Here is a 57,671-nt window from a genome sequence, read left to right as displayed (position 1 = left end):
GAAGCCGTTCTCCGTGAGCTAAACTCTCTTGTTAACTATATCGATAGCAATCAAGAAAAGGCAGAAGAGATATATTCTATTGTAAGAACACAGTATGAAATGAAGATGATAGATAAAGAACTGACACATGAGGTAGTTCGTGCGAGCAAGATAAGATTATAAAGGCACCAGAGAATTATGTATTACAGCTTGAGTAAGCTATGGAAATGAAGACTTTTATTAGTGTTATTTCTTCAATTTTGTATTATTTCCTGCATTCATATAGAACAGAGCAATCGGAAGTAAGCATATTCGCACTCACTACTTTATAATAGCAAGTAATTACTACCAAAATTAATAGGTGGCGATGTTATAAGCCATAATTCATAATTTTCTTTACTATCTGGGAGTAGTAAGGCTATCATAACTTGAAACAGACCACTTCTAAGATTGTGTAATCTAAAATATATAGGATAATGATTGCGTAATGAACATAATAAATAGTAATCTTAAAAAGACTTTGACCATCCTCATTTTTTTGATTTTTGCTATTTTAAGTTCTTTTTCTTTTTATCTAAACTTACCTGCTTCCGGCTACTGCCTTATGTATCTTCCTTTTATTATAGGGTTGATATTCTGCTATTTTCTGTATCCTAAATATAAAAAGGCATTAAAGTCATATGTTGATTCAATATTATATTTTCAAGCTTCGCTGGTTGCAATTATTTTGGTTATAAAAACTGTAATTAAAGTTCCAGAAGATATTTTTACACAGCATTTAAATAGTATTCACGGGTTCTTATATGTTTATGCCATGGCAATTGTTGCTGTAATCAAGTGTTGTGTTTCTTACTGTGATGGGTATTTATCTTATATGGACGAAAGAGAACAACACATAAAAGAAGCAAATGAAATAAACAAAAAAAAGAAGATGCTATAAAAAATAATAAAATATCATTAATTACAGGAGTTTCCATTTTTACCTTGTTATTATTACTTTTTAAATGAATCTTTTTCAGGTTCAACCGTTGCTATCATCACTAAAAGAGGTGAGAATACTAAAGAAAATATAATTATGGTTGATGTGACCCAATACAAGAATGTATTTTGGTGATGGTTAGCTAAATAAATAAATGATATTATATTTGCCAAAATGCAAACTAAAATAAAAATATAGCGTTTTTTCATTGGGTTTTTCTCCTCTGGTTTATTTTTATATTTTCATCTTATATCTAATTTTGTCAAATTTTTTTAAATTTACTTGTGCTACTTTATAATCATGATCAGCCAAATAAAAAAAGCCCCTTGCGTTAGGGGCTTTAACGGTGGATGGTTTTTGATTTTTATTGTTGTATTTCTTTCCAGACACCATCAGCTTTCACAAGCTTAACAGGCTTTGTCTGTTTCATATTGCTAATGGATGCATCGACAATGCAGTTATAAACATTGTTTGCTTCTTCTGTGCAACTAACTTTTCTCACATAATCTATTTTTAAAAGGTCTTTTTCGGGAATACTTGAGTTTAGAGCTTTCATACTTGCATTTGATCTATCTACAACACTTTTGAAAGCATTGTATATGTCTTTTTCAGAAGGTTCGGAATTACAGGCTGTTAATAGAAAAGTCGAAAGGAGAACTGCGAGAATTGAGTATGTTTTCATTTTCTTATCCAGGAAACGATTAATTAAGAATGCCAGATTTTGTATTGTTATTATCAGTAGAGAATGTCCATTTGCTTACGGTTTCTCCATTGAAGTCGATTTCGAGAGTTTTAGACTGAGTCTGGGAACCGCCAGTTAGCAAACCGACAACAGGGATAAAATTCGAGGCATTGAACTGATTGTTATACATTAAGTATCTCCACTGCTCGTTGCCATCGTCAAGAGTCGTTCTGGTGTCAGGCTCACCAAGTTGAACAAGTAGCTCTGCCTTAGTTGTTTTGTTTTTAATTATTTTCGATTGAAGGCTTTGAGCCGTTTCATTTTTGATTTTTTGGTTCCCTGATGTTGAACAGCCAGAAATTAAAAATATTACAATGAAAAAGGAGGTTACAATAAATTTATTCATTTTATCTTCCTTATTATATTTGATTAGGGTTAGCTTTTATGTGTGAAAACGGCTCTGTGTGCAAATTTCTTACGTAAATAGAATCTTAAAGAAATTGCTGATGCAAGATAGATAACGACAGCAAATATAAAACTTTGACTGACAGCGAATATGAAGAAAGCTATCGCCAACAGCACAATTCCTATTAGTAAAGCTAACCAAGATGAAACGGCTCCATATTTGATGGTTGAATGACAGCCAGTGCAGACGCTAACTCCAAACTGGCTCTCTTTGAAGCAGAACGGGCACTTTATTGTTTCGTTTTTCATATCAACCTCAAGGTTGCAGATTAAATGGTGCGTTTACAGAGATTCTCGATGACCGACTCTCTTTAGTAAAATTGCTTGTACCGATCGATGATCAGTACTTGATAGGCGATGACTATCATAACTAGATTATCGATCTGTAATAACGATCAATATTTTCTTGACTAAACGCAAATTTGTTACTAAAGATAGAGTGCGGTTACGAAAAGTATTTGTAATTGACTGTCTATAAACGAATTTTTCTTGCAGGTTTTAGATGATGTGTTGAATAGACTTCTGAGAAGTTTGTAGGGGTCTTATGAAGAATGCTCTTACCATAGCTTCGCAGAAGCTCTATGAACCTTCTGATAAATGGAATCCAGCCGATGAGCCTGAGATGCTTTTGCTTTTTGACGGAATTTTTTTGAAGAATCTTTTCTACGATTTCATTCCGTTTGTCTTCTCTGAGCCGTAGTTCCAGTTCGACAATTTTTCCACTTATGCTTTCCCTTGGAATATCCGTTGTTGCAACATCTTTTGCAGGAGCAGGAGCAGGAGCAGGAGCAGGAGCAGGAGCAGGGGGTTCTTTTGGTGGTATGCCGGTTCGCAGAGCTTCTAGATGATTGGGGTTGTAGTTGAGCCTGTCACTAAGATTTGCCCAACTGTAGCTTTTACCCAATTGCGAAGCTTTGAAAGCTATATCGCGGTAGGAGAATGAGAACCCGTTCATTTTCCCGGTAGAAGCGACATTGGCCTTCCAAGATACTTCTGCTTCTTCCAGCCTCTTGATAAAAGTTAAAAGGTCAGGCTTATCAGCCAAACTTTTATCAATGATCTGTTGAAGGGATTTCTTGGGACAGGGAACACCAGTCCGTTCTGATAGCTTCTGTTCGTTTCGAGAGATTCTCTTCCGCTTCGGTTGTGTATTTGAGAGGGATGGTGCTGTCTTGGTCACTGTCAGACCATGAGCGATTTCGAGTTCACTAATGATCCGTGTGCTTATAAGGTTTTCGTTCCTACCCAAGTAGAGCTTCCTACCAGCTATGTCGATTCTGCTGGCGATAATGTGTATGTGCTGGCCTTCGTCGTCATGTAAGACATAGCAACGGAGGTGAGTATCACTGAACCCCATCCTCTTCATGTAGTCATCTGCTATGTTTACCCATTGGTCATTTGATAATGTTTCTCCGTCAGGCAATCGTAGCGAGTTGTGCCAAACTGGTTTCTGAGCATCGGGCCGAAGTGGTTTAGTGCCATCAAATTCAGTGATCAGTTTAGAGGCTGAATCACCTAACATGTTCCCGCCAATGACGACTGGATCGCTTTTATGATGTGCTCCCGGCTTCAATGCATATTGAACAACACCTGCGAAGCTTTTACCCCTCTTGATCTTCTGCATTCCTTTCATGCGAAAAACTACCTTACGGACGGATCAGAACCTGTAAGACATGAGCGAAGCTCTTTAATCTGCTTTTTAACAGCGAAGATCTCTGTTTTCGTCAGTTCACTATTACTGCTTTTAGTATCAAGGTGGATTATTAGACGATTTAGCTTTTGAGATATATCAGACAATGATTGCCAAACTTCTAAATTGATTGCAGGAATGGTCGGAGGAAGCTTTTGAAGTGATGCCATGCGAAGCCATTCACCTTTGCGTTTATCACCACGGCTTGCATTGAGAAGCTCTAACTCTTCTTTATTTAATCGTACACTTACACAGTGTATTCGCAATGATTGAGATTTATTATCGCTAATAGGTTTGAAATTATTTGTATACGACAATGTTATTATTTTACCCATATAAACTCCTTTTTATATGTTTATTCGCTTTAAAGTGAGCAATTCCTTTGCAGCACATTATATATTTATAGTGGAAATACAATTCATGTCAATGAGTTAGGTTAGACTTTGACTTTCTTTTTCAACCGAAGGGCGAAAAACAAGGGAACTCAAAGAAGCGGAGCTTCGATGAGTTAGCCCTTGCTGTTTATATTGTTTAACCTTTATTTTGCTGAGTTAATATCATGTTTAGTACAAACTCTTTTTTTTCATAATCACTAAAATCTTCAAAATCCCACCCGTCCAATCTTTTGAATTGTGGAAAAAAGTTAATATAACCATCAAAATTGGTTTGTTGACTAAATGCAATTTCATTACTCTTAAATAAAGGTATTATGAATATATAAGTTAGGAACGTATAATGAAATTCCCCTACGGCATAAGGAAGGTTCTGTTTTTTATTTTTAGAAAGATAAACAATTAAGGATGGTTCTTTGTGATAAAGTTGGTAGTTTTTTAATATGGCTATTTTAGGAAGTTTTTCATAGAATTTAGTAGGTGACCTTATCCATTCTATAGTTTCATTAAATTCATACAAGTCTTTCCTGTCATTAATGACACTCAAAGCAAACTTCACAAGTGATTTATAAATATTTTGTTTGCGAATTTTTTGATGGAAATGTAAATCTACATTTTTTGGTGGTTCTAAATCAGAATTACAAGGTTCAGGATCTGTTGGTGTATGTGCTAAAACGAAATCCACATGTCGGTCATGCCCATCAATAGTTTTATTAATATATTCGAAAGAAAAGTTTTTTCCTTTGATTTTAGAAACTTTGTTGTCTTTGTTTTTAATTCTAAAAAATGATGAATATAATTTCAAGTATGTATCAATATCTCTTTCAATATTCTGATCGAAATATTCATTGCAAAAATCACACTCTTCATTGAGAATTATTTTTTTATTGCCAAGAGACTCTGAAATGGCATGAGCTTCTTTTGAAAATGTTGGGGGGGAGTCGTTTTTATTATTACAAAATCTACACACTCTGTTAGCTTTAAACCCTTCTCCAATCTTTATTTTTCCTTTTACTCCCTTAGGATCAATCCCATGCATAGAATATTGATCTATAAAGTCGCTGAAGTTAGAATTAAAAAATTCAATATGGACATCTTTACTTACTTTATCAAGATGGGCTAATGAAAGAGAAGTATGTAATTTAATTAATTGTGTCTGACTAACATTTTCTATCGCTGGTAACAGATAAAAATGTTCATTTTCCTCAAGGTTGTTAATGAAAGTGTTTAATCGGTTCAAGCTTGGGGATTTGTTTTTATATTTATTAATGTATTGGTTAATTCTAAATCTAAGCTCTTTGGTGTTTTTTATTAGCGATAACACACATCCTATATCTTTATCAAATTCATATTTTGGGTCTAAAGCAAAAGTTATTTCACTCATTGAAAGAAAAAAATCATATGAATTAGACATTGTCCCTAACATATGATGCTTATCCTTGGATATGAAATTGAACCAAATTCTAATTTGTGTTTGATACATTGTAGAGATCCTTTTCTTAATAAATATAGTGTCATGTATCTTAGTTCATGATAAGCCAAATTGATTGAAGTCAACAGTCTTTTTTAAGTATGCTAGATGTATATTTAACTGTGTATCCTTAATTAATGTTATTAATTATCAATTGATTGCTGTGTAATGATTATACTGCTGCATCATCGGCGTGTGGTCGGTGAGATCCATGTCGATAGACTCTTTCATAATGAATTTACTCGATTTTCAATCATTCTGTTTGTTCCACTGAAGCCAGTCGCGCGCCGAAAAACGGCCGAATCTGAAACATTACCGATCGGCGACAGATTGGATATGGGCGATGCTTGCCATCGCCTTAGTCCCCTGTGCCGGCGGCGGCGATGAGTGCGGGGATGTGCCGCCGATCGGCTGCTCATTACACGACATCCCCTCGTCGTCAGAGATCCTGCCCGTCAGGCGTTCCTACACTGACGGAAGTCCTGCATTATCACTGAAAAGCATCGTGTTTTTCCAATTGGCGTCAGCCCGGACATTCCCGCATCGTCATCATCGGGGCGGAGACGGCGTTTGGCAGACGTTACCAGAGCCATGACCGGAAATGTATCCGTTTGGGCGGCTCTTTCGTCGGCGTGCGAAGTGATTCGCAACGCCGTGCAATGTGTCGTGTAGGATGCGGCAGAAGCGCTAACCCTGTGGTGAAAGCGCGACATTCGACGGGGCGGTCGCCCAGATTGTCGATAAATCCCCTGAGCGACATAAACGGTTCCTCGCTCTGTTCGCCCGCCGACGGGCAAGTATCGGCCGCTCAGGCTCCGGAGGCCGGTGACTGATGCTCGGGCGCTGTCTGTCGGGCGGTTTCCCCGGCCTCCAATGTTTGTCGATGGGTGAGCATCGGAAAGCATTTCATCCATAACCCCACCACGAACAGCGTACCGATGCCGCCGATAACGATGGCGGGTACAACGCCGAGCCAGGCCGCGGTAACGCCGGATTCAAACTCTCCCAACTGGTTGGAGGTGCCGATGAAGATCGAGTTGGCGGCGCTGACGCGCCCGCGCATTTCATCCGGCGTTTCCAGCTGTACCAACGTGGAGCGGATAACTACGCTGATCATATCGGATCCCCCCAGAATCAAGAGCGCAAACAGCGACAAGAACAAGTTGGTGGAAAGCCCGAAGGCGATGGTCGCGATACCGAATAGCGCTACCGCCATAAACATGATTTTACCGACGTTGCGCTGAAGCGGCCGGCGGCTGAGGTAGACCGACATCAGTACCGCGCCCAGCGCAGGTGCGCAACGCAGCAGCCCTAACCCCCACGGGCCGGTGTGCAGAATGTCTCTGGCGACGATGGGCAACAGGGCCGTGGCGCCGCCCAGCAGCACCGCAAACATATCCAGCGAAATCGACCCAAAGATCACCGGGTTGCGGCGGATGAAGTTCATGCCGCCGAACAGCGTTTCCTGGCTGACGGGGGTGCGTGCCGGCGCTTTGTAGTTGTAGCGCAGGTTCAGCAGGATCAGTGAAGAGATTAAGAAGCAGACCACGCTGGATGCGTAAAGCGTGGTTGCGCCTATCAGGTAGATCAACCCGCCGAGCGCCGGGCCGGCAATGACGGTCGCTTCGCGGGCGGAAGCCATTAGCGCCACCGCGCGGGATAGTAACGCCGGTTCAATCAGGTTAGGCAGTAGCGCCTGCGTGGCCGGCATTTCGAATGCGCGAGTTGCGCCCAATAGCGCCGAACAGCCGTAAATCATGGCGGCGCTGATGGTATGAGTGACGCACCCTACGACCAGGATAAACACCGTCGCCGCCATGATGATGCGGCAACACAGGATGATACGCTGGCGATTGTACTGATCCACAACGTGGCCCGCCGCCAGTGTGAGCGCCAACTGCGGCAGAAACTGCGACAGACCGACCAGCCCCAGATTGAGAGCGCTATTGGTGAGGTCGTACATTTGCCAGCCGATCCCCACTACCAGCATCTGAAAGGCGAAGGAAGAGGCAATCTGACCTATCCAAAAACACATGAAGGTGGGGTGTTTTAACGGGGATGTATCCACAGTTTCCATCCGGTTCGGGAAATAAGAACAAGCCGACAGTGTACCTGAGTTAAGGCTTGATAAAACAGCGTATTGGCTGTGCCTGGCAAAGATTGGAAAACCATGATGAAACATGCCGTGACGGATAAGGTAAAAGAACAGAAGGTGTTAATAATCGTCATGTTTTTTATTTTGATGACGGGTAATCTAAATTTATTGCAGGTATCCGGCTGTCGAAATGCGTTTCAATAAGATAAAATAGTGGCGATTTTATTTTTTATGTATTGATATTTATCGTTTTTATTTTGTTTAATCCATTTTATCGAGGGTTTTTATGGAACAGTTACCTGCATGTCCAAAATGTCAGTCAGCGTATACATGGCAGGACGGCGAGATGCTGAATTGCCCCGAATGCGGGCATGTATGGGCGCAGGCCGGCGAGGCAGATGCCCAGGAAGAGGGGCTGATCGTCCGTGACGCCAATGGCAATCTACTGGCGGACGGCGATACAGTGACTGTTATCAAGGATCTGAAAGTGAAGGGCAGTTCGTCCACATTGAAGATTGGCACCCGGGTGAAGGGGATCCGCCTGGTGGAAGGCGACCATAACATCGACTGTAAGATCGACGGGTTCGGCGCCATGAAGCTGAAGTCCGAGTTTGTGAAAAAGAACTGAGTGCGCGCTCCCTGCTTAACCGGCAGCCGCCGTCGGCATATATTCCACCCGATTGCGGCCGGCGTTTTTCGCCTGGTACAAGGCAATATCCGCCGCACTGTATAGTTCGTCGAAATGCGCCTGCGGCGGTGCCCAACTGATACCGAAGCTGGCAGTGACCAGGTATTCAGGCAGCGCGTCCAGCGGCGTGTGGTTCAGGCTGGCGTGAATGTGTTCCGCCAGTTCCACCGCCTGCATCAGCGAGTAGCCGTCCAGCAAAATGGTGAACTCTTCCCCCCCGACGCGGCCGATGCTGCCCTTCCCTTGTAAAACATCTCTGATACGTCCGATGAGCGCGCAGATCACCGCATCGCCGGTGGGGTGGCCGTAAGTGTCGTTGATCTTTTTAAAGTGATCGATATCCAGCACGATCAGGGCGGCCTGCTCGTGTTCCAGCGCGAGATCGATCAGGTCGATAATGGCGCTGCGGTTAAAAACATCAGTCAGCGGGTCATGAGTCGCTTTGTATTCGAGCTCTACCGCCAATTTATGCAACTGTGCGTTGAGGCGGGTCAGCTCACGTTCCGCCCGATCGCTGCGCGTAATCAGCCGGTGGGTTTCCCGCACCAGACGCTGGTAATGCTCCGTCAATATCAGCAGATTTTCCCGATAGATATCCGCCGGCATATTCGGTTGCACAGCCACATTGCGCGCAGAAAGCAGGATGTCATATTCCGGGGTAAAAAGTTCATAGCCGCTCATTGCTGTTACTCCAGTATGTGGCTGTAAAACGCAAGGGCAGGGAAATCGATGCGTAATTCCTGACCGAATTCTTCGGCAATATCGTCGTCCCGGTCGTAGTGCCAGTGTAGCGCCACGGGTTGTCCGTTCTCGGCCGCCTGATTGAGCACGTTGAACAAGCCGAACAGCATTTTGGTGCTGGAGCTGTTGAAATAAGCCAGCGCTACATGGCATTCCGTACAGGCATTCTGCCAATCCGTGTCGTTGATTTTGGCCGCCAGATACGCCTGCACTCTGGCGATCAGCGGGCCATAAAACGCGGCGGCATTTTCAGGGTAGGACTCGCCTGCCAGGGAAAGATGATGTGTGTCGAAGTGAAAATCCACGGTCGGCGTACTGGGTGTACCGGCGATATGGAGATTTTCCGTTGTTATAGTTTCCGTCATGGTTAGATCACCGCCTTCAGATAAAACGTGGCGAGCCCGGTGGCGTCGTCGTCACGAAAGGTGAACTGCAAGGGTTCGCTGGCATCGCGGGCGATAGTCAGCAGTCCGATATCCGCGCCTTTGCTGGATGCCGGCGTCTCTTCCCGTAGCGAGGCTTTATACGCAAGCCGGATTTCATCGCTGCTCATGGCGCTCAGCGGTTCAAGCCGGCCCTTGAGTTTCTCAATATCGCAGGGATGAACCCGGTTGGCGCATAGCAGAAAGTATTTCCCGGCTTCATGGCCGACGCACACAGAGCCGTGGCGCACTTCGTCGTTGATTTGTTCTTCCCCGGTCAGCGCCGTCGCCGAGTAATGGATAATGTTCTGCATCGACTCCACCAAGCTGGAAAACAGCCGACGGCGGGTTGCCGGCGGAACCCGGCTTTTCTCAAGCTGGAGTCGTACTGTTTCCGCCAGCGAGCAGATGATGTTCTGTGAGAAATACCCCACGTAATACAGCGCGATTTCCTGCTGCTGTATCAGATCGAAAATATCGGCATAGCCTTCGTGGGACGTGGTTCTCTGCGGAATCTGATGGTGTGTATTCACGGGTATCTGAATCCCCATAAGGTGAGATCGTCGCGTCGTTCCTGCGTGCCTTGCCAGTCGAGATGGTGTTGCAACACCTGGTGTGCAAGCACGTCCATCGGCAGTTCCCGCAAACGCAGTAGCAAGCTTTGTAAGCGACGTTTGCCAAACTTGATCTGTTTTTCACCGCCGATCTGATCCGTAAGCCCATCGGTGGCAGCGAGCAGCAAATCTTGTGGTTGCAACCGCCGCTGGCAGGTCGGCCATTGATAGTCATACGGCGTATCCGTGTAGCCAATGCCCATTCGGTCGCTATCGAGGGTGAGTAATTCGTTGTTTGTGGTATCGATAAAAAAAGCGTGCAGACGTGCGCCGGACCAATGAAGTGTATGCGTTTCGGTATTCACGTAGATGATTAGCGCGTCGCACCCATCGTTGGATGCGGTGAACTGGCCCTGGAAATCATTCTGGCCCAGCGTGTCTTTGATATAGCGGTTGATATACCCCAGTAGCTGGCCGGTCTGAGCGGGGGAATGGCTGGAGAGCGCCTGTTCCAGCGCGGAATTGAAGATGAGCGTCATAAACGCGCCGGGCACGCCGTGCCCCGTACAATCGGCAATGACGGCCAGCCAGCCGTGCTCACAGACCTGAAAGGCATAGCAGTCGCCGCCCACGCAGTCCCGGGGTTCCCAGGTCAGGCACCAATCTTGCAGCGAGGCCGCCATGGCCTGCCTAAATGGGCTTAGCATCGCCCCCTGTATGACGCTGGCATATTCTATACTTTGTATGATCTGCTGATGCTGGCGGGTGTGTATATCCGAGACGGTTCGAAATAAGTCCAGACCAAGCCCAATGCCCAGATAGCGGCCGTTTTCGGTAATGATAAAACCGTCCGCCAGAAATTTGTCTCCGCTGATCACGGCTTTATCGGCCACATCGCTCAGTAGTGAAGAGGCTTCTACCATCAATGGGTTTTTATCCATGAACGCGATACAACTTTTACGGTCGTAGATTTCACGGTAGTAGGGGCGCGTCATCTGGGATAGAAAACTGTGGCGATTGATGAGCCCGAGAGGATACCCCTCCTCGACGATCGGCAGGCTGGTCAATTCTTTGTGACGGCTGAAAAGCTGCATCACGGTTGCATTATCGGTGGCGGGGGAGACATTGGGTGTGGCGATACACAAGTCACGCGCGCTAGGAAAATTGACACAACGTAGCCGGTTAATCGGGGCGGATAAAGTGCTCATGTGCTTGTCTTAAGGCAAATGCGACTGTGTTGAAAATAGCAATGCCGGATGACAGAAACATGACAGTGACAAAACCCGGTGGAGGGTGCGAGGGCTGTTTCGTGTTCCTTGTAGTGACGTGACGCCAGCGATGGTTAACGAAAAAGCGAGATCTCAGGGCGGGGAGCTGGCACATACGATGTTAGGTTTTGTGTTGCAGTTCGTGAGATAACCTTTACATATATGAACAAATATTTCCATGTGGGTTATTAAATGAACATTTTTATGCATTTTCAATCTTAATGAAAAAATGAAACAGCCGATATAGTTTACAAGAGAGTCTTTTTTGTCTGTTAGTCCCCTATTAAGCCAATAGTGCCGGGGATGATTTGAGGTGGTAAGCCGAAGTGATGGTGCTCTTTCGTTCATTGGCAGATGCCGCTGGTAAGAATAATTATTTTTCATTTCAATAAATTGGTGTGAATTAATTACGGTAACTCACTGGCATGAGAAAAGTGCCGGCGTTTTATGAATATAAAAAGGAGTTACATTGTGGCTATTCCAGACATTCAGACACAAAACGCGAACGTTGCGAATTTTCAGCCTAATCTCTCCACGGTGAGTGTGGTAAAGAATCCCAATGCCGTGGCGGCGGTCAGTGCGGGAAATAAAACTGATTCGTCGACGACGGGGGATAGTTCATCGGATTCTTTGCTGTCAAATAGCAGCACTAAAGTGACGTTATCCAGCGATGGTAAAAATCGTTCCGACTCAACCCAATATTCTGGCAGCAGTCAGGTATCCGACGAAAAAGCGGCAGAGAAAAAAGCGCAGGAAAATAAGGAAAAACAACAGCAACAACAGCAGCAACAGAAGGAATACGCGGTGGAGCGCTCTTTACGCATGAGCGGTATCCCGTTGTATGGCGGTTCCCTGGTCTCTGTTATTAATTATCCGGATGGCGAATCAGAAGTGTTTGATGCCTTTACCGGGAAACGTATGAGCGCTGAAGACATGATTTGGGTGGGTACGGAAAACTTCACCGATGCGGAAGAAGCATTTAGTTATTACAGCCAGGGGTTATATAACGGCATGTCAGCGGCGGAGGTTTATCAGCAAATTCAGCAAATGCTGGGTAAGGGCTCGGCGGAGATATCCTGGAATGTAATAGGTACCGCTGACTCATTAAATGAATTCTAATAATATGATGTAGTAAGCATTATTTTTTGACCTCTTACCTTAATCCCTGATGTTATGTCAGGCGCGTTTTCTTTATCTGAAAATCTTGTACTCCCTCCTGTTATTATCTGTTTTTAATTATAAAGAAACTATCTTGATATAAATAAACCATATTGATAGCGCCTTTATGTCTATACACGTCGTACTTTATGTTTCAGGTAGGCGATAGCCAGATTAATCTCCGGTCGCTTTTATTAAGCCAGCGGGTGGAGTAAGCGATGAAGGCGGCCAATGCCCCGGCAACTTGTGGTATGAAGTATATAAATCATTATGAGGGGATTAATCGTTTTTTATTCATTACGACGGATCCGTTTTGGAATAATTATGCAGTTTTTTAATAATGACGCAGCTAATGTAGCTGCATCTGGAATATGGTGAATATATACCCCAAATAATTCGAGTTGCAGGACAACACGCTCGCGTGTTGAACAACGCTACGCGTTGGCCCTTTAGGGCAAGGCTCGTAAGAGCCTTGTAACGCGGCAAGAGAGCGGATCCCGATGCGCTTACTCAGGTAAGTGATTCGGGTGAGCAAACGCCGCCAACACACCTGCAATGTGAAGTATGACGGGTATATCAATAAATGGCCGGCGTAAATGAAGCGCGTCGATGCATCTGCATTGCTGTTGTCAATGTGTGTATTGCGGATATGGATAAGTAACTCATATGACTCTCATTAAACCGGTGATTTAGGCTATTGGTCTGATACTTGTCCGGACGTTGTCGTGCGATGGCGTAACATGGACTGACACAAGGGAACGATTATGTCGTCGATTGTTATTGAAGAGGCGGGCGCTGAGCATATTGCGGCCATCCGTCAGATTTACCGTCACCATGTGCTGCATGGGATTGCGACTTTCGAAACCGAACCGCCAGATGAACAGGAAATGGCCCATCGAGTGGATAAGGTGCAGCAGGCGGGCTTACCGTGGCTGGTGGCTACAGAACATGGTCATGTGCTGGGATATTGCTATCTCTCCCCTTATCGTCCCCGCCACGCCTATCGTTTTACGCTGGAAGATTCTATCTATATCGCGCCGGAGCGCGCCGGGCGCGGTCTGGGCAAACGCTTGTTACAGGCGGCGTTCGAACGTGTCGGGCAGTTGGGGTATCGACAAGTGGTGGCGGTGATCGGTAATAGCGACAACCAGGCCTCGCTGGGGGTTCACCGGTCGCTGGGGATTGACATGGTGGGGACTCTGCGTTCCGTTGGTATGAAGCATGGCCGCTGGGTCGATACGGTTATCATGCAGCGAGCATTGGGCGAAGGGGATAACACGCTGCCGCCGGAAGGTCGATGAGTTTGACGGCGTCCGGGTGTGTTCGGACGCCGTCAAGCCGTCGTGACCTGGGGTCGGTTACGGCCTCGCGGTATCAGCGGTGTTGTTGCTGAGCCTTCCACAGGGCGAGTACGCTCAGGATCGAAACGATCATCAGGTAGTAGCTCGGCGCCAGGTTGCTGCCGGTGGAAGAAATCAACAAGGTGCAAATGAACGGCGCAAAGCCGCCGAAAACAGTGACCGCGACGTTATAGCTGATCGCCATACCGCTGGCGCGAGTCGATACCGGGAACAGATCCGCCATCATCGACGGCACCGTCGAGAAATAGACCGACTTGAGCAACGCCATCCAGCCCACCACCAGAATCAGCGAAAGTGCGGAAAGGTGCTGCGTCATCAACCAGAATGCCGGATAGATGGTGACGGCCAATAACAGCAGCGAGCTCCACATCAGCGGCAGACGCCCGATCTTCTCCGCCCACAGACCCATCAGCGGCGTGACTACCGTCAGGATGATGCCGGCAATCAGCGTGGCGCTGAACGCTGCGCTGGAAGGCAAGTGCAGTGTTTTGGTGGCGTAGGTGGGAACGTAGTTCAGCATGTAGTTGACGGCGGTCGAGATCACCATCAGACCGATCGCGGTAAAAAACAGTCCTTTCTGTTGCGTAAATAACGTTTTTACCGGCGCATGGTTTTTTTCCGCCTGTTCGAAGTTCGCCGGCTCATGGACATGGCGCCGAATGTATAACCCGACAGGGCCAATCAACAGGCCGAAGGCGAAAGGAATACGCCAACCCCATTCCTGAATCTGCGCTTCGCTCAACCATTGCGACAGACCGAGACCGAAGGCGGAGGCCATCAGGGTGCTGGCGCCCTGGGTGGCGAATTGCCAACTGGCGATAAAAGCGCGCCGCTCTGGAAAATGCTCCACCAGAAAGGCGGTTGAGCTGCCGAATTCGCCGCCGGCGGAAAAGCCCTGAATCAGACGCGCCAGCATCACCAGTATCGGCGCTGCTACGCCGATCGAAGCGTAAGACGGAATGAAGGTGATGATGGCGCCGCCCAGCAGCATCAGGCTGATGGACAACAGCAGAGATGCCTTGCGCCCGGCCCGGTCGGCGTAGGCGCCCAGCACGATGGCGCCCAACGGACGGATCAGGAACGACAGGCCAAAGCTGCCGAACGCCAGCAACAGAGACACCACCGGATCCTGCGTGGGAAAGAACGCCTTGGCGATATAACTGGCGAAAAAGCCGTATACGGCGATATCGAACCATTCCAGCGCGTTACCGATACAGGTAGCGAACAGCGTTTTGTACAAGCTCGGCCGTGCCGAAGTACGCGACTCCAGCGCAGTGGTCAGTGTATTCATGGGCGACCTCCCGCCGTGCGATGCGCATGGTGACGCGCCAGAATCTCGCAACCCTGTTCGCCAAATTCCCAAAACCATCGGGTCATGATCAACAGCCCTTCACGAGCGATATCCGCCAACATGTGTTCATCCACGGCGTGCTGGCCGCAGGCCGGGTAGGAGTGGGGAACCCAGAGCGTCGGCAGGCCCAGAATATCGGCGAACACTTCATTGGGCAGCGAACCGCCGAGATTGGGCAACAGCGCCGGTTTTTTCGCGCAACTTTGTTGCATCAAATCCAGCGTCCAGTCGACCAGCGGGTCGGTTGGGTCAAGCCGGGTGGCCGGCGTGCCGCGGACTTCGCTGATCACGACCTGACGGAAGCCGTGGGCGTCCAGGTGTTCGCGCAGGTGACGCTCCAGTTGCCGCCAGTCGGTACCGACCACAAAGCGTAACTGGCAAACAGCCGTGGCATGGCCGGGGATGGCGTTCATCGGGCGTTGTGGATTACCGGTCAGGAACGACAACACTTCCAGCGTATTCCAGCCAAACAGCCGTTCCGACGGCGACAGCCCGCTTTCGCCCCATTGCGGGTCGATGTCCGGGTCGCCGGCGTTGCCGCCGGGAGTGACGTCGCTCAGGATATCGCGCAGCGCCGGCGTCAGACACGGCGGTTTAAGTGCGGAGACTTGTAACTGACCATGTTGATTGACCAGGCTGGCAATGGCGTTAGCCAACTGAGTGCCGGGATTACTGAGCAATCCTCCCCAGTTGCCGGAGTGGTAGTCGCGGTCGCGGGCATGGAGGGTCAAGCGAAAATTGACGCAGCCGCGCGAGCCGAGAAACAGGGTCGGCCGCTCCGCGTTGAGCCGCGGGCCATCGGAAGCGAGGAACACGTCGGCTTTCAGCAGGTCGGCATATTCGCGACAGACGTCAGCCAGACCGGGGGAGCTGATCTCTTCCCCCATTTCAAAAATCCACTTGAAGTTAAAGCCCAGTTTGCCCTGCCGCGCCTGAAAGACTTGCTCCAGCGCCGCCAGATTGATGGTGTGCTGGCCTTTGTTGTCGGCGCTGCCGCGGCCGTACCAGCGGCCATCCTTTTCCACTAATTGCCAGGGCGAGAGCCCGTCGCTCCAGTTGTCGTCGTCGCCGAAAACGACGTCGCCGTGGCCGTAGCACAGCAACGTGGGCAACTGCGGATCCTCAATACGTGAAGCCAGCAGAAACGGGCGGTTGGCCGCTTGCGGGTTGTCGATTTTACGAAGGTCGAACCCCAACGCTTGCAACGCCGGTACGATTTCGTCGTCGAGATACTGCCGCAGGGCGTCATCGCGATCGTCGCGTTGACTTTCACTGGCGATGGCTACCCGGCGTGCCAGAACCTCTTTGAGTTTTCCACTGTTGAAATAGTCCAGCGCCTGCTGGACAACCTGTGTTGCGGTCATGTTGTGCCTGTATTGCTGTTGTTATGGTGCTTACAGGTCTAAACCATGCGTAGCGTTGCCACAATAATAATAATTGCAATCGATCTTTGCTTTTAATATAAGGCTTGAGTGCACAGAAACGAGGTAACGGCAGGGGCGTCATGCATAACAGTGAAATCAAATACTTTTTGGCGGTCGCCAATACCGGTTCGTTGAGCGCGGCGAGTCAGCAGTTGTTTGTGGCGGTATCGGCCATCAGCCGGCAGATTCAAAAGCTGGAGGAACGGATTGGCGCGCCGTTGTTTGAGCGCCATGCCCGCGGCATGGTCTTGACCGACGCCGGTCAGATTCTGGAAAACCATGTACGTAAAAGCATGATGGACATGGAATACGCCATCGCCGAAATCCAGGGGCTGAAAGCGGTTCGGCGCGCATTTCTGCGGATTGCCTGTACCGATGGCATGGCTTTCGATCTGCTGCCTAGCCTGTTGACCCGGTTTCGTCAGACCAATCCATCGGTGACATTCTTTTTGCAGGTGGGAACGGCAATGCAGGTGTCTGAAATGGTACGTAACGGCGAATGCGACGTGGCGTTCCAGTTCAGTCTGTCGCCGGAACGGAGCGTGGAGGTGCTGGCGTCCTATCCCGCTTCGGTCATGTTGCTGATGCGCCCGGAACATCCGCTGGCGCAGGAACAGGATATCCAGATGGCGGATTTGCAGGCTTTCCCTCTATTGCTGCCGCAGCAAGGCACCACGACCCGTCAACTGTTCGATCTCACCTGCCGGATGAGTGGGACGTTTCTGGAGCCGGTGCTGAGCTGCAACAACCTTTCTACCCTCTATTATTTCCTGTTGCAGACGCCGGATGCGGTGACGGCCTGTAGCCATTTCTCCGTGCTTTACCGGGCGAAGGCGGACGGGTTGATGTTGAAGCCGGTGCTGCGCAATCCGCTGACGCAACGTACATTGCAGATCCAGACCATGGCGGGCAAGCATCGTTCTGCGGCGCTCAACCATTTTATTGACTTCGTGACGGATGAACTTGGCCGGGAAAATGAACGGGTAATGGCGGATCTGTCGTTGTCGTAACCGCGTTAGTCTGGGTGGCGCGACGGCTGCCAGCGGCAGATGCGCCAGCCATGCTCTTGCGCCAGCGCGGCGAGTGTTTCATCCGGGTTGATAACGCTGGCGTGATCGACGAATTCCAGCAGCGCCCGATCATTAATCGAATCGCTGTAGCCGTGCGTGCGTTGGAACGGTGCGCCGGGTCGGCTTTCCAGCCATTCCTGAACGCGGGTGACTTTGCCTTGTCGGTAGGTCGGCGTGCCGTGAATAGCGCCGGTAAAACGTTGTGCGTCCAGGGTGACGCCGATCGCCAGCGCCAGATCCGCGTCAAGATGGCGCGCAATGGGAGCAACCAGATGCTCGCCGGAGGCGGAAATCACCACGATGACATCCCCCCGCTGCCGGTGCCAGGCCATGGCTTCTCTGGCTTGCGGGTAGACCCGCGGCAGAATTTCCTGACGAATAAAACGTTCGGCCCAGCCTGCCACTGTATCCGCCGCCACGCCTACCAGGGGGGACAGCGTCAGTTGCATGTACGCATCCATCGACATGGTGCCCTGATAATAGGCCTTCATCAGTTCGCGTTCCTGTTGCAGCAATGCAGGCGATGCGACGTCCTGCGCCACCAGCCAGCGTAACCATAGGCCGGTGCTGTCGGCGCAAATCAGGGTTTCATCCAAATCGAACAGGGCTAAATCCATCGGGCTCTCCGGGGCGATGTGTAGGGTTGAATCGTCATCTTGACGGGGCGTCAGCATAGTCGTCAATCATGACCGGCGTGTGATAAACCGGCCGGCCACCACTGCGGGTTTGCGAAAAGCCGGTGCCCGATGCGGCTCGTCATCATGTTGCGCATGCCGGCATGGCACGGAAAACAACAATGAATCGTCATTTACGGGTTGACGGGCATAACGAGTTAGATCATAACGATATCCGCAGACGAAAACGATTACCTTTCTCTGTTGGCCGGTGATTGTGTATTTCTGGTCAGAGGAGTCCGACATTTGCGGGAAGGTGTTGCCAGTCAGGTCTTTTAGGAAGTAAAAGATGGTCTGGGATACATAGCTGGCAAATAGTTTATGTGGATAATTTGTTGAGTGGCATTTGCATCATTATCAGTGTGTTGATGTTGTATGTATCTGAAAGCGACGAGCGCTCGCCTGGCGGGATGCGGCGCCGGTTTGAACCTGCGTCGTAGCAAAATAATAAATGCGCATGAGGCGCAGACAGTGGTTTGTTAACTAAAAGGACGCGTTGATGCAACGTACCATCAAAAAACCTTATCCTCCTTTTCATGCCGAGCATGTAGGCAGCTTTTTGCGGCCTAAGCGGCTGGTACAAGCCCGGCACGACTGGCGTAAGGGGTTGATTTCTCGCGACCGGTTAACCGAGATTGAAAATGAAGAAGTGCTGAACGTCGTGGCGCGTCAGAAAGCTTGTGGTCTGACGGTAATGACGGACGGCGAGTTGCGACGGAATGATTGGCACGTCGATTTTTTTGAGCACCTGCAAGGTATCGGTAAAAGCGCCGCCGAACCCGATGAGGAAGGCGCGCCGTATAGGGTTCGCATCAATGGTCGGTTGGATTTCGACGATGCTCACCCGTTTCTTGCCCACTATCGGTTTTTGCATCAGGCCGTCGGTGATGATCCCCGTATGCTGGCCAAGCAGACGCTGCCGAGCCCCAATATGCTGATGTACCCTTTTATCCGACGGAATATGTTCTATTCATCGTTGGACATGTTCAGTGATGATTTAGCCGAGGTTTATCGCAAAGCCATCCGGGCGTTTTACCAACAAGGGTGCCGTTATCTGCAACTGGATGATCTGTTCTGGCATTGCCTGTGCGACGAGAACATGATGGCGCGGGAAAGCGAGCCCGGGATGACGTCGGAAAAATTACTGGCGTTGTGCACCAGCATCTTGAATCGGGCGCTGGAACAGCGTCCGGATGATATGTATATCAGCCTGCATCTGTGCCGCAGCCGTTGTTCCGTGCGGCATGCTGGCGATGCCCGGCTGGACGCGGTGGGCCATGCCATGGCGAACGTCAACGTGGATAGTTTGTTTCTTGATTACGATGACAGCCGCCCCGCTGGGTTGGAGCCACTGCGCCAGGTGCACCGGCAAAAGGTGGTGCTTGGCCTGGTGGATCCTCATGACAGCATGCTGGAGGAGCCGTGCACCATCAAACGGGCGATTAATACCGCTTCGTTATATGTCCCGCTGCAACAACTGGCCATCAGCCCCAAATGCGGATTCGGCCACGTCAACGGTCAGCATATGACGGAGGAACAGCAGTGGGACAAATTGCGCCATATCGTGAGTATTGCCCGTCAGGTCTGGACCATCCCCGATTAAACGACGCCATTCGGGGGTAGATAGCCTGGCTTTCTGCGCCCGTTTCGCGTATTTCCTCCGCCTCTCGAGGTGAGAATAATTCTTGATATCGCTTTCCCGCTTATTAAACTGGCTGCGCCTTTTATCGCGGAGAGTCATCAGTTATGGAATTACTTCACCTGGTCTACCGGCAGTATCGCTGGCCGTTTATGGCGGTTATCGCGCTCAGTCTTGCCAGTGCGGCGCTGGGGATCGGTTTAATCGCCTTTATCAACCGGCAACTGATCGAGACGGTGAACCCCTCGCTGCAGGTTCTGCCTGGTTTTATCGGTCTATTGCTCCTGCTGATGGCGGTAACGCTGGCTTCGCAACTGGCGCTGACCACGCTCGGCCACCATTTTATCTACCGCCTGCGCGGCGAGCTGATCAAACGTATTTTGGATACCGGGCTGGAGCGTTTGCAGCAAATCGGCCCGGCGCAGTTGCAGGCCAGTTTAGCCAATGATATCCACACCATTACGTTTGCTTTCGTGCGTTTGCCGGAGCTGCTGCAAGGGGTGATTCTGACGCTGGGGTCGGCGTTGTACCTGGCCTGGCTGTCGCCCCGGATGATGTTGGCGACGTCGGTCTGGATCATCGTCACTATCTGGGGCGGCTATCTGCTGGTGGCGAGGGTCTATCGCCATATCAGTCGGGTACGCGAAGAGGAAAATCGGTTGCATGAAGATTACCGGCGGGTGATTGAAGGGGGAAAAGAGCTGACGCTCAATCGCGACCGGGCAAAGCGCCTGTATGAACGAGACTATCAGCGTCATGCCCTCGATTACCGCCACCATATTATCCGTGCCGATACCTATCACCTCAGTGCCATCAATTGGGCCAATATCATGATGCTGGGGGCGATTGGCGCCGTGTTTTTCATGGCGAATCGCCTTTCCTGGGCGGATAACGCAGTCGCCGCCACCTACTCTCTGGTGTTGCTGTTTTTACGCACGCCGTTGTTGCAAGCGGTCGGTGCGTTTCCCACGCTGGCTAGCGCACAGGTCGCGTTCGCAACGTTGCGGCGGCTCAAATTGGTGGATTTCAGCGCCGGTTTTGCCGAGACCGCTGCGCCGCAGGGGTGGCAGACGCTTGAGTTGCGAAATGTCCGCTTTCGTTATGGCGAGCGCGGGTTTGACGTCGGCCCGGTCAATCTGACGATACGGCGTGGTGAGCTGATCTTTCTTATCGGCGGCAATGGCAGCGGAAAATCTACGCTGGCGATGTTGCTGACCGGGCTTTATATCCCGGTCTCCGGCGACATTCTGGTGGATAGCCAGCCTGTGGCGCCGGCGCATTATCAGGCGCTGTTCTCTGCGGTATTCACCGATTTTCATCTGTTTGATTACCTGATGGGCCCGCAAGGCGGCGAGCCGGATAACCAACTGCTGGCCGACTGGCTGGAGCGCCTGGATATGCGCCGTAAACTGGATATTGCCGATTTTCAGGTTCGCAATTTGTCGTTGTCCCAGGGGCAACGCAAGCGTGTGGCTTTGTTGCTGGCGGTGGCAGAGCAGCGGGACATTCTGCTGTTGGATGAATGGGCCGCCGATCAGGATCCCCAATTCCGGCGTGTGTTCTATCAGATGTTATTGCCACAGTTACGGGCGGAGGGAAAAACCATTATTGCCATCAGCCATGACGATCACTATTTCGAGCAGGCCGACCGGTTGCTGGAGATGCGCGCCGGTACGCTCACGGAGCTGACCGGTGATGCGCGGTTGGACGCCAGCCGTGATGCTATTGCGCGTGTAAACCAGAGTCGGATGATTTCATCCATTCAGTGACGGGATTCGCTAGATTGCCATCCTCGGATATACAGCCATCCACACTTACTGCAAGATAGGTGCCGATGTCGGCTCTGTGTCGGTATCAAGGATTATTTTCCAATAAAAGCGGGCAGACAGGTGTAAATATCTTGTTTGCCGTCCTAAACCCGAATAATAAGAAGGGAGTCTGTTATGGAAAGATGGCTCAAACCTTTCCTGTTTTTCATTTTTTGTGTGGTATTCACGGCCAATGCAGCGGAGAGGCTGCCGAACATCGTCATTCTGGCGACCGGCGGCACCATCGCCGGGTCTGCCGCCGCCAACACGCAAACGACCGGTTACAAGGCAGGTGCGCTGGGGGTGGATACTCTGATTAAAGCGGTGCCGGAATTGACGGCGATTGCCAACGTCAAAGGCGAGCAGTTTGCCAATATCGCCAGCGAGAATATGACCGGCGATCTGGTGCTCCGACTGAGCCAGCGTGTTAACGCGCTGCTGGCGCAGAATGATGTGGATGGCGTGGTCATTACGCATGGAACGGATACAGTGGAGGAGTCGGCTTATTTTCTTCATTTAACGGTAAAGAGCGATAAGCCGGTGGTGTTTGCCGCCGCCATGCGTCCGGCGACAGCCATCAGTGCCGATGGGCCGATGAATCTGCTGACTGCGGTGCGGGCGGCCGGCGATAGTCAGTCTCGCGGACGCGGTGTGATGGTGGTGCTGAACGATCGTATCGGTTCTGCGCGCTATATCACCAAGACCAACGCTTCTACGCTGGACACGTTTCGCGCCACCGAAGAAGGCTATCTGGGTGTTGCGATCGGCAATCGCATTTACTACCAGAACCGTATCGACAAGCTGCATACCACGCATTCGGTGTTTGACGTGAGCGGCCTGAAAACCCTGCCGAAAGTCGACATCATCTATGGGTATCAGGATGACCCTGAATACCTGTATGACGCGGCGATCAGTCATGGCGTCAAGGGCATCGTGTATGCCGGTATGGGCGCTGGGTCTGTATCGGTACGGGGGGAAGCCGGTATGCGCAACGCTGAAAAACAGGGCGTGATTGTGGTTCGCTCAAGCCGCACGGGCAATGGCATTGTGCCGCCGGACGACGCATTACCTGGGCTGACGGCCGATTCGCTTAATCCGGCTCATGCCCGCATCCTGTTGATGCTGGCCCTGACTCGCACGACGGCGCCTGCGGAGATTCAGCAGTATTTTCATCGCTACTGATTTCGTCTCGTTGTATTTCTGACCCTGCCGGGAAGCTGCCGACGACGGCGGTTTCCCGGCTGTAGCGAAGAGTCAGGTGTCTGGCCTCTGTCCGCATCGCGGGTTGTTGTTTCCCTACAATGTTGCTTCCCCACGATGTCGTTCCCCTCGATGTGCCCTGTCGTGTCGGGGTATCTCGCTCCATACTGTTTCCCTTGCCGTTTGCGGCTAGATTGGCCGAGCTTACGCCGAACAACGGAAAATTGTGCTGCATATTGCTGGAATCATGGCGCGAAGTGGCTTTCCTCGGCCAGCCGGAGCCAGAAGCTTCCTTAATGGCAATTTTTGCCTGTATGATTCTGCTCTTGGTGCGTCAGGTTGTGCCTGCTGCGTGGGTCGTGGCGGTACGCCTGGGAAATAAAGAAGGATACGTCGTTACATGACACAACCCATTTTCATGGTTGGTGCCAGAGGGTGCGGAAAAACCACTGTCGGCGGCAAGCTGGCGCAAGCGCTGGGTTATGAGTTTGTCGACACCGATATTTTTATGCAGGAAACCAGCGGCATGACGGTGGCGGATGTCGTGACTTCGGAAGGATGGCCCGGGTTTCGCCGTCGTGAAAGCGAAGCGTTGCAACGGGTGAGCCGGCCGAATCGGGTTATTGCGACCGGCGGCGGTATGGTGTTGCTGGAGCAGAACCGCCGTTTCATGCATGACGAGGGGACAGTGATTTATCTGCTAGCGCCCGTTGCGGAGTTGGCCCATCGCCTGGAGGCTAGTCCCGAGGCACATCAGCGTCCGACGCTGACCGGGCGTCCGATCTCGGAAGAGGTCGCCGCCGTGCTGGCTGAGCGCGAGGCGCTGTATCAGGCCGTGGCGCATCATGTGGTCGACGCGACTCGTTCCCCGCAAATGATCGTGACCGAACTGCTGCAATGGCTGCGTCAGCCTGCCGCATGATGTGGCGATGTGGCGATGTGGCGATGTGGCGATGTGGCGATGTGTCGATGTGTCGGTGTTTTGGCGTGTGCTCGACGATAATTGACGGATTTTTTAGACAGAAAGGGTTGTACGTTATGCTGAATGTAAATGAATATTTTTCAGGTAAAGTAAAGTCTATCGGTTTTGACGGCAGCAGTATCGGCCGCGCCAGCGTAGGGGTAATGGAAGCCGGCGAGTATACGTTTGGCACGGCTCAGGCCGAAGAGATGACGGTCGTCAGCGGCTCGCTGACAGTCCTGCTGCCGGGCGCCAGCGAGTGGCAGGTATTTGGGCCGGGCGCGGTTTTCAATGTGCCTGAAAACAGTAAGTTCGATCTGAAAGTCGCGGAACCCACCTCTTACCTCTGCCGTTATCTGTAATACCGTCTGACGGCGTCCCTAGGTTGCCCGCCGGGGGACGCCGCCGGATCCTTTCCTGACTCGTGTTTCACCATGCCTTGTTTGGGCTTAACGTCATTAACCTGGTCGTGCCTCTATTATTTAAGACCGGCAGCGATGTAAATAATGGTGGAATATCGTTGAGTGAGTCATTTTGTTTATTTCATCCCGTAATTATTTTTACACGATAATCATTCAGTCGAAACAGGGTAACGTTTTCTCTTCGAGCAATCCTGCAGACGACTGATCTTAATTATTTTCAGTCTGAAATAATCGCTTGTTATTCTGTATCAATAATTTTTTCTTATTTCTTTATTTTAAAGATAACGCTGTAAATCTGAGGAAAGTCGTTGTATTTTCTGTCTGCTTATTTGCATTTTTACGATGGTTTAGGGCTATCTCCTCGTTACAGGTAGTGGATATAACTGTATGTCGCTCCCTGGACAATGGGATACACCTCAAGGATAGAACAACCGTCAATATATCTTGTTTCAACATAGTACAAATAATAAGTGGTTATTATGCTTAAGACGACTCGCGCACGAATACTGGCGGTATGCACCAGTATCATTATTTTCTCTTTGATAATTAATACCTTCTTCAACTATCGAGTAACAGATAAATATAACGATGAATCCATTGATAATCTGTTGGCTGCAGTCACTTCCAGCCACAGTCTAGCCATCAGTGATTGGGTGGCGGCGAAGAAACAGATGATCTCCTCTCTGAATCAGGCGGTATTGACCAACGATGATCCTATCCCCGTGTTTAAACAGATGGCTGCCGCCGGCAATTTCATCAATGTTTACATGGGTTACGCCAATCATACGGCCAAATTTTCCGACCCCGGCGGCATTCCCGCCAATTATGACCCCACTGTCCGTCCGTGGTACCAGCAGGCGGTGCGTGAAGGTAAACCTATCGCGACCGCGCCGTATCTGGATATGGCTACCAATACCATTGTGGTGTCGTTTGTCGCTCCCGTGCTGGACGGCGGCCAGACGAAAGGGGTACTGGGCAGCGATGTGACCATGGAAAGCGTGATCGCCAACGTGAAGGCGATTCATCCAACGCCTGCAAGTTACGGGTTGTTGGTGCAGGCCGACGGCACCATTATCGCGCACCCGGATGCCTCTCTGACGCTGAAAAAATTTTCCGGCATCGCTCCGGATATCGATCTGCCGGCGGTGCTGAAATCCGAACACCCGCGCAGCCAGGTCATCAGCGGGCGCGATATGCTGGTTCGGGCGCAACAGGTAAAAGGTACGGACTGGTATGTGCTGGTGGCGCTGGACAAGTCCGACGCGACGGCGGGTATGCGTTCTTTGCTGTGGACCTCCGTGGTGACGCTGATCATTATCGCATTGCTGGGGTCGGCGATTGTCGGGACGTTGATCAACGCATCGCTCAAGCGACTGATGCAGATTCGTGATGCGATGGACGATATCAGCCATGGTACTAACGATCTAACCCATCGTCTGCCGGATGAAGGGCATGACGAAGTGGCGCAGATCGCTCGCTCCTTCAATACCTTCATCGACAAGCTCAGCATGATCATGCTGCAGATCCGCGACATCAGCACCTCGCTGCAGTCGGCGACCGGTGAAATCGCTTCCGGTAATAACGACTTGTCGTCCCGAACCGAAGCAGCGGCTGCCAGTCTGCAACAGACGGCCGCCGCGCTGGAGGAAATTTCCGCGACGGTAACGCAATCGGCCGGCGCGGCGCGCCAGGTGAATGATCGGGCGTTGGCGCTGGCGGATGATGCCGGCGCGGGCGGCAAAGTGGTTGCCGAAGTGGTGGTGACGATGGAGGAGATCGAGGTCGCCTCCGGCAAGATCGGCGATATCATCGGCGTTATTGATGGCATTGCGTTCCAGACCAATATTCTGGCGTTGAATGCTGCGGTGGAAGCCGCGCGTGCCGGCGAACAAGGGCGTGGGTTCGCTGTGGTGGCGGGCGAAGTACGCGCGCTGGCGCAGCGTAGCGCTCAGGCGGCGCGAGAAATCAAGGAACTGATCGAATCTACGGTTGAGAGCGTGAGCGCGGGTTCCCAGCAGGTGCGTCAGGCCGGCAACACCATGCATGAAATCGTGACCGGGGTATCAACGGTGACGTCGGTGATGTCGGAGATTACCCATGCTTCGGAAGAGCAGATGCGCGGTATTCAGGAGATCAACAAGGCGGTGGCGCAGTTGGATTCCATGGTGCAGCAGAACGCGGCGTTGGTGCAGGAATCCGCTTCTGCCTTCGCTTCGCTGCAAGAACAAACGGAAGAGCTGCACTCGTCAATCGGCCACTTCAAGCTGTAATCCGCGAGCGTGTCGCCATCAGGCGGCACGCTCTAGGTTTTGGCAGGTCAGCGTTGTGCTTCTCCGCCCAACGCCTCAGTCAGGTTGGCGATCAACGCCGCCAGTTCACCGGTCATCAGTGAAAAATCGGCATCAAATCGCTGGGCGACGTCTTCGCGATCGATATCGTCGTTTTGTTCTTTCAGTACCTCGGCGAATTTTAGCCGCTTAAGCGAACCATCGTCCGCCAGAACCAGTTGCACCCGTTCCTGCCAGTCCAGCGCCAGTTTCGTCACCATTTTGCCGGCTTCAATGTGGGTGGCGATTTCGTCGCTAACCAGCGCCTGCTTTTTGCAACGGATGACGCCGCCGTCTTCCAGCAGCGCTTTCAGTTCGGCTTCATCCTGCAAGGCAAAGCCGGCGGGTGTGTCGCCGGAGCGAACCCACTCGGTCAGCGTCAGTTCGATCGGGTTTTCCATGGTGAGCGGAACGACCGGCAGCGATCCTAACGTCTTACGCAGCAACGCCAGCGTATCTTCGGCTTTTTTAGCACTGGCGGAATCCACCATAATCAGGCCGCTCTGGGTATCGATCCACAACCAGACCTGGCTGAAACGGCTGAAAGCGCGCGGCAGCAAACTGTGAACGATTTCGTCTTTCAGCGCGTCCTTCTCGGTTTTTTTCAGTTTGCGATGCTGTTCGCCTTCCAGTTTTTCTATCTTCGCCTGCAGCGCCTGCTTGATGACCGGCGAGGGCAGCATCTTTTCTTCCTTGCGTGCGCAGATCAGGATCTGCCCGTTGACGACATTGGTTAATGCGTTGCCATGTGCTCCCATGGGGGAGACCCAACCGGTTTTGGCCATGTCCTGACTGCCGCATGGGGTGAAGGCGAAGGTGGCCAGTTGGGATTCCATGGCGTCCGCCGAGAGGCTGATATCGCGGCTCAGGCGATAAATCATCAAATTTTTAAACCACAGCATTGTGTTGTTCCTGACTGGCGCACGGCGCTGTGCGCGCTATTATCGGCCGGGCCGGGATACGGGCGCGTCGCCATGCGCGATATTGTTGGCAGCGGGCATCATAACGAATTGTCGCAGGTGAAGTTAAGATAAAATCAGGAATGCGGCCAAAGCGAATAACAGGAGAGCGTGTGCGGATAGGTATTGATTTGGGCGGCACCAAAACGGAAGTGGTGGCGTTGGCGGATGATGGGAGTGTGGCGTTTCGGCACCGGGTAGCGACGCCGCGCGACGATTACCGGCGGACGTTGACCACCATTGCGGATCTGGTCGTCGCCGCGGAACGCGCTGTCGGCGCGTCATGCAGCGTGGGCGTTGGTATTCCAGGCACCTTGTCGCCGGTGACTGGGCGGGTCAAAAATGCCAACTCCGTTTGGCTGAATGGGCAGCCATTGGATCAGGATTTATCGGCCTTGCTGGCGCGCCCGGTGCGGGTGGCCAACGACGCCAACTGCCTGGCGGTATCCGAAGCGGTGGATGGCGCTGCGGCGGGTGCCGCGGTGGTATTTGCCGTGATTATCGGCACCGGGTGCGGGGCAGGGGTTGCGATTGACGGTCAGGTTCATGCCGGTATGAATGGCATCGCCGGTGAATGGGGGCATAATCCGCTGCCCTGGATGGATGACGAGGAGTGGCGTTATCAACAGGACGTTCCCTGTTATTGCGGCCGACGCGGGTGTATTGAGACCTTTATTTCCGGCACCGGGTTCGGCATTGACTATGCGCGTCTTAGCGGCAGGACGCGGCGGGGCGAAGAGATCGTGCAACTGGCTGCCCAGGGCGACGCCCCGGCGGAGCTGGCGTTGCAGCATTATGAGCGTCGTCTGGCGCGCGCATTGGCGCATGTCGTTAACATTCTGGATCCGGATGTGATCGTGCTGGGCGGCGGGATGAGCAATATCGCCCGCTGGTACGAGACGGTGCCCGCGTTGCTGGCCGGATGGGCGTTCGGCGGGGAATGCAGTACGCCGATCCGTCGGGCGCTGCATGGCGATTCCAGCGGCGTGCGCGGCGCTGCCTGGCTGTGGCCGCAAAATGAGTCGAATACCTGATGGAGGAACGGGCCGTGAGCGTAGCGCCTCGGCCCGTCGCCTTTATTTCACTGCGTACTCGCTATCCAACTGGCTGATGCCGAGCCCGTTGCGTTTCCTCACCCGAATTTGCACCTGAATCCGTTCCTTCATGGCTTCCACATGGCTGATAACGCCAATGGTTTTACCGGAGGCGTTGAGGTTGTCGAGCACGTCCAGCGCGGTATCCAGCGTCTCTTCGTCCAGCGTGCCGAATCCTTCGTCCAGGAATAGCGAGTCGATACGGGTTTTATTGCTAACCAGATCGGACAATGCCAGCGCCAGCGCCAGACTGACCAGAAAGCTTTCGCCACCGGAGAGCGTGCGGGTGTCGCGCACTGCATCCGCCTGCCAGGTATCCGCCACTTGCAATTCCAGCGTATCGGCGGCTTTGCGTTGCAGCAGATACCGGCCGTGCAGTCTGGATAACTGACGGTTGGCCAGATACACCAGATGATCCAGCGTGAGCCCTTGAGCGAACCGGCGAAACTTGTCGCCACGCTGTGAACCGATCAATTGGTTGAGGCAACCCCAGTCTTCGCTGCGCTGGCGGCTGCGTTCTACCTCGTTCAGCAGGGCTTGCTGTTTATCACGCAGTTGCTGATCGCCGGCGAGCTGTTGGCGTAGCTCGCCCTGATGCCGCACCTCGTTTTTCAGCATATCCCCCAATCCTGCCAGCAACTGGTGGATATCGTGGTGACTGATGCCCTCCGGCATGGACGCCGGCTTGTTCTGCAGGTGATGATCCAGCGTGTTTTCCGCCTGTTGATGCACGCTTTCCACTTGCTGCTGGCGTTGATTGAGGCGTTCTTTCAACATCATTAATTGGTGGCGTGTAGACTCATCCAGTAATGCCTGGCGGAAATCCGCCTCGTCCTGAAATTCGGTTTCCCGCAGTGCGGCGCCGAATTGTTCCGTCGCGGCGTTGAGTGCATCGTCGGCGCGTTGGTGCTGCTGTTCCAGACTGCCCAACTCCCCGTTCAGGTGGCTGATATGCGATTGGCTGTTTTGCCACTGGATTTGTGCCTGTTGATTTTCCCGCTCCAGCAGTTGGCTGCGTTGACGCAGTTCAGTCAGCGTTTCATTGACCACCTTGTTACCGAACCATTGCCAGCGTTGCTGCTGAGCCTGTTCCAGCGAGCGCTGGAGTTCGGCCAGTTGCTGATGCTGACTTTTGATAGCCAGGTTGGTTTCCTCTCGTTGACGCTGACTGCTTTCAATGTCAGCGCTGACGGCGGAAAGATAGGGCTGTTTCTGGTGATGTTCGTGCTCATTTTCCTGCCAGCGTAGCCACTCCAACTGACGTTGACGCAGCCAGTCGTCCTGTTGTGTCAATTCGGGCGCGGACAGGCCGAAACCCTCCAACGTCTGGCTGATGGCCTGATGCAGGCGCTGCAATTCCTGTGTGATCTTCTCCAGTGTTTGCTGCAGTTCCGACTGGGCCAGCGTCAGTGCATCCCGTTGCTGCTGGTTGAGCGCCAGCTGCTGCTCGGTCTGTTGCAGTAACTGGCTGGCTGAGGTCAGTAAATCCTTACTTTCCTGAATTTGCCGTGATTGACGTTCCCGGTCGGCGATGTGCGCTTGTAAGGATTGTTCCTGTTCCTCGCAGGACGTCAGCCATTGCGTCAATCGCTCCAGTTGCTGCGGATCGAAATCGATAAGTAAGTGTTTACTCAGCGCGACACACTGCTGTTCCAGCGCGGATAAATCCTGCTGCACGCTATCCAGCGCGTTTTGCTGCTGTTGGCGCTGATGCTGCAACAGGTTGATCTGGGTATCGGTCTGTACCACCGTAGCGCGCAGGGTTTCCACCTCCTGACGCAGCGTCTGCAACCGGATTTGGGTTTCGGAAGGGCGCAGCGCCTGATAGCGCTCCACGGCGGGGTGGTGAGTCGAGCCGCACAGCGGGCACTCTTTACCGAGCTGCAGTTGTTGGCGCTCACTCTCCAGGCTGACGATGTGTTGTTCCAGTTCGTAACGTTTTTCCAGATCGCGCAGATGTTCGGCCTGACGCTGGTAATCCAGCCGTTGGCGTACCTGCGCGTCTTCCAATTGCTCCAACTGTTGGCGGGAACCCAACCGCTGCGTTTCCAGCAGTGTGCGTTGACTGAGCAGGCGTTGCAGCACCGCCGCACTGGTGGCCAGTTGCTGCCGATCATGGCGTTGGGCGACGTTGCGGGCCAATTGCTGCTGTAGATCCGATATCGGCAGCGCGGCTTCCTGTTGTTCATAATGCTGCTGTTGTTCGGCGAGACGCTGCCGGGCGCGCTCCTGGGCGTCGGACTGGGCCTGTTGCTGTTCCGACAGCGTCTGTCGCTGTTGTTCCAGATATTCGGCCTGCACCTGTTGCTGGTTCGCTTTTTCCTGCTGGATTTGCCGATCCTGCTGCCATTTTTGCTGCTGGGGGAATTGGGCCTGCCAGAGCGGAATATGGCTGCCCCAGTGTTGGTGGATGGCGTTTTGCTGCCGGTAGGCGTCGATATCCTCCAGCCGGAGACGGGTTGCCTGCTGTTGTCGCTGCAGGTTATCCAATGACGCGATCAGGTTTTTTTGTCGCTCGTTTAACTGATCCAGCGTTTGTTGTCGTTGAGCGCGCAGCGCCTGCTGGGTAGCAATATGTTGATCCAGCGGCAGAATGCGTTCGTTGACCAGATCTTCCTGCTGTTGCCGGTGTTCGGCATGTGCTTTCTGGTCGGACAGCGTTTTTTCCGCCTGCGTTTTGAGCAGTTTCAGCGCGGTTTGATACTGGCCGATTTGCTGTTTGACGCTGGTGATTTGCCGGGTCAACAGGCTTTTCTCGCGGGCGCAGCGTTCCCGTTCGTTGTACAACGGGCGCAGTTTTTCAGCCGGTTCGCTACGCGCCAGACGATCCATCTGCGGTTGGGATTGGATCAGCGCGATATCCAGCGCGGAACGCTGTTGTACGCTAGTCGCCAGCGCCTCCTGATAGTGCTGGAGCTGCTCGTACCACCGCTGATGCGCCAGAATTTCATCGCGCTGCAGCGCCAGATCGTTTTCCTGTTGCTGTAAGACGGCCAACTGTTGTTCCAGCGATGTGCGCTGTTCGTCGCTCATCAATTCAATGGTTGCGACCTGCGCCTGTAGTGTTTCCAGCCTGGCCTGCGACTGTTTGTGCTTTTCAAACACCTGTTCGGATATTTGACCGTAGATATCGGTACCGGTCAGTTCCTCCAATAACTCGGCACGTTCGTTGGCGTCTGCATTCAGGAAGGCCGCGAACTGGCCTTGCGACAGCATCATGGATTTGGTGAAACGGCCAAAATCAAGCCCGGTGATATCGGCGATCAGCGCCAATTTGTCGTTGACGCGATCGGTGAGGATTTTGCCGTCGGCGCAGCGTGCCAGCTCGACTCTGGGCGGTTGCAGATTGCCTTCCGGGTTGTCGTGCGCCCGGCGCTGGCTCCAGAAGGCGCGGTAGGCGGTTCCCTGCACCTCGAATTCTACCTCGGCCAGACATTCCGCCGTGTGGCGGGTCATCACCTCGTTCTGGCTGGGGCTGACCTTCAGCCGGGGTGTCTGGTGATACAGCGCCAGACAGATAGCATCAAGCAACGTGGTTTTTCCGGCGCCGGTCGGGCCGGTGATGGCAAACAAGCTGTTATTGACGAAAGGCGCGCGGGCGAAATCGATTTTCCATTCGCCCTGTAGCGAATTCAGGTTTTTCAGGCGCAGACTGAGTATTTTCATGCCGATGTCTCCTGACGCTGTTCTTCCACTTCCTGTAGTACCTGACTGAACAGGCCCCGTAGCCGTTGCCGACGTTCCTCCTCCAGTTCCGGCTCCAGCGCCAGGCGCCGCTCGAACACCTCGACCGGTTGCAGTTCTTCCAGCGTTTCCTTTTCCTGCTGCATCAACATCTGTAAATGCTGTTCCCGGGCGCGGCGCAGCAACAGGATTTCCACATGCAGGTTTTCCGTCATGTGCTGTATCTGCTGTTGGATGTCGTTGAGGTAATCCTGCGTGGCGATTTCGATATCCAGCCACACCGGTTTCTCGCCCTGATAGTCGCGAAACCCATTCAGCCGACGTTCGATTTCCGCCAGGTTGCCTTTGACCAACTGCATCGGTTGGGTGACGGGCGTTTCCAGCGCGACGATGTCGTGTAGCCCGTCGTTATCGAGCTCCACCAGAAAGACGGATTTTTCGTGATTCAGCTCGTCAAAACTGAGGGGGATCGGTGAGCCGCTGTAACGGATATGCTCACTTTGCGCCACCCGCTGCGGGCGGTGAATGTGCCCGAGGGCGATGTAATCCGCCGGAGGAAACGCCTGGGCGGGAAACGCATCCAGCGTACCGATATAGATGTCGCGCACGGACTCGGTGGTGGTCACGCCGACGGTGGTGAGGTGGCCGGTCAATACAATCGGCAATGCGCAGGCCAGTTCGTCCCGCCGCTGACAGGCCAAGTCGTAACACTGCTGATAATGACGGGCGATGGCGTCCTGCAACGCCTGCTGTTTTTCTCCGGCCGATTGCCCGGCCTGGCTGAATAGTACATCGCGTGGGCGTAGATAGGGTACTGCGCACAGCAGCGCACCGGGCTCGCCCTGACGGTTTTTAAGCAACAGCACCTGTTGGTGATAGTCGCCTTCGAAACCGGCGACGACCTGCGTGTTGAGGCAAGCCAGTAACGAGCGGGATTCGTTGAGCGTCGCCACCGAATCGTGGTTGCCCGCCATCACCACCAGTTGACAGCCGGTGCGTTGCAAGTCAACCACAAAGCGGTTGTACATTTCCCGGGCGTAGCTGGGCGGCGTGCCGTTATCAAACACGTCGCCTGCGACTATTACTGCATCAACATGGTGTTCTTCGGTTTGTTGCACCAGCCAGTTCAGGAATGCCTGATGTTCGGGGGCCCGGCTTCGGGTATAAAAGTACTGGCCGAGGTGCCAGTCTGACGTATGAATAATTCGCATGGAATTCCCTGCAGGTGCGTGCAACCGATATCGTCTGTTTGTTTCTGCCCCGTTCGCGGCACGGCCCCAGGCTGGGGCAATCGCCAGCACATCCTGCGAAGAAGAGGGCTCTGCACTGTTATCATCGGCGATTATAAGCATGCGGTTTAGGCTGTGTCCGAAATTAATCTTGTACGGTGGGGCGGGGGCGGAGTAGGTTGAGGGAGCCATTTAGGGGAAAACGCTGTGCGGGCGGCTTTTCATAAATCTGTCATAAAACTGACGCATAATGCACACCGCATGCTAACCGTGATGATTAACGGCAGGATTGACAATGGCAAGACGTATTTTGGTGGTAGAGGATGAAGCGCCCATTCGTGAGATGGTGTGCTTTGTGCTGGAGCAAAACGGTTATCAGCCGGTGGAAGCCGAGGATTACGACGTCGCTGTTTCCCGGCTGGCGGAACCGTATCCCGAGCTGGTGCTGCTGGATTGGATGCTGCCGGGCGGTTCCGGTTTGCAGTTCATCAAGCATATGAAACGCGAAGCGTTGACCCGCGATATTCCCGTCATGATGTTGACCGCTCGCGGCGAGGAAGAGGATCGGGTACGCGGCCTGGAAGTGGGGGCCGACGATTATATTACCAAGCCGTTTTCGCCCAAAGAGCTGGTGGCGCGCATTAAGGCGGTCATGCGCCGGATTTCGCCGATGGCGGTGGAAGAGGTGATCGAGATGCGCGGCCTGAGCCTGGATCCGTCTTCGCATCGCGTGACTACCGAAGAGTACGCGCTGGATATGGGGCCGACCGAATTTAAGCTGTTGCACTTTTTTATGACTCATCCTGAACGGGTGTACAGCCGTGAGCAGTTGCTGAATCATGTCTGGGGCACTAACGTTTATGTTGAGGATCGCACTGTGGACGTTCATATCCGCCGCCTGCGCAAAGCGCTGGAAACTACCGGGCATGACAAGATGGTGCAGACGGTTCGTGGAACCGGATACCGTTTTTCAACGCGCTACTGACGGCGTGAGCCCGGAGACGATTTTAGGTGCTGGAACGTTTATCCTGGAAAAAGCTGGCGCTGGAGCTGGCTTTTTTTTGTTTGCCCGGTGTGCTGCTGGGGCTATTGTTCGACGCGCTGCCGTGGTGTCTGCTGGCATCGGCGCTCGGCGCTCTGTGCTGGAATTTTTATAATCAGCTACGCCTTTCCCATTGGTTGTGGGTCGACCGCAGCATGACGCCACCTCCCGGCCGCTGGAGCTGGGAGCCGCTGTTTTATGGTTTGTATCAGATGCAATTGCGCAATCGCCGTCGCCGTCGCGAACTGGCGTTGTTGATCAAACGTTTTCGCAGCGGTGCGGAATCGTTGCCGGACGCCGTGATAATCACGACTGAAGACGGCGTGATTATCTGGTGCAACCAGCTGGCTCAGCATCTGCTGGGTTTCCGCTGGCCGGAAGACAACGGCCAGAATGTGCTTAACCTGTTGCGTTTCCCTGAATTTGCCCAGTATATGCAATCGCAGGACTTCAGCCGTCCCTTGATGTTGCAGATCAAGCAGACTCGCCATGTGGAGTTCCGTGTCATGCCATATTCCGCAGGGCAACTGTTGATGGTGGTGCGTGATGTGACGCAGATGCGTCAGTTAGAGGGCGCGCGTCGCAATTTCTTCGCCAATGTTAGCCATGAACTGCGCACACCGTTGACGGTGTTGCAGGGCTATCTGGAAATGATGAATGACGATTCGCTGGACGGCGCGCTGCAGGCCAAGGCGTTGCAGACCATGCAGGAGCAAACGCGCCGCATGGACGGGCTGGTCAAGCAGTTGCTGACGTTGTCACGCATCGAAGCGGCGACCGATATCGACCTGAATGAAAAAGTCGACGTGCCCATGATGTTGCGGGTGTTGCAGCGTGAGGCGCAGACGCTCAGTCAGGATCGGCATGAAATCATCTTTCGCGTTAACGAGCAGCTTCAGGTGTTCGGCAATGAAGAGCAATTACGCAGCGCGGTGTCCAATCTGGTGTATAACGCTGTTAACCATACGCCGAAGGGCACCCGTATCGAAGTGTGCTGGCAGCAGACTCCACAAGGCGCGCAGTTTCAGGTCAGCGATAACGGGCCGGGGATTGCCGCGGAGCACCTTCCCCGTTTGACCGAACGTTTTTATCGAGTCGATAAGGCGCGTTCGCGCCAGACCGGCGGCAGCGGGTTGGGGCTGGCGATTGTGAAGCATGCACTCAGCCATCATGATTCGCGGCTGGAAATCATCAGTGAAGAGGGCGTCGGCTCTCGTTTCATGTTTACCTTGCCCAATCCGTTGATCGTTCGTTCAGCACTGAATCAGAATGCGGCTAAACCGCTGGTTTGAGGGTGAGTTTCTGCGCTTGATCGCCGCCTGTTCGTGGCTGAAAATACGCCGGCCGCGCTCTGCTTGGGCGCGGCTTATCTTTTTCCGATGGAATACCGATATGACACCCGCTTCGCGCCTGTACATCTTGATTGGCCTGCTGTTCAGCCTGGTTTGCCATGCAGAGCCGCGCCAGATGCTGGCGGGCAATTTGTCCAGCGCCGGTTCGGATACGCTGGCCAATTTGATGACGTTTTGGGCGGCGGATTTTGGCCAGCATTACCCCGGCGTCAATCTGCAGATCCAGGCGGCAGGGTCATCCTCCGCACCGACAGCGTTGGCGGCGGGTGCCGCGCAGCTGGGGCCGATGAGCAGGCCAATGAAAAGCAGCGAGATTGAGGCTTTCGTTCAACATTACGGTTACGCGCCGTTGGCGGTGCCGGTGGCGATGGATGCATTGGTAGTGTTGGTCAATCAGGACAATCCGGTTGCCGGCCTTAATCTGCAGCAATTGGACGCGATCTTTTCCGTCACCCGCCGTTGTGGCGCGGGGAAATCGGTGCGGTGGTGGCAGGACGTCGGCCTGGGCGGCGTCTGGCGGCAACGTTCGCTGCTACGCTATGGCCGGAACTCCGCGTCCGGTACCTATGGTTTCTTTAAGCAACAGGCACTATGCGGCGGTGATTTTCTTCCGCAAGTCAATGAATTGCCGGGATCGGCATCCGTCGTACAGGCGGTGGCCACATCGGTAAACGCCATCGGCTATGCCAGCATCGGTTTTCGCGCCAGCGGCGTGCGGGTGGTACCGCTGGCTGCCAGCGACAAGGACGATTACGTGCTGCCGACTGCGGAAACGATCCGCAGCGGACGTTATCCCTATACCCGCTATCTGTACATTTACGTCAATAAGGCACCGGATCGTGAGCTGGAAGCGCTGACGGCAGCGTTTCTGGATCGGGTGTTGTCGGAAGAAGGGCAGGCGTTGGTCAGTCAGGACGGTTATCTGCCGCTGCCTGATGCTGTGCGGCGCCAGGCGCGTCAGCAATTGGGGTTGTAGTCTTGTCTATAACGGCATCAGCCTCGGTCGTGAACGAGACGGTTTTATCCTTATCTAACAATACATTGATGTATATCTGCCTCCCTGATGGCTGTCATCACAGCCTTATTGAATGAATTTCTTTCATGTGAGGTGAAAATTATTCTGTTGTCGGTGAGAAATGCTCATGACAGGATGCATTCACTTCTAGCCGTCCAGATGGCTGATTTTGTCATCGACGTAATCGTTTCTCAAAGAAATCACTCGGTCAGTCGGCAAGGCTGACAGTCAGGAGCACAACATGACCCAAGCAAGCACCCCGTTTCGCGCCGATGTCGTCGGCAGTTTTTTACGTCCGGCCGCTATCCGGCAGGCTCGCCAGCAGTTCCAGTCCGGCGAAATTGATGCCGACACGCTGCGTCAGGTTGAGGATCGGGAAATCCGTCGCGTGGTAGAACAACAGCAAGCCAACGGGTTGCAGGTGGTGACGGATGGTGAGTTCCGTCGTGCCTGGTGGCATTTTGATTTCTTCGATAACCTCAACGGCGTTGAACGTTATGAAGCCAGTCAGGGGATTCAATTTAACGGCGTGCAAACCAAAGCACGCGGCATCAAAGTCACCGGTAAGATCAGTTTTAATCCACAGCATCCGATGCTGGCGGATTTCCGTTTTCTAAACAGCATTGCGGGCGATGCCGTCGCCAAAATGACCATTCCCAGCCCCAGCGTGTTGCATTTTCGCGGCGGCCGTGACGTTATCGATAGCCGGGTTTATCCCGATCTGGCCGAGTATTTTGACGACCTGGCGCAAACCTGGCGCGACGCCATTCAGGCGTTTTATGAGGCGGGGTGCCGCTATCTGCAGTTGGACGATACCGTGTGGGCCTATTTGTGCTCGGAGGATCAGAAACGTCAGATCCGTGAACGCGGCGATGATCCTGAGGTATTAAGCCGCACCTATGCTTATGTGCTCAACAAAGCGCTGGAAGGTAAGCCCGCAGATCTGACCGTCGGGCTGCATGTGTGTCGCGGTAATTTCCGTTCAACCTGGATTTCTGAAGGCGGGTATGAGCCGGTCGCCGAGACACTGTTTGGTGAAGTGAATGTTGATGCGTTTTTCCTTGAATACGATACGGCGCGGGCCGGTGGTTTCGAACCATTACGCTTTATTCGTCCGGGGCACCAGAAGGTGGTGTTGGGTCTGATTACCACCAAGACCGGCGCACTGGAGAGTGCGGCAGAGGTGGAGGCGCGCATCGCTGAAGCGGCGTCGTATGTGGATATCGGGCAGTTGTGTCTCAGCCCGCAGTGCGGTTTTGCTTCCACGGAAGAGGGCAATTCCCTGAGCGAAGAGGAACAATGGGCGAAGGTGCGTCTGGTGGTGGATATCGCCGCGCGCGTCTGGTAATTCCGTTTTATACGCTCCCGTTATAACGCCAGCACAAGATGCTGGCGTTTTTTATTGTAATAAGTTTTTATTATGGTCAATAATTGCACTTTATTGGGCTATTTGTGCAATTTAATTGCGCTGTTTATTTAATAAATGCACAAATCATGTATAGCGATGATTGCATTGTTTTAAATCTAAATTCTGTATTTTTGTTAAAAACAAGATTTATCTTCTGGTTTATGGATCTCGTCTTGTCTTTTTTTACTATAAACGTTTTACTTATCGCCCATTAACGCTGGATAATAAATCATCTTATTTACGGCGACGGTTCTTGATTATGCACCGCGTTCAGACATTGAAGGATGCTTCGTCGCTACACACCAGCACATCACCCGAAAGGGGCCCGGCGACGTCGCTATCGCGCGGCGGCCAACATTGTTAATTGTTCGAGTTTTCACAGGCCACAACTTTTATGAGTCATCGTTTAACGTCTAAAGATATCGTCGCGCTGGGCTTCATGACATTTGCCTTGTTCGTCGGCGCCGGCAATATCATTTTTCCTCCCATGGTTGGGTTGCAGGCCGGGGAGCATGTTTGGGCCGCTGCATGCGGATTCTTGATTACCGCAGTCGGTCTACCGGTTCTGACCGTCATCGCGTTGGCGAGAGTCGGGGGCGGTATCGACGCACTCAGCAGCCCGATTGGCAAAAAAGCCGGCGTTTTGCTGGCGACGGTTTGCTATCTGGCGGTTGGGCCGCTATTTGCCACGCCGCGTACCGCGACGGTCTCTTTTGAAGTGGGGATTGCACCGTTGGTGGGAACGGGCGCCGCGCCGTTGCTGATATACAGCCTGATCTATTTCGCCATCGTCATTCTTATTTCACTCTATCCCGGCCGTCTGCTGGATACGGTGGGGCATATCCTGGCGCCGGTGAAAATCATTGCGCTGACGGTACTGGGCATCGCGGCATTATTATGGCCTGCCGGCCCGCAGATTCCGGCAACGGACGCTTACCTGCATGTCCCTTTTTCCAGCGGTTTTGTTAACGGCTATCTGACCATGGATACGTTGGGCGCGCTGGTCTTCGGCATTGTGATCGTTAATGCGGCGCGTTCCCGTGGCATCAGCGACGCCGGTTTGCTGACCCGTTATACCATCCTGGCCGGGTTGATCGCCGGGATTGGGCTGACGCTGGTATACCTGAGCCTGTTCCGTCTGGGGACATTCAGCGGTTCACTGGCGCCGGAAGCGCAAAACGGCGCCGAGATTCTGCATGCTTATGTTCAATATACGTTCGGCAATATGGGCAGCAGTTTTTTGGCGTTGCTGATTTTCATCGCTTGCATGGTGACTGCTGTCGGCCTGACCTGCGCTTGTGCCGAGTTCTTCTCGGCATATCTGCCGTTATCCTACCGTTCACTGGTCTTTGTGCTGGGGCTGTTCTCGATGGTGGTTTCCAATCTGGGATTGAGCCATCTGATCCAGTTGTCGATCCCGGTGCTGACCGCGATTTACCCACCTTGCATCGTCCTGGTGTTGCTGAGTTTTACCCGGCGCTGGTGGCATAACAGCGCGTTGGTGGTATCGCCGGTGATGTTGGTCAGCCTGGTGTTTGGCGCTATCGACGGTGTGAAGTCATCCGCTTTGGCCGCGTTGCTGCCCGAATGGACCCAGCGTTTGCCGCTGAGCGAGCAGGGCCTGGCCTGGTTGCCGCCGTCGTTGGTGGTATTGCTGGCCGTCGCCATTTACGATCGGCTCTCCGGCCGTCAGGAAGTGACGGCGCATTCCTGAACCGTGCAGATGGCGCGTTTTTTCACCACAGGCCGCTGCCTGTGGTTTTTTCGTCTTTAAAAACAGGGTTGCTCTTTTATGGAACAAGAATCCAGACTCAAGCCTGGCCTTAGCACGCGACACATCCGTTTTATCGCATTGGGCTCCGCCATCGGTACCGGTTTGTTCTATGGCTCCGCCAGTGCGATTCAAATGGCCGGGCCCAGTGTGCTACTGGCTTATCTGATTGGTGGGGTGTTCGCTTACATCATCATGCGTGCGCTGGGAGAGATGTCCGTCAATAATCCGCAGGCCAGCGCCTTTTCGCGCTATGCGCGGGATTATCTCGGGCCGCTGGCGGGCTATATCACCGGCTGGACTTACTGTTTCGAGATGCTGATCGTGGCCATCGCCGATGTGACCGCATTCGGGATTTACATGGGGGTGTGGTTTCCCGCCGTGCCGCATTGGGTGTGGGTGCTGAGCGTGGTGTTGATTATCGGCGGCATCAACCTGATGCACGTCAAGGTGTTCGGCGAACTGGAGTTCTGGTTCTCTTTCTTTAAGGTCGCCACCATTATCGTGATGATCGTTGCCGGGATTGGCATCATTTTCTGGGGGATCGGTAACGGCGGCGAGGCCACCGGCATCCATAATCTGTGGAGCAACGGCGGTTTCTTCAGCCATGGTGTGATGGGGATGATTCTGTCGCTGCAGATGGTGATGTTCGCCTATGGCGGCGTGGAAATAATCGGTATCACGGCAGGCGAGGCCAAAGAGCCGCACAAATCCATCCCGCGCGCCATCAACTCGGTACCCTGGCGGATTCTGGTGTTTTACGTGGGCACGCTGTTTGTCATCATGTCGATTTATCCGTGGGATCAGGTCGGCACGAGCGGTAGCCCGTTTGTACTGACTTTCCAGCATATGGGGATCACTGCGGCGGCGGGCATCCTTAACTTCGTGGTGATTACCGCCTCGCTGTCCGCCATCAACAGCGACGTGTTCGGTGTTGGCCGCATGTTGCACGGCATGGCGGAGCAAGGCCATGCACCCAAAATCTTTGCCCGGCTGTCGCGCGGCGGTATCCCCTGGGTGACGGTCTTGGTCATGATGGCCGCGCTGCTGATTGCGGTGTACCTCAATTACATTATGCCGGAAAAGGTGTTTCTGGTGATTGCGTCGCTGGCAACGTTCGCTACTGTTTGGGTTTGGATCATGATCCTGTGTTCGCAGATTGCTTTCCGTCGTCAGTTGTCGGCTGAGCAGGCGGGAACACTGGCGTTTCCATTGCCGGGTGGTGTAGCGACATCCGCAGTCGGTGTGGTTTTTCTGCTGTTTATCATCGGCTTGATTGGTTATTTCCCTGACACGCGCATCTCCCTGTTCGCCGGGCTGGCGTGGATGGTTATGCTGTTGGTGAGCTATGCACTGTGGCAGCGCCGTAAAACGGCCGGGAACCCTGTTACGGAGAGTTGAAGCGGAGGCATCGATAACCTCTTTTTCATTTTTTCTGTAGTGCGCATGGAACCGACCACGCTCGGTGTCGGCAATAAAAAAAGCCAGCAGTGGCGCTGCTGGCTTGATACGGAACAAACCGGGCGATTACAGAGAACTGGCGTTCTCTTTCAGGTATTTCGCCACGCCGTCCGGAGAGGCGCCCATGCCGGATTTCCCTTTTTCCCACTGCGCCGGGCAAACTTCGCCATGCTCTTCGTGGAATTGCAGCGCGTCGACCATACGCAGCATTTCGTCGATGTTGCGGCCCAGCGGCAGATCATTCACCACCTGATGACGCACGATGCCGTTTTTATCAATCAGGAAAGATCCGCGCAGCGCGACACCCGCATCAGGGTGCTCAATGCCGTAGGCTTGCTGGATATCACGCTTGATGTCCGCCACCATGGCATATTTCACCGGGCCGATACCGCCTTTTTCGATCGGGGTGCTGCGCCAGGCGTTGTGCACGAATTCGGAATCGAAAGAAACACCAACAACTTCAACGCCACGTTTCTGGAATTCTTCATAACGGTGATCGAAGGCGATCAGCTCTGAAGGGCATACAAACGTGAAATCCATCGGCCAGAAGAAGATCACGGCCGGTTTACCGTTGATGTGCTTTTTCAGGTTGAAATTTTCAACGATTTCCCCGCTTCCCAATACGGCAGCTGCAGTGAAGTCGGGGGCAGGACGAGTTACCAGGACCATAATTACTCCTGTAAATAGTGGGTTAAAGGAGGATGGATACCGGCATAAACCCGATGATTTGTGCAGGTTTATGCCTGATAAACGCCGTAAGTATAGGTACTCCCCTCGTACCAATAAAGCGAAACAGGCCAATCAATGAGATAGGTTTTGACTATCGGAGCAATCGATAATTCTTCTCGTAAATGACGCCCGCGGGGAAAAGCGCGTCAACTGCCCTGAGATGGGTGAAGCTGGCCGCTGCTGGCCTGTTGCATCATACGAGGATAGAACTGCCAGAAGAGTGTTTCAAACTGATGATAGTGTCGCTCGATGTCGGTGATAGCGCCGGAAAGCGCCGATAACCTGGGACGACGCATCGCCATGCGGTGCAATACCTCAGCGATGAACGGCAACTCGGCGTAACGTTCGAGCCAACGTTCTTGCCAGAGATAGCGGTTCAGGTTCTGGAAACGTTCCGGCGTGTGGGCCAGATGCGGCGTGATTTGTTGTCTGGCATGGTCGATAAAGCCGGATAATGCGACGGACGGTTCCACCCGTGGCCAGTTTTGCGCCAGAAAATGATCCCACAGTACATCCAGCGCGATGGGCGCCACGCGGCGATAGTCGGCGCTGAAACAGCGGCAGGCTTCGCGCACCTCCGGCAGGCTGTCGGTCAGCGTATCAATCCGCCGGTGCAGGCGAATACCCGCCGCGATATCGTCCGGATACAATTCTTGGGGATTGCCGCGCACAAAATCCGCCATCAGATTTCCCATCAAAGAGCTTTGGGCCAGCGTAGCAAGGTGAAGGTGAGCAAGAAAATTCATGGTATCCGGGATGTCCTTCGATGAGGGTGGTGAGGCGGTCAGCGCCGACGTCCGTTGTCGGCGCTTGCCTACTATAGCCGAATTGCGCACCGCGTCCCGGCTTATTTCCTGCCGTGGCACTTCTTTCTTGCAGCGGCTCTTTTCGGGCTCTAGACTAGGCCGCCTGTTTCTAGTACCGAAAATTAAGTGAATGGTCATGCGTGTTGCCGATTTTTCGTTTGAACTTCCCGAATCCCTGATCGCCCGTTATCCGCAAGCGCAGCGTAGCGCTTGTCGACTGCTTTCTCTGGAGGGGACAACCGGCGCGCTGACTCACGGCGTATTCACCGACCTGCTTGATACGCTGAATCCCGGCGATCTGCTGGTGTTCAATAATACCCGGGTGATCCCCGCCCGGCTGTTCGGCCGTAAAGCCAGCGGCGGCAAGCTGGAAGTGTTGGTGGAACGTATGCTGGACGACAAGCGGGTGTTGGCGCACGTTCGCGCTTCCAAAGCGCCGAAGCCGGGGATGGAACTGCTGTTGGGGGAAGATGAAAGCGTCCATGCCACCATGCTGGAGCGCCATGACGCGCTGTTCGAGATCCGCTTCGACGACGAGCGCGATATCCTGACGATCCTCAATGAACATCGGGCACATGCCGCTGCCGCCTTACATCGACCGCCCCGATGAAGCCGCCGATCGCGAGTTATACCAAACTGTTTACAGTCAGCGCCCTGGCGCGGTCGCGGCGCCGACCGCCGGTCTGCATTTCGATGAACCCCTGTTGGCGGCATTGAAGGAAAAAGGCGTGCAGATGGCATTCGTCACGCTGCATGTGGGCGCAGGTACGTTCCAGCCAGTGCGGGTGGAATCCATCGAAGAGCATGTCATGCATGCCGAATATGCCGAAGTGCCACAAGAGGTGTTGGACGCCGTGCTGGCCTGCAAAGCCAGAGGGAACCGGGTCGTCGCCGTCGGTACAACCTCGGTGCGTTCGCTGGAAAGCGCGGCACAAGCCAGCCCTGCCGGGCAGTTGGCGCCCTTTTTCGGCGATACCAGCATTTTTATTTATCCCGGCTATCACTACCGCGTAGTGGATGCGTTAGTCACCAACTTTCACCTGCCGGAGTCAACCTTGATCATGTTGGTTTCCGCTTTCGCCGGTTATCGCCATACCATGGAAGCCTATCGTCAGGCAGTTGTCAGCGAATATCGTTTTTTCAGCTATGGGGATGCCATGTTTATTACTCCCAACCCTGCCGCTGAACAGGAAATCGTCGGTCAGGATCCGCGTCGCTGAGGCGGCAAGCCAACCAGGCCGAATCCCGTACATACCGCAGACCAGGTTCTGTGGGTATATCTCTTTTATATGATGACATCAGACTGTCTCTCTGGTGCTGGAGGTTATGTTGAAGTACGAGTTGTTGAAAACCGACGGGCGCGCGCGCCGCGGCCGACTGGTGTTCGAGCGTGGCGTGGTGGAAACCCCGGCGTTTATGCCGGTGGGCACTTACGGTACCGTCAAGGGGATGACGCCGGAAGAAGTCAAAGATACCGGCGCGCAGATCATTCTGGGCAACACGTTCCACCTGTGGCTGCGTCCCGGTCAGGAAATCATGAAGCTGCACGGCGACCTGCACGACTTCATGCAGTGGAAAGGCCCGATTCTGACCGACTCCGGCGGTTTTCAGGTTTTCAGCCTCGGTGATATCCGCAAGATTACTGAAGAGGGGGTGCACTTTCGTAACCCCATCAACGGCGACGCCATTTTTCTCAGTCCCGAGAAATCGATGGAGATTCAGTACGATCTCGGTTCCGATATCGTGATGATTTTCGACGAATGTACGCCGTACCCGGCAGATTGGGATTACGCTAAACGCTCGATGGAAATGTCGCTGCGCTGGGCGCAACGTAGCCGTCGGCGTTTTGACGAACTGGGCAACCGGAACGCGCTGTTCGGCATCATTCAGGGCAGTGTTTACGAAGATTTACGCGATATCTCGGTAAAAGGTCTGGTAGACATTGGTTTTGATGGTTACGCTGTGGGCGGCCTGGCGGTCGGTGAGCCTAAGGCGGATATGCACCGTATTCTGGAGCATGTTTGCCCGCAGATCCCGGCGGATAAACCCCGTTATCTGATGGGCGTCGGCAAGCCGGAAGATCTGGTGGAAGGCGTGCGTCGCGGTATTGATATGTTCGACTGCGTGATGCCGACTCGCAATGCCCGTAATGGCCATCTGTTTGTCACTGACGGCGTTGTAAAAATCCGCAATGCCAAGCACAAGGATGACACTGGCCCTCTGGATGAACACTGTGATTGCTACACATGTCGCAATTACAGCCGTGCCTACTTGCATCATCTCGATCGTTGCAACGAAATACTGGGCGCACGCCTCAATACCATCCACAACCTGCGTTACTATCAGCGGCTGATGGCGGGTTTACGGCAGGCTATTGAGGAAGGTAAATTAGAGGACTTTGCGGCGGCATTTTATCAACGTATTGGTAAGCCGGCTCCGCCGTTGGCGGACAATTCGGCGGGCGATGACCATGAAGGTCATGTGTCGCAATAAGCACGTTTGCATGGCATGAATGTTTTGCAATTGAATGTTTATATTCATGATTTTTCGTATTGATAACTGTTGTTTTGATAACTAAAGAGGACATTTAAATGAGTTTTTTCATTTCTGACGCTGTGGCAGCAACCGCAGGTGCTCCGGCTCAGGGAAGCCCGTACTCTCTGGTGATTATGCTGGCCGTGTTCGGTCTGATTTTTTACTTCATGATCCTGCGCCCTCAGCAAAAACGTGCCAAGGAACACAAAAAGTTGATGGATTCGATCGGTAAAGGCGACGAAGTGCTGACTAACGGCGGCCTGGTGGGACGTGTGACCAAAGTAGCGGACAACGGTTTCATCACTATCGCGCTGAACGACACCAACGAAGTGGTCATCAAACGTGACTACGTGACCTCAGTGCTGCCGAAAGGTACCATGAAGGCTCTGTAATCCATCGATCTTTCCCAAAGGGAATTACCGTGTTAAACCGCTATCCTTTGTGGAAGTACCTGATGCTGATCGTGACGATTGTCGTTGGTCTGCTCTACGCACTTCCTAACCTTTATGGTGAGGATCCGGCTGTTCAGGTCACTGGCGCGCGGGGAACCGCCGCCAGTGAGAGTACGCTGGTCCAGATCCAGAGCGTTTTAAAAGAACAAAATATTTCCAGCAAATCCATTGTGCTGGAAAATGGCGCCATTTTGGCGCGTTTTTCTACTCCTGATATCCAATTGCGGGCACGCGAAGCGCTGCTCAATGCATTGGGCGAGAAATACGTTGTGGCGCTTAACCTTGCGCCGTCAACCCCCCACTGGCTGAGAATGCTCGGTGCGGAACCGATGAAGCTGGGCCTCGACCTGCGCGGCGGCGTACATTTCCTGATGGAAGTGGATATGGAAACCGCGTTGAGCAAATTGCAGGAACAGACCATGGATTCTCTGCGCAGCGATCTGCGTGAGAAAAATGTTCAATACGCCTCTATCCGTAAGTCCGATAACTATGGCGTAGAAATCGTTTTCCGTGATGGCCAACAGCGTGATCAGTCGGTTGATTATCTGACATCCCGTCATCGTGATCTGGTCATTACTTCCAGCGGCAGCGACACGTTGCGTGCGGTGATGAGCGATGCCCGGTTGCGCGAAGCCCGCGAATATGCCGTTCAGCAGAACATCAATATCCTGCGTAACCGTGTGAACCAACTGGGCGTGGCCGAACCGCTGGTGCAACGTCAGGGTGCTGACCGCATCGTGGTTGAACTGCCGGGGATTCAGGATACCGCGCGCGCCAAGGAAATTCTGGGTGCCACCGCGACGCTGGAATTCCGTCTGGTGAACAGCAACGTCGATCCTGCTGCGTTAGCCAGCGGCCGCGTACCCGGCGATACCGAAGTGAAGAACATGCGTGACGGCGGGCCGATAGCGCTGTACAAACGTGTCATTCTGACCGGCGATCATATCACCGACTCCACCTCCGGCAACGATGAGTACAATCGCCCGCAGGTGAATATCTCGCTGGATAGCGCCGGCGGCAATATGATGCTCAACTTCACTAAGGTCAACATCGGCAAGCCGATGGCAACCCTGTTTGTGGAGTATAAGGACAGCGGTAAGAAAGGCGCCAACGGCCGTGCCATTCTGGAGAAACAGGAAGAGGTGATTAACGTCGCCACAATCCAGTCTCCCTTGGGCAACAGTTTCCGGATTACCGGCATCGACAACCCGAACGAAGCTCGCCAATTGGCGCTGTTGCTGCGTGCCGGTGCATTGATCGCGCCGATTCAGATCGTGGAAGAGCGTACCATCGGCCCAACGCTGGGGATGCAGAATATCACCCAAGGGTTGGAGGCCTGTCTGGCCGGCCTTGCCGTGTCTATCCTGTTCATGATCTTCTTCTACAAGAAGTTCGGCATGATCGCGACCTCTGCCCTGCTGTCGAACCTGGTGTTGGTGGTCGGCATTATGTCGCTGTTGCCGGGCGCTACGCTGACCATGCCGGGGATTGCGGGGATTGTGTTAACCCTTGCGGTAGCGGTGGATGCCAACGTACTGATTAACGAGCGTATTAAAGAAGAACTGAGTAACGGGCGTACTGTTCAGCAGGCAATTGACGAAGGCTACAAAGGCGCCTTCAGCTCCATCTTCGATGCGAACGTCACGACGCTGATCAAGGTCATTATCCTGTACGCGATCGGTACTGGTTCGATTAAAGGATTTGCGATTACGACCGGTATCGGCGTGGCGACATCCATGTTCACTGCGATCGTGGGTACCCGTGCCATCGTAAACCTGCTGTACGGCGGCAAACGCATCAAAAAGCTGTCTATCTGAGGAGTGCGTTGTGGCACAGGAATATACTGTTGAACAATTGAACTACGGCCGTAAAGTTTATGACTTTATGCGCTGGGATTACTGGGCATTTGGCTTGTCCGGCCTGTTGCTGTTGCTGTCTATCCTCGTGATGGGCGTGCGCGGCTTCAACTGGGGGTTGGATTTCACCGGTGGTACGGTCATCGAGATTTCGCTGGAAAAATCCGTGGATCTGGAGCAAATGCGCGAGGCGCTTGAGAAAGCCGGCTTTGCGGATCCGCTGGTACAGAACTTCGGCAGCAGCCGCGACATTATGGTGCGCACGCCGCCTGCTAAAGGCGAAACCGGCGGCCAGGTGTTGGGCAGCAAAGTCGTTAATGTGATCAACGAGACGACCAGTCAGAATGCCGTGGTTAAACGTATTGAGTTCGTTGGGCCGAGCGTGGGCGCCGATCTGGCGCAGACTGGCGCCATGGCGTTGATGGCGGCGTTAATCTGTATTTTGATTTACGTCGGTTTCCGTTTCGAATGGCGTCTGGCTGCGGGGGTGGTTATTGCGTTGGCACATGACGTGATTATCACCATGGGCGTACTGTCGCTGTTCAATATTGAAATCGATTTGACCATTGTGGCGTCGTTGATGTCGGTCATCGGCTACTCGCTGAACGACAGCATCGTGGTTTCTGACCGTATTCGTGAGAACTTCCGTAAGATTCGTCGTGGCACGCCTTATGAGATTTTCAACGTATCGTTAACTCAAACGTTGCATCGAACCTTGATCACCTCGGGGACGACGTTAGTCGTGATCCTGATGCTGTATCTGTTCGGCGGCGCGATGCTGAGAGGGTTCTCATTGACGATGCTGATAGGTGTGACTATCGGTACGGCATCTTCTATCTATGTCGCATCCGCGCTGGCACTCAAACTGGGTATGAAACGCGAGCACATGCTGGTGCAGAAAGTGGAAAAAGAAGGTGCGGATCAGCCGTCGCTGCTGCCCTGATTGCCCGTATTCCCATGATAAAAACTCCGCTTCGGCGGAGTTTTTTTTAGGGTGGATATCTCCATTGTTCATCCAGTTGCCGACACGAATATACCGTTGAAGACGCTTCCGGCGTTTTTCCCCGCATACTCAACTCACTCTGTAATCCCATGTAAACGCTGTTAAAAACACCACGCTAGCTTTTCCCATGAGCGATGCCGCCTCATCCCTCTTGGCGTTTATCGCGGCGACCATTCTCTGTTGGTCGTGATGGAGTTCTTTTCCCTTCATCTTCGCGTCGGGTGTTTAGTTCAGCCTGCCGGTTGTCGTAGCGGTTATCTGATAAATACGCACAAAACCCAGTTGTTCGGGCGTGATCCCGGAAAGTCGGATTTCTATCGTGATGTCTGACTTGGGCATCTGAGCCTGTTCGACATTCAGTGTTTGCGTTTGAATATCGCGAGCCAGAGGTTTGCCGCTGACCGGATCCAGCATGCCCCAGTCAAGCTGAGCCTGGAATGACGAAGGCAGCGAGACGGTATTCATCGTGCGGATTCGCAGTAAGGCGCGAGTCCCGTTAGCTTCGGGTTCAACCTGGCTGAGCATAAGACTAAGTCGACCAATGGTGCTGTCGACAGGGACGTTGTTTTTTGCTGCTGGCAGCAGATAAACGCCGGTCGTCGAGTTGGCGTTCAGGGTGTTCTGCTGTTCCAGCGCGGCGGCCCGGTCGGTCAAATCCCGCAGCTGTTGGTTTATCTGGCTCAGCTCATTCTGGACTTGCGGTGCCTGCGGTTGTTGGGCGCAACCAGCCAGTAATAGCGCTGTAGACAAAATGGAGAGCAGTCGGTAGCGGAGGGTCATATCGTGTCTCCCTGCGTAAGGTGGCGTCATTATACTGCGGATAGTTAACGATGATTTGCCATACAGAGCCAGAGCGGGACTCCGAATTTGCGATGAGAACCCCCGAACCTTGTCGGTTCGGGGAAAAGGAGGGTTACTGCCAGCCGTAGCGGCGGGTGAAGAAACCTTTCATGGCCTGGGTCAGCATCATGTAACTGCCTAAAATCACAACCAGCCAGGGGAAATACGCCAGCGGCAGCGCCTGCAATTGCAGGAATCCCGCCAGCGGCGACAGGGTAATACCGATGCCGACCGTCATAATCAGCAGCGTCATGACCGCCAGTAACCAGGCGGGTCTGCTTTGCAGGAAAGGGATCTTGCGGGTGCGGATCATGTGTACGATCAGCGTCTGCGACAACAGCCCTTCGATAAACCAGCCGGACTGGAACAGCGTTTGCGTTTCCGGCGTATTGGCTTTGAATATCCACCACATTAATCCAAAGGTCAGGATGTCAAAGATGGAGCTGATCGGACCGAAAAACACCATAAAGCGCCCAAGGTCGCCAGCGTTCCAGCGTTGTGGCTGCCGGATTTGTTCGTCATCCACATTGTCGAACGGGATGGCTATTTGTGAAATATCGTACATCAGGTTCTGAATCAGCAGGTGCAGCGGCAGCATCGGCAAAAACGGTAGGAACGCGCTGGCGACCAGTACGCTGAACACGTTGCCGAAGTTGGAGCTGGCGGTCATCTTGATGTACTTGAGCATATTGGCGAAAGTTCGCCGGCCCTCAATCACGCCCTGTTCCAATACCATCAGGCTTTTTTCCAGCAGAATGATGTCTGCCGCTTCCCGGGCGATGTCGACGGCGGAATCGACGGAGATACCGATATCCGCAGCCCGCAGCGCCGGAGCGTCATTGATGCCGTCGCCCATAAATCCAACTACATGTCCTTCGGCCCGCAGCAAACGCACGATACGCTCTTTGTGCAGCGGCGTCAGGCGTGCAAATAGAGTGGTTTGACGCGCCTGTGCGGCCAGCTGTTCGTCGCTGAGCGCATCAATGTCGTTGCCGATCAACGCTCTGGTATTATCAATGCCGACCTCGCGACAGACCTTCGCTGCGACCAATTCGCTGTCGCCGGTCAAAATCTTGACGGTGACACCATGTTCTTTCAGCGCTTTCAGCGCCGGCGCCGTGCTTTCTTTCGGCGGATCCAGAAACGCGATATAGCCTTCCAGAATCAGATCGGATTCATCGACCCGACTGTAATCCTGGCGGTCGGCCGCCAGATTGCGGGTCGCTACCGCCACAACGCGCAGCCCCTGACGATTGAGGTCGTCGGTCAACTGACGGATCTGAACCAACAGCGCGTCGTTCAGCGCCAGCAGCCGATCGCCCTGGCGGACCTGCGTAGAGACGCTGAGTACCTCTTCCAGCGCGCCTTTACAGATCAACAGGTGTCCATCGCCCTGCTCTTCGACGACAACCGACATCCGGCGGCGCTCGAAATCGAACGGAATTTCGTCCACTTTTTTCCAGCGGGACAGCGCCGTATGCTGTTCCTCTGCCGGCATGACATCCAGCACCGCCTGATCGAGCAGGTTGCGCAGGCCGGTCTGGTAGGCGCTATTCAGCCAGGCATTGTGCAGTACCCGCTGGCTGCTGGCGCCGAACGCATCGGTATGGCACTCCAGTACGATTTTGTCCTGCGTCAGCGTCCCCGTTTTGTCGGTACACAGAATGTCCATGGCGCCGAAGTTCTGAATGGCGTCGAGGCGTTTAACGATCACTTTCTGGCGGGAGAGTTTCACTGCGCCTTTGGCCAGGGTCGAGGTCACGATCATCGGCAGCATTTCCGGGGTTAACCCGACGGCCACCGACAGAGCGAACAGCGCGGCTTCCCACCAGTCGCCTTTGGTATAACCATTGATGATCAGTACCACCGGCGTCATGACCAACATAAAGCGGATCAGCAGCCAGCTGACGCGGCTGATACCTTTCTGAAAGGCATTCTCTTCGCCGTCTTGTTGCACCACCCGTCCAGCCAACTGCCCGAACCAGGTGTTGACGCCGATATTGATGACCATGGCCAATGCGGTGCCGCTAACCACGTTAGTGCCCATAAAACACAGCGTATCGCATTCCAGCGCCGACCCCGGATTATGTTGACGGCTTTGCGCAACCTTCTCTACCGGCAGCGATTCGCCGGTCAGAGAAGCCTGGCTGATGAACAAATCGCGCGCCTGCAGTACGCGCAGATCGGCCGGAATCATGTCGCCAGCCGCCAGTTTGACGATGTCGCCGGGAACCAACTGATCCATCGGGATATCCTGATAGTCGCTGTAACCGGTTTGGTCATCGCTGCGCAGAACAGTAACCCGGTTGCTGACCATCGCTTTCAGCGCATCGGCCGCTTTGCCTGAGCGGGATTCCTGGACAAAGTGCAACAGTGTGGAGATGGCTACCATCAGGGCGATCACCAGTGCTGCGGTCATGTCTTCGGTGGCGTAGGAGATCATGCCCAGTATGGTCAACAGCAGATTGAACGGATTACGGTAGCAGCGCCAGAGATGCAGCCACCAAGGGGTAGCCTGTTCTCCAGGCAGGCGGTTGGCGCCGTGCACCTGCTTCGCCTGGGCGATTTCAGATGCCAGCAGCCCTTCCGGATGGCTGGCGAATTCCTGATATAACGCTGCTTCGTCCAGTTGCGCCAGCCGCAGGCTACGCTTGGACAGATCGTCCGGAATGATCTGTGTCACCAGCGTGTGTCCATCCGGCATCGGATTACGCTGGAACAGGCGACGTGGTAAATGCAGGCCAAGCTGTGCAAACAGTTGCCGGGTAATACGGATAAAAAACATGATAAGTCCCCCGGCCGTAACCTCGACGGAGTTTACGGCGCTGGCGCGCGCGGGAATCAACCGCGCGCGGCGTAATATTTGTTCAGCAGGGACGCATGAAGACGTCGCTGCCTTGCTTGGGCCGGCAAGGCAGCGTGAAGACTGACTTACCGGTGGATAATAACGTTCTCTGGGTGAGGATTAGGATCGGATTCCATCAAGATTCCCCCGGTAGTGGCTGACTGGCGGAGCACGCAGGTCTGGCGTCCGCCCCTTGGCGCTATGCCCGTATTTTCGACACATTACGGCACAGTGCGACGCCACTTTACCGCATGTTGCTTAAACGAAGCTTAAACCTGGCGACGACCTGAAAAAATTGTACGGCGGCACCCAATATGGCCTTCGTGGAACGCTTTTTCTGCTTCTCTTCGAGCCGTTTTAAACGATCGGCTGCCTGTTTTTTGAGCCCGCTTCCAGACCTGCGTCGGGAGTTGGGTTGGGCGGGAAATTCAGGGTAAACTATAGCTAATTTGAAGATTATGGTCTGGGATCGTTATGCATTGTCCTTTTTGTGCCGCAGTTGATACCAAAGTGATTGATTCCCGCCTGGTGGGTGAAGGATCACAGGTTCGGCGTCGACGTCAGTGTCTGGTGTGCAATGAACGTTTTACTACTTTTGAAGTAGCGGAACTGGTTATGCCGCGGGTTATCAAGAGCAACGATGTGCGTGAGCCGTTCAATGAAGAAAAATTACGCAAAGGCATGCTCAAGGCGTTGGAAAAACGCCCTGTCAGCTCCGATGACGTCGAAATGGCGATAACCCATATCAAATCCCAATTGCGCGCTACCGGTGAACGGGAAGTGACCGCCAAGATGGTGGGGAATCTGGTGATGGATGCGTTGAAAAAACTCGACAAGGTGGCGTATATCCGGTTTGCGTCGGTATACCGCAGTTTTGAGGATATTCGCGAATTCGGTGAAGAGATTGCCCGTCTGCAGGATTGATGCCGTCTTCCGGTCGGCGAGTCCTGTCCGTTCTGAATCACTCATGCCAGGAGATGCACGGGATGTCCGTACTGTCTGATGAATTTTATATGGCCCGTGCGTTGGAACTGGCCCGTCGCGGGATTTTTACGACCTCGCCCAACCCGAATGTAGGGTGTGTGATCGTCAGGGATGGCGAAGTCGTCGGCGAAGGGTTTCATCAAAAAGCAGGGGAGCCGCACGCGGAAGTGCATGCGCTGCGAATGGCCGGGGATAAAGCACAAGGCGCTACGGTTTACGTGACGCTGGAGCCTTGTAGCCATCACGGCCGAACACCGCCTTGTGCCGATGCTTTGATTGCCGCCGGGGTGGCGCGAGTGGTCGCAGCGATGCAGGATCCCAACCCCCAGGTAGCGGGACGCGGCCTGCATCGATTGCATCAGGCCGGTATCGAGGTGTGCCATGGCGTGATGGCGGATGCGGCGGAAAACATCAATCGTGGTTTTCTCAAGCGTATGCGTACCGGTTTCCCTTATGTACAACTCAAGATGGGCGCCTCTGTGGACGGGCGCACTGCCATGGCGTCCGGCGAAAGCCAGTGGATTACCTCGCCACAGGCCAGGCAGGATGTACAACGCTTTCGCGCCCGCAGTTCGGCAATCCTCAGTAGCAGCGCCACCGTGTTGGCCGACGACCCATCGCTGGCGGTTCGCTGGCAGGAACTGGATGCCGACACGCAGCGTATCTACCCACAGGAGAGTTTGCGCCAGCCGGTGCGGATCATTGTCGATAGCCAGTCGCGTGTGACGCCGGAACATCGTCTGGTAAGCCAACCCGGTTCCACCTGGCTTGCCAGGCCACAGCGGGATGGGTTGGCATGGCCGTCGTCAGTGGAGCAGATCGACGTACCGTTGTATGGCGAAGGGCTGGATCTGGTCGCGTTGATGATGTTGCTGGGCAAACGTCAGATTAATTCCGTTTGGGTTGAAGCAGGGCCACGTCTGGCTGGGGCGTTATTGCAAGCCAATGTCGTGGATGAACTGATTGTGTATATAGCGCCGCGCCTGCTGGGAGATGCCGCCAGACCCTTGTGTGTGCTGTCGGGAGTAGAAACGCTCTCGCAGACGCCCGAGTTTTTGATCGCAGACGTTTGCCAGGTTGGGCCGGATGTGCGCCTGACGCTAAAACCCCGTTAAACGATGCATATCCAGCATGTCACCCCTTGTGAAGGGGAAAACATGGCGCTGCCTTTGTCGTAGACATCGCTTTGACGCGCAACCGTCGGGGATGGCCGTTCAGCGAGACTTGCGGTCAAAAGCCGGTACGAGCCCGGAAGAATATGATAGAATCCGCCCCCCTGCGGGGTAATAAAACCAGTCGAAGGAAAGCTATGAACGTTATTGAAGGTGTTGTTGCTGCTCCGAATGCCCGCGTGGCGATTGCTATCGCCCGTTTCAACCATTTCATCAATGACAGTCTGCTGGAAGGCGCGGTTGATGCGCTCAAACGCATTGGTCAGGTGAAGGATGAAAATATTACCGTCGTATGGGTTCCCGGCGCTTATGAATTGCCATTGGCCGTGCGTGCGCTGGCGAAAACCCAGCAGTATGACGCCGTCGTGGCGCTGGGTACGGTGATCCGTGGGGGAACCGCACACTTTGAATTCGTTGCCGGCGAGTGCAGTTCCGGCCTGTCGCATGTCGCGATGAACAGCGATATTCCGGTGGCTTTCGGCGTATTGACGACGGAAAGCATCGAGCAGGCCATTGAACGTGCAGGCACCAAGGCGGGGAACAAGGGCGCCGAAGCTGCGCTGACCGCGCTTGAAATGATCAATGTATTAAACGCTATCAAGTAAGCCTGATTTATTTAGTAAGGGGTATTCCGTGAAACCTGCTGCTCGTCGCCGCGCTCGTGAATGTGCGGTTCAAGCGCTTTATTCCTGGCAGTTATCCAAAAATGATATTGCCGATGTTGAACTACAATTCCTGAGCGAGCAGGATGTCAAAGGTGCTGACATCACGTATTTCCGCGAACTGCTGACGGGGGTGGCTACTCAGGCCGAGCGTCTGGATGCATTGATGGCACCGTATCTGTCCCGTCAGTTGGATGAACTGGGGCAGGTGGAGAGAGCTATTCTGCGTCTGGCGGTGTATGAATTGAGCAAACGCGAGGACGTACCTTACAAAGTCGCCATCAATGAGGCGATTGAATTGGCGAAAGTGTTTGGCGCCGAAGACAGTCACAAATTTGTGAATGGCGTGCTGGACAAAGCCGGGCCTCATCTGAGACCGGGTAAGAAGTAAGTAGACCAAGGCCGGCTTTCCGGCCTTGTTTTTTGAAACATCGTGGTCTGGATGGGTTATGGCTGAAGGCGAGTTTGATGTGATTGCCCGTTATTTCAACCGGGCGGCCAATTCCCGGCGGGATGTTGTATTGGGGATCGGCGATGATTGCGCGTTATTGACCGTTCCTGAGAATCAGTTGCTGGCTGTCAGCACTGATACGTTGGTGTCGGGCATTCACTTTCTTGCGAATATCGATCCTGCCGACCTGGCTTATAAATCACTGGCGGTGAATCTGAGTGATCTGGCCGCCATGGGCGCCGACCCTGCCTGGGTATCGCTGGCGCTGACGCTGCCCGGCGTCGACGAGCAATGGCTGGCCGCCTACAGCGATTCGCTGTTCGAACAACTTGATTACTACGGTATGCAGCTTATCGGCGGCGATACCACGCGCGGCCCGTTAAGTATGACGTTGACCATCCAGGGGTTGGTACCGGCTGGTCGCGCGCTGCGTCGTGGCGGCGCCAAAGTCGGCGACTGGATTTATGTCACCGGCACTCTGGGCGATAGCGCAGCCGGGCTGGCAATATTGTTGCGGCAGTTCAGCGTTGCAAACGATGAGGATCAGGCGTTTTTGCTGCGGCGCCATCTTCGGCCGCAGCCGCGCGTATTGCACGGCCAGGCGTTGCGCGATTTGGCCAGCTCGGCCATCGACCTTTCCGATGGGCTGGCTTCCGATCTCAAACATATTCTGCAGGCCAGCGACTGTGGCGCACGCATCAATCTGGAGTTCCTGCCTTATTCCGACGCCATACGCCGACATGCCGATGCCGATCAGGCGTTGCAATGGGCGCTTGGCGGCGGCGAAGATTATGAACTGTGCTTTACCGTACCGGAGTTGAATCGCGGAGCGCTGGAGGTCGCCATCGGGCATCTGGGCGCGCCGTACACCTGTATTGGACAAATCGGGCCTGCGTCCGAGGGGCTGCGTTTTTTCCACCATGATGAGCCGATGAGCATCAATCTGAAAGGATACGACCACTTTGGCGCATGAAGAACACAAAGGGTCGCAGATTGCGAAAAGCCGTTTGCGCCTGAGCAACCCGTGGCACTTGCTGGCGACCGGATTCGGCAGCGGGTTATCTCCCTGGATGCCGGGAACCGCCGGGTCGCTGGCTGCTATCCCGCTGTGGTATTTGCTGATGCTGCTTCCGTTACAGCTTTACTCGCTGGTGGTGATGTTCAGCATTGGCATCGGGGTGTATCTTTGCCATCAAACCGCCAAAGACATGGGGGTTCACGATCACGGCAGTATCGTCTGGGATGAATTTGTCGGTATGTGGATCACGCTGATGGCGGTGCCGTCGATGCACTGGGGATGGGTGCTGGCAGGGTTTGTGATTTTCCGTGTGCTGGATATTTTCAAACCCTGGCCGATCCGCTGGTTTGATCGCCATGTGCATGGCGGTATGGGGATCATGGTAGATGATATTGTGGCGGGGGTGATTGCTGCGGGGATTATCTATCTGGCGGGTCATCACTTCCTGTGATGACCCATGGTCTCATGTAGAGCGCGTCACT

The 57,671-nt window shown here is 53.4% G+C and carries 50 protein-coding genes and 1 pseudogene (1 of these 51 running past the window's edge); 30 read left to right on the top strand and 21 right to left on the bottom strand.

Translation table 11 applies throughout. From position 1 onward, the window contains the following. Together DPA2511_RS15135 and DPA2511_RS21905 are read left to right on the top strand one after the other, a co-directional pair. Nucleotides 1–162, top strand: the 3' portion of a protein-coding gene (locus tag DPA2511_RS15135; RefSeq protein WP_015854623.1) for a hypothetical protein. Its footprint begins 267 nt before the window's first position; the window shows 162 of its 429 coding nt (coding positions 268–429); its start codon lies off the left edge, out of view; it ends in the stop codon at nt 160–162. Nucleotides 163–466: 304 nt separating this feature from the next. Continuing rightward, nucleotides 467–919: a hypothetical protein gene (locus tag DPA2511_RS21905; RefSeq protein ID WP_023638424.1), complete on the top strand. Its 453-nt coding sequence runs from the start codon at nt 467–469 to the stop codon at nt 917–919. Nucleotides 920–972: 53 nt separating this feature from the next. Here DPA2511_RS21905 and DPA2511_RS23745 read toward each other — a convergent pair whose 3' ends face one another. The 7 genes from DPA2511_RS23745 to DPA2511_RS21900 all read right to left on the bottom strand — a co-directional run bounded on the left by DPA2511_RS23745 (nt 973) and on the right by DPA2511_RS21900 (nt 7,735). Continuing rightward, on the bottom strand, nt 973–1,167 hold the full coding sequence (locus DPA2511_RS23745) for a hypothetical protein (RefSeq protein ID WP_015854622.1): 195 nt from the start codon (nt 1,165–1,167) through the stop codon (nt 973–975). A gap of 155 nt (nt 1,168–1,322) precedes the next feature. After that, complete coding sequence (locus DPA2511_RS15125; protein WP_023638423.1) at nt 1,323–1,640, bottom strand: hypothetical protein; 318 nt, start codon at nt 1,638–1,640, stop codon at nt 1,323–1,325. Between the two features lie 19 nt (nt 1,641–1,659). Further along, entirely contained in the window at nt 1,660–2,046 is a 387-nt protein-coding gene (locus DPA2511_RS15120) for a hypothetical protein (RefSeq protein WP_015854621.1), read from the bottom strand. A gap of 531 nt (nt 2,047–2,577) precedes the next feature. Continuing rightward, complete coding sequence (locus DPA2511_RS15115; protein WP_015854620.1) at nt 2,578–3,738, bottom strand: relaxase/mobilization nuclease domain-containing protein; 1,161 nt, start codon at nt 3,736–3,738, stop codon at nt 2,578–2,580. An 8-nt stretch (nt 3,739–3,746) separates the two neighbouring features. Further along, nucleotides 3,747–4,130 carry a hypothetical protein gene (locus DPA2511_RS22940; protein WP_000516220.1) on the bottom strand — a complete coding sequence of 128 codons (384 nt, stop codon included), beginning with the start codon at nt 4,128–4,130 and terminating at the stop codon, nt 3,747–3,749. 196 nt (nt 4,131–4,326) lie between these two features. Continuing rightward, on the bottom strand, nt 4,327–5,613 hold the full coding sequence (locus DPA2511_RS15110; protein WP_226376605.1) for a hypothetical protein: 1,287 nt from the start codon (nt 5,611–5,613) through the stop codon (nt 4,327–4,329). Between the two features lie 853 nt (nt 5,614–6,466). Continuing rightward, nucleotides 6,467–7,735 (bottom strand): MFS transporter, encoded by a 1,269-nt coding sequence (locus DPA2511_RS21900; protein ID WP_015854618.1) that lies wholly within the window; start codon nt 7,733–7,735, stop codon nt 6,467–6,469. A 304-nt stretch (nt 7,736–8,039) separates the two neighbouring features. Between DPA2511_RS21900 and DPA2511_RS15095 the strand changes: the two genes are divergently transcribed. Further along, complete coding sequence (locus tag DPA2511_RS15095; RefSeq protein ID WP_015854616.1) at nt 8,040–8,381, top strand: zinc ribbon domain-containing protein YjdM; 342 nt, start codon at nt 8,040–8,042, stop codon at nt 8,379–8,381. Between the two features lie 15 nt (nt 8,382–8,396). Here the strand turns inward: DPA2511_RS15095 and DPA2511_RS15090 are convergent, their stop codons facing one another. Genes DPA2511_RS15090 through DPA2511_RS15075 form a run of 4 tightly spaced genes read right to left on the bottom strand, consistent with a single transcriptional unit; the run spans nt 8,397 to nt 11,366 of the window. Continuing rightward, nucleotides 8,397–9,122: a GGDEF domain-containing protein gene (locus DPA2511_RS15090; protein ID WP_015854615.1), complete on the bottom strand. Its 726-nt coding sequence runs from the start codon at nt 9,120–9,122 to the stop codon at nt 8,397–8,399. Nucleotides 9,123–9,127: 5 nt separating this feature from the next. Further along, nucleotides 9,128–9,547 (bottom strand): DUF1987 domain-containing protein, encoded by a 420-nt coding sequence (locus tag DPA2511_RS15085; RefSeq protein WP_015854614.1) that lies wholly within the window; start codon nt 9,545–9,547, stop codon nt 9,128–9,130. A gap of 2 nt (nt 9,548–9,549) precedes the next feature. Further along, nucleotides 9,550–10,155, bottom strand: coding sequence for a SiaB family protein kinase (locus DPA2511_RS15080; RefSeq protein WP_015854613.1), 606 nt, complete (start codon nt 10,153–10,155; stop codon nt 9,550–9,552). Beyond that, entirely contained in the window at nt 10,134–11,366 is a 1,233-nt protein-coding gene (locus tag DPA2511_RS15075; protein ID WP_015854612.1) for a SpoIIE family protein phosphatase, read from the bottom strand. Before DPA2511_RS15075 ends, DPA2511_RS15080 begins: the two co-directional genes overlap by 22 nt. Nucleotides 11,367–11,897: 531 nt before the next feature. Between DPA2511_RS15075 and DPA2511_RS15070 the strand changes: the two genes are divergently transcribed. Both DPA2511_RS15070 and DPA2511_RS15065 read left to right on the top strand, forming a co-directional pair. Beyond that, a complete protein-coding gene (locus DPA2511_RS15070) occupies nt 11,898–12,545 on the top strand; it encodes a hypothetical protein (RefSeq protein ID WP_015854611.1) in 648 nt (215 codons plus the stop codon). Between the two features lie 803 nt (nt 12,546–13,348). Then, complete coding sequence (locus tag DPA2511_RS15065; protein ID WP_035049785.1) at nt 13,349–13,885, top strand: GNAT family N-acetyltransferase; 537 nt, start codon at nt 13,349–13,351, stop codon at nt 13,883–13,885. Between the two features lie 73 nt (nt 13,886–13,958). Here DPA2511_RS15065 and DPA2511_RS15060 read toward each other — a convergent pair whose 3' ends face one another. Beyond that, entirely contained in the window at nt 13,959–15,236 is a 1,278-nt protein-coding gene (locus DPA2511_RS15060) for an MFS transporter (RefSeq protein WP_015854608.1), read from the bottom strand. After that, nucleotides 15,233–16,660, bottom strand: a complete 1,428-nt coding sequence (locus tag DPA2511_RS15055; protein WP_015854607.1) for a M20 family metallopeptidase — start codon at nt 16,658–16,660, stop codon at nt 15,233–15,235. The genes DPA2511_RS15060 and DPA2511_RS15055 overlap by 4 nt, the downstream gene beginning before the upstream one ends. Nucleotides 16,661–16,800: 140 nt before the next feature. On the opposite strand from DPA2511_RS15055, the gene DPA2511_RS15050 reads away from it, so the two are divergent. Beyond that, nucleotides 16,801–17,730 (top strand): LysR family transcriptional regulator, encoded by a 930-nt coding sequence (locus DPA2511_RS15050; protein WP_015854606.1) that lies wholly within the window; start codon nt 16,801–16,803, stop codon nt 17,728–17,730. 5 nt (nt 17,731–17,735) lie between these two features. Here the strand turns inward: DPA2511_RS15050 and DPA2511_RS15045 are convergent, their stop codons facing one another. After that, on the bottom strand, nt 17,736–18,407 hold the full coding sequence (locus DPA2511_RS15045) for an HAD family hydrolase (RefSeq protein WP_015854605.1): 672 nt from the start codon (nt 18,405–18,407) through the stop codon (nt 17,736–17,738). Nucleotides 18,408–18,963: 556 nt separating this feature from the next. Here DPA2511_RS15045 and DPA2511_RS15040 point away from each other — a divergent pair. From DPA2511_RS15040 to DPA2511_RS15015, 6 genes are all read left to right on the top strand, one after another. After that, complete coding sequence (locus DPA2511_RS15040; RefSeq protein ID WP_015854604.1) at nt 18,964–20,067, top strand: 5-methyltetrahydropteroyltriglutamate--homocysteine S-methyltransferase; 1,104 nt, start codon at nt 18,964–18,966, stop codon at nt 20,065–20,067. Between the two features lie 143 nt (nt 20,068–20,210). Beyond that, on the top strand, nt 20,211–21,872 hold the full coding sequence (locus DPA2511_RS15035) for a multidrug ABC transporter permease/ATP-binding protein (protein ID WP_015854603.1): 1,662 nt from the start codon (nt 20,211–20,213) through the stop codon (nt 21,870–21,872). Between the two features lie 174 nt (nt 21,873–22,046). Next, nucleotides 22,047–23,093 carry a type II asparaginase gene (locus tag DPA2511_RS15030; protein WP_015854602.1) on the top strand — a complete coding sequence of 349 codons (1,047 nt, stop codon included), beginning with the start codon at nt 22,047–22,049 and terminating at the stop codon, nt 23,091–23,093. A gap of 418 nt (nt 23,094–23,511) precedes the next feature. After that, nucleotides 23,512–24,033 (top strand): shikimate kinase AroL, encoded by a 522-nt coding sequence (gene aroL, locus DPA2511_RS15025; RefSeq protein ID WP_015854600.1) that lies wholly within the window; start codon nt 23,512–23,514, stop codon nt 24,031–24,033. A 116-nt stretch (nt 24,034–24,149) separates the two neighbouring features. Then, nucleotides 24,150–24,434, top strand: coding sequence for a pyrimidine/purine nucleoside phosphorylase (gene ppnP, locus DPA2511_RS15020; protein ID WP_015854599.1), 285 nt, complete (start codon nt 24,150–24,152; stop codon nt 24,432–24,434). 539 nt (nt 24,435–24,973) lie between these two features. Then, nucleotides 24,974–26,764 carry a methyl-accepting chemotaxis protein gene (locus DPA2511_RS15015; RefSeq protein WP_015854598.1) on the top strand — a complete coding sequence of 597 codons (1,791 nt, stop codon included), beginning with the start codon at nt 24,974–24,976 and terminating at the stop codon, nt 26,762–26,764. 47 nt (nt 26,765–26,811) lie between these two features. On the opposite strand, the gene rdgC is transcribed toward DPA2511_RS15015, so the two are convergent. Then, nucleotides 26,812–27,723, bottom strand: coding sequence for a recombination-associated protein RdgC (rdgC, locus tag DPA2511_RS15010; RefSeq protein WP_015854597.1), 912 nt, complete (start codon nt 27,721–27,723; stop codon nt 26,812–26,814). A 170-nt stretch (nt 27,724–27,893) separates the two neighbouring features. Here rdgC and mak point away from each other — a divergent pair, with 170 nt between their 5' ends. Then, nucleotides 27,894–28,814, top strand: a complete 921-nt coding sequence (mak, locus tag DPA2511_RS15005; RefSeq protein WP_015854596.1) for a fructokinase — start codon at nt 27,894–27,896, stop codon at nt 28,812–28,814. A gap of 42 nt (nt 28,815–28,856) precedes the next feature. Here mak and DPA2511_RS15000 read toward each other — a convergent pair whose 3' ends face one another. Continuing rightward, entirely contained in the window at nt 28,857–32,540 is a 3,684-nt protein-coding gene (locus DPA2511_RS15000) for an AAA family ATPase (RefSeq protein ID WP_015854595.1), read from the bottom strand. After that, a complete protein-coding gene (gene sbcD, locus DPA2511_RS14995) occupies nt 32,537–33,769 on the bottom strand; it encodes an exonuclease subunit SbcD (RefSeq protein WP_015854594.1) in 1,233 nt (410 codons plus the stop codon). The genes DPA2511_RS15000 and sbcD overlap by 4 nt, the downstream gene beginning before the upstream one ends. A 313-nt stretch (nt 33,770–34,082) precedes the next feature. On the opposite strand from sbcD, the gene phoB reads away from it, so the two are divergent. The 6 genes from phoB (at nt 34,083) to proY (ending at nt 41,776) form a co-directional block, all read left to right on the top strand. Further along, entirely contained in the window at nt 34,083–34,772 is a 690-nt protein-coding gene (gene phoB / locus DPA2511_RS14990; RefSeq protein ID WP_015854593.1) for a phosphate response regulator transcription factor PhoB, read from the top strand. A gap of 26 nt (nt 34,773–34,798) precedes the next feature. Continuing rightward, nucleotides 34,799–36,121, top strand: a complete 1,323-nt coding sequence (gene phoR / locus DPA2511_RS14985) for a phosphate regulon sensor histidine kinase PhoR (protein ID WP_015854592.1) — start codon at nt 34,799–34,801, stop codon at nt 36,119–36,121. Nucleotides 36,122–36,221: 100 nt separating this feature from the next. Continuing rightward, nucleotides 36,222–37,157, top strand: a complete 936-nt coding sequence (locus tag DPA2511_RS14980; protein WP_015854591.1) for a PstS family phosphate ABC transporter substrate-binding protein — start codon at nt 36,222–36,224, stop codon at nt 37,155–37,157. Between the two features lie 280 nt (nt 37,158–37,437). Beyond that, on the top strand, nt 37,438–38,544 hold the full coding sequence (locus tag DPA2511_RS14975; protein WP_015854590.1) for a cobalamin-independent methionine synthase II family protein: 1,107 nt from the start codon (nt 37,438–37,440) through the stop codon (nt 38,542–38,544). Between the two features lie 454 nt (nt 38,545–38,998). Further along, the gene (gene brnQ / locus DPA2511_RS14970; RefSeq protein ID WP_015854589.1) at nt 38,999–40,318 is read left to right on the top strand and encodes a branched-chain amino acid transport system II carrier protein; all 1,320 of its coding nucleotides are present in this window, start codon (nt 38,999–39,001) and stop codon (nt 40,316–40,318) included. A 78-nt stretch (nt 40,319–40,396) separates the two neighbouring features. Then, complete coding sequence (gene proY / locus DPA2511_RS14965; protein ID WP_015854588.1) at nt 40,397–41,776, top strand: proline-specific permease ProY; 1,380 nt, start codon at nt 40,397–40,399, stop codon at nt 41,774–41,776. A gap of 126 nt (nt 41,777–41,902) precedes the next feature. Here proY and DPA2511_RS14960 read toward each other — a convergent pair whose 3' ends face one another. Both DPA2511_RS14960 and DPA2511_RS14955 read right to left on the bottom strand, forming a co-directional pair. Then, on the bottom strand, nt 41,903–42,505 hold the full coding sequence (locus DPA2511_RS14960; protein WP_015854587.1) for a peroxiredoxin C: 603 nt from the start codon (nt 42,503–42,505) through the stop codon (nt 41,903–41,905). 206 nt (nt 42,506–42,711) lie between these two features. Continuing rightward, the gene (locus tag DPA2511_RS14955) at nt 42,712–43,311 is read right to left on the bottom strand and encodes an acyl carrier protein phosphodiesterase (protein ID WP_015854586.1); all 600 of its coding nucleotides are present in this window, start codon (nt 43,309–43,311) and stop codon (nt 42,712–42,714) included. Between the two features lie 196 nt (nt 43,312–43,507). Here DPA2511_RS14955 and queA point away from each other — a divergent pair. The 5 genes and pseudogenes from queA (at nt 43,508) to secF (ending at nt 49,157) form a co-directional block, all read left to right on the top strand. Next, nucleotides 43,508–44,591: pseudogene (gene queA / locus DPA2511_RS21895) on the top strand (tRNA preQ1(34) S-adenosylmethionine ribosyltransferase-isomerase QueA). A gap of 109 nt (nt 44,592–44,700) precedes the next feature. Continuing rightward, complete coding sequence (tgt, locus tag DPA2511_RS14945) at nt 44,701–45,864, top strand: tRNA guanosine(34) transglycosylase Tgt (RefSeq protein WP_015854584.1); 1,164 nt, start codon at nt 44,701–44,703, stop codon at nt 45,862–45,864. A 98-nt stretch (nt 45,865–45,962) separates the two neighbouring features. Next, nucleotides 45,963–46,298, top strand: a complete 336-nt coding sequence (yajC, locus tag DPA2511_RS14940) for a preprotein translocase subunit YajC (RefSeq protein ID WP_015854583.1) — start codon at nt 45,963–45,965, stop codon at nt 46,296–46,298. A gap of 29 nt (nt 46,299–46,327) precedes the next feature. Next, nucleotides 46,328–48,175 carry a protein translocase subunit SecD gene (secD, locus tag DPA2511_RS14935; RefSeq protein WP_023638421.1) on the top strand — a complete coding sequence of 616 codons (1,848 nt, stop codon included), beginning with the start codon at nt 46,328–46,330 and terminating at the stop codon, nt 48,173–48,175. Between the two features lie 10 nt (nt 48,176–48,185). Then, a complete protein-coding gene (gene secF / locus DPA2511_RS14930; RefSeq protein WP_015854581.1) occupies nt 48,186–49,157 on the top strand; it encodes a protein translocase subunit SecF in 972 nt (323 codons plus the stop codon). Nucleotides 49,158–49,442: 285 nt separating this feature from the next. Here the strand turns inward: secF and DPA2511_RS14920 are convergent, their stop codons facing one another. Together DPA2511_RS14920 and mgtA are read right to left on the bottom strand one after the other, a co-directional pair. Further along, nucleotides 49,443–49,997 carry a SadB/YajI family lipoprotein gene (locus DPA2511_RS14920; protein WP_015854580.1) on the bottom strand — a complete coding sequence of 185 codons (555 nt, stop codon included), beginning with the start codon at nt 49,995–49,997 and terminating at the stop codon, nt 49,443–49,445. A gap of 133 nt (nt 49,998–50,130) precedes the next feature. Then, complete coding sequence (gene mgtA / locus DPA2511_RS14915; protein ID WP_015854579.1) at nt 50,131–52,842, bottom strand: magnesium-translocating P-type ATPase; 2,712 nt, start codon at nt 52,840–52,842, stop codon at nt 50,131–50,133. 534 nt (nt 52,843–53,376) lie between these two features. Here mgtA and nrdR point away from each other — a divergent pair. The 6 genes from nrdR to pgpA all read left to right on the top strand — a co-directional run bounded on the left by nrdR (nt 53,377) and on the right by pgpA (nt 57,640). Next, nucleotides 53,377–53,826 carry a transcriptional regulator NrdR gene (gene nrdR, locus DPA2511_RS14910; RefSeq protein WP_015854578.1) on the top strand — a complete coding sequence of 150 codons (450 nt, stop codon included), beginning with the start codon at nt 53,377–53,379 and terminating at the stop codon, nt 53,824–53,826. Between the two features lie 62 nt (nt 53,827–53,888). Further along, on the top strand, nt 53,889–55,001 hold the full coding sequence (gene ribD / locus DPA2511_RS14905) for a bifunctional diaminohydroxyphosphoribosylaminopyrimidine deaminase/5-amino-6-(5-phosphoribosylamino)uracil reductase RibD (protein ID WP_015854577.1): 1,113 nt from the start codon (nt 53,889–53,891) through the stop codon (nt 54,999–55,001). A gap of 194 nt (nt 55,002–55,195) precedes the next feature. Further along, a complete protein-coding gene (gene ribH, locus DPA2511_RS14900) occupies nt 55,196–55,663 on the top strand; it encodes a 6,7-dimethyl-8-ribityllumazine synthase (RefSeq protein ID WP_015854576.1) in 468 nt (155 codons plus the stop codon). Between the two features lie 28 nt (nt 55,664–55,691). After that, on the top strand, nt 55,692–56,111 hold the full coding sequence (gene nusB, locus DPA2511_RS14895) for a transcription antitermination factor NusB (protein WP_015854575.1): 420 nt from the start codon (nt 55,692–55,694) through the stop codon (nt 56,109–56,111). Between the two features lie 58 nt (nt 56,112–56,169). Next, the gene (thiL, locus tag DPA2511_RS14890) at nt 56,170–57,144 is read left to right on the top strand and encodes a thiamine-phosphate kinase (RefSeq protein WP_015854574.1); all 975 of its coding nucleotides are present in this window, start codon (nt 56,170–56,172) and stop codon (nt 57,142–57,144) included. Further along, nucleotides 57,134–57,640, top strand: coding sequence for a phosphatidylglycerophosphatase A (gene pgpA, locus DPA2511_RS14885; RefSeq protein ID WP_015854573.1), 507 nt, complete (start codon nt 57,134–57,136; stop codon nt 57,638–57,640). Before thiL ends, pgpA begins: the two co-directional genes overlap by 11 nt. Nucleotides 57,641–57,671 lie beyond the last annotated feature (31 nt).

Origin of the sequence: Musicola paradisiaca NCPPB 2511, from assembly GCF_000400505.1 — a bacterium.
GTDB lineage: Bacteria > Pseudomonadota > Gammaproteobacteria > Enterobacterales > Enterobacteriaceae > Musicola > Musicola paradisiaca.
This window is presented reverse-complemented; position numbering and strand designations above follow the sequence as displayed.

What these genes read in the sequence shown, in the direction of transcription:
- DPA2511_RS21905 (WP_023638424.1), top strand. Translation starts at nt 467, where the DNA reads ATGAACATAATAAATAGTAATCTTAAAAAGACTTTGACCATCCTCATT.
- DPA2511_RS23745 (WP_015854622.1), bottom strand. Translation starts at nt 1,167, where the DNA reads ATGAAAAAACGCTATATTTTTATTTTAGTTTGCATTTTGGCAAATATA.
- DPA2511_RS15125 (WP_023638423.1), bottom strand. Translation starts at nt 1,640, where the DNA reads ATGAAAACATACTCAATTCTCGCAGTTCTCCTTTCGACTTTTCTATTA.
- DPA2511_RS15120 (WP_015854621.1), bottom strand. Translation starts at nt 2,046, where the DNA reads ATGAATAAATTTATTGTAACCTCCTTTTTCATTGTAATATTTTTAATT.
- DPA2511_RS15115 (WP_015854620.1), bottom strand. Translation starts at nt 3,738, where the DNA reads ATGAAAGGAATGCAGAAGATCAAGAGGGGTAAAAGCTTCGCAGGTGTT.
- DPA2511_RS22940 (WP_000516220.1), bottom strand. Translation starts at nt 4,130, where the DNA reads ATGGGTAAAATAATAACATTGTCGTATACAAATAATTTCAAACCTATT.
- DPA2511_RS15110 (WP_226376605.1), bottom strand. Translation starts at nt 5,613, where the DNA reads ATGTTAGGGACAATGTCTAATTCATATGATTTTTTTCTTTCAATGAGT.
- DPA2511_RS21900 (WP_015854618.1), bottom strand. Translation starts at nt 7,735, where the DNA reads ATGGAAACTGTGGATACATCCCCGTTAAAACACCCCACCTTCATGTGT.
- DPA2511_RS15095 (WP_015854616.1), top strand. Translation starts at nt 8,040, where the DNA reads ATGGAACAGTTACCTGCATGTCCAAAATGTCAGTCAGCGTATACATGG.
- DPA2511_RS15090 (WP_015854615.1), bottom strand. Translation starts at nt 9,122, where the DNA reads ATGAGCGGCTATGAACTTTTTACCCCGGAATATGACATCCTGCTTTCT.
- DPA2511_RS15085 (WP_015854614.1), bottom strand. Translation starts at nt 9,547, where the DNA reads ATGACGGAAACTATAACAACGGAAAATCTCCATATCGCCGGTACACCC.
- DPA2511_RS15080 (WP_015854613.1), bottom strand. Translation starts at nt 10,155, where the DNA reads ATGGGGATTCAGATACCCGTGAATACACACCATCAGATTCCGCAGAGA.
- DPA2511_RS15075 (WP_015854612.1), bottom strand. Translation starts at nt 11,366, where the DNA reads ATGAGCACTTTATCCGCCCCGATTAACCGGCTACGTTGTGTCAATTTT.
- DPA2511_RS15065 (WP_035049785.1), top strand. Translation starts at nt 13,349, where the DNA reads ATGTCGTCGATTGTTATTGAAGAGGCGGGCGCTGAGCATATTGCGGCC.
- DPA2511_RS15060 (WP_015854608.1), bottom strand. Translation starts at nt 15,236, where the DNA reads ATGAATACACTGACCACTGCGCTGGAGTCGCGTACTTCGGCACGGCCG.
- DPA2511_RS15055 (WP_015854607.1), bottom strand. Translation starts at nt 16,660, where the DNA reads ATGACCGCAACACAGGTTGTCCAGCAGGCGCTGGACTATTTCAACAGT.
- DPA2511_RS15050 (WP_015854606.1), top strand. Translation starts at nt 16,801, where the DNA reads ATGCATAACAGTGAAATCAAATACTTTTTGGCGGTCGCCAATACCGGT.
- DPA2511_RS15045 (WP_015854605.1), bottom strand. Translation starts at nt 18,407, where the DNA reads ATGGATTTAGCCCTGTTCGATTTGGATGAAACCCTGATTTGCGCCGAC.
- DPA2511_RS15040 (WP_015854604.1), top strand. Translation starts at nt 18,964, where the DNA reads ATGCAACGTACCATCAAAAAACCTTATCCTCCTTTTCATGCCGAGCAT.
- DPA2511_RS15035 (WP_015854603.1), top strand. Translation starts at nt 20,211, where the DNA reads ATGGAATTACTTCACCTGGTCTACCGGCAGTATCGCTGGCCGTTTATG.
- DPA2511_RS15030 (WP_015854602.1), top strand. Translation starts at nt 22,047, where the DNA reads ATGGAAAGATGGCTCAAACCTTTCCTGTTTTTCATTTTTTGTGTGGTA.
- aroL (WP_015854600.1), top strand. Translation starts at nt 23,512, where the DNA reads ATGACACAACCCATTTTCATGGTTGGTGCCAGAGGGTGCGGAAAAACC.
- ppnP (WP_015854599.1), top strand. Translation starts at nt 24,150, where the DNA reads ATGCTGAATGTAAATGAATATTTTTCAGGTAAAGTAAAGTCTATCGGT.
- DPA2511_RS15015 (WP_015854598.1), top strand. Translation starts at nt 24,974, where the DNA reads ATGCTTAAGACGACTCGCGCACGAATACTGGCGGTATGCACCAGTATC.
- rdgC (WP_015854597.1), bottom strand. Translation starts at nt 27,723, where the DNA reads ATGCTGTGGTTTAAAAATTTGATGATTTATCGCCTGAGCCGCGATATC.
- DPA2511_RS15000 (WP_015854595.1), bottom strand. Translation starts at nt 32,540, where the DNA reads ATGAAAATACTCAGTCTGCGCCTGAAAAACCTGAATTCGCTACAGGGC.
- sbcD (WP_015854594.1), bottom strand. Translation starts at nt 33,769, where the DNA reads ATGCGAATTATTCATACGTCAGACTGGCACCTCGGCCAGTACTTTTAT.
- phoB (WP_015854593.1), top strand. Translation starts at nt 34,083, where the DNA reads ATGGCAAGACGTATTTTGGTGGTAGAGGATGAAGCGCCCATTCGTGAG.
- DPA2511_RS14980 (WP_015854591.1), top strand. Translation starts at nt 36,222, where the DNA reads ATGACACCCGCTTCGCGCCTGTACATCTTGATTGGCCTGCTGTTCAGC.
- DPA2511_RS14975 (WP_015854590.1), top strand. Translation starts at nt 37,438, where the DNA reads ATGACCCAAGCAAGCACCCCGTTTCGCGCCGATGTCGTCGGCAGTTTT.
- brnQ (WP_015854589.1), top strand. Translation starts at nt 38,999, where the DNA reads ATGAGTCATCGTTTAACGTCTAAAGATATCGTCGCGCTGGGCTTCATG.
- proY (WP_015854588.1), top strand. Translation starts at nt 40,397, where the DNA reads ATGGAACAAGAATCCAGACTCAAGCCTGGCCTTAGCACGCGACACATC.
- DPA2511_RS14960 (WP_015854587.1), bottom strand. Translation starts at nt 42,505, where the DNA reads ATGGTCCTGGTAACTCGTCCTGCCCCCGACTTCACTGCAGCTGCCGTA.
- DPA2511_RS14955 (WP_015854586.1), bottom strand. Translation starts at nt 43,311, where the DNA reads ATGAATTTTCTTGCTCACCTTCACCTTGCTACGCTGGCCCAAAGCTCT.
- yajC (WP_015854583.1), top strand. Translation starts at nt 45,963, where the DNA reads ATGAGTTTTTTCATTTCTGACGCTGTGGCAGCAACCGCAGGTGCTCCG.
- DPA2511_RS14920 (WP_015854580.1), bottom strand. Translation starts at nt 49,997, where the DNA reads ATGACCCTCCGCTACCGACTGCTCTCCATTTTGTCTACAGCGCTATTA.
- mgtA (WP_015854579.1), bottom strand. Translation starts at nt 52,842, where the DNA reads ATGTTTTTTATCCGTATTACCCGGCAACTGTTTGCACAGCTTGGCCTG.
- nrdR (WP_015854578.1), top strand. Translation starts at nt 53,377, where the DNA reads ATGCATTGTCCTTTTTGTGCCGCAGTTGATACCAAAGTGATTGATTCC.
- ribD (WP_015854577.1), top strand. Translation starts at nt 53,889, where the DNA reads ATGTCCGTACTGTCTGATGAATTTTATATGGCCCGTGCGTTGGAACTG.
- ribH (WP_015854576.1), top strand. Translation starts at nt 55,196, where the DNA reads ATGAACGTTATTGAAGGTGTTGTTGCTGCTCCGAATGCCCGCGTGGCG.
- thiL (WP_015854574.1), top strand. Translation starts at nt 56,170, where the DNA reads ATGGCTGAAGGCGAGTTTGATGTGATTGCCCGTTATTTCAACCGGGCG.